Below are 57671 nucleotides of genomic sequence, written 5' to 3'. Positions count from 1 at the left end.
GCAACTCTTACATTCGATCATCGGAGCGAACCCACGCCGGTTCTGGAACAGGATAGCCTGTTCGCCACGAGCAAGCGCCGCATTTACCTTTTCAACCAGCAAAGGAGAGAAAAGCGTATCTTTCATGATCTTTTTACGCTTCAGTTCTTTTATATCGGCAGTTATGATCTCCGGCATCAGGCAATCGCCGAAACGGGAAGTCAGTTCTACCAATCCATATTTACCGGTCGTTGCATTGAAATAAGAGTCGATCGAAGGGGTCGCAGACCCCAACAATGTCTTTGCCCCGTGCATCCCCGCCAATACGATAGCAGCATTACGGGCATGGTAACGTGGTGCCGGGTCTTGTTGCTTATAGGTATTCTCATGTTCCTCATCCACAATGATCAACCCCAGGTCCTTGAACGGAAGAAAAAGAGAGGAACGCACTCCCAGTACGACCATCGGTTCTCCCCCATGAAGCAGCTTATTCCAAACCTCCACACGTTCATTGTCGGAAAATTTGGAATGATATACCAGCAACTTGTCTCCGAACAACTTAGCCAACCGCTCCGTGATCTGGGTCGTTATAGCGATCTCCGGAAGCATATACAAAACCTGCCGGCCCATCTTCAACACCTCATCGATCAGACGGACATAGATTTCAGTCTTTCCGCTCGAAGTAACTCCATGAAGCAAACAAACCTCTTTGGAAGTAAAAGTATCATGTATCTCGTTATAGGCTTTTTCCTGTGCCGGACTTAGCAAACTAAGCGACTGCAACCGGCATACCGGGACTTGCAAACGTCCGACTTCTTTCTCATAACTCTCCAGGACTCCTCGTTTCAGCAAACCTTCCAATATAGCAGATGAACAGCCACTGTGCTCCATTAATTCTTTTCTTGAAACCTCCTTACTCAGAGCAGGGTTTAAAGCATGACTTAAATCGAGAAAACAAACCAGCAAAAGTTCCTGTTTTTTTGCCCGCTTAAAATCGGCAAAAACCTCCTGTAAACGTTCCTCAGTAGCATATTCCTGCGACAACCGGATAAATGTCTGCATTTTCGGAACAAACCCTCGTTTCATTTCTTCGCTGACTTCAACAGCTCCACGAGCCATCAAAGAAGCCACAACCGGTACAACATTACGCAATCCGGTTCTTTTCTCCAGTTCCGATACAGTTAATTTGAGTACACCTTTGAAGGCATCCAGTACTGCTTGTTCATTGGGGCGCAAAGGACCGTCTGCCTCAAAATCAACATTATAAGTCACAGCCGTTTCACTTTCCAGTTTTAACCCGGAAGGTAAGGCTGCTTTATAAACATCTCCCAGTTTACACAAATAATAAGAGGCTATCCATTTCCAGAAACGAAGTTGCGGCCTGCGCAACACGGGACTTGCATCCAGCAAGGCATAGATCTCTTTTGTTTCAAAATCCGTATTCGGCCTACGTTCATGCACATCCATGACAATCGCTGTGTAATAACGTTTCTTACCGAAATGAACAATGACCCGGCAACCGGGAGTTACGGCAGCCTCCAGGTCCGCAGGAATGCTATAAGTATAGCTATTTTCCAGCGGCAGGGGTAGTATGACATCTGCATATTTCATTTACGATGCCAAAAGTAACAAAAAAGGCCGGACTGTTAAAGCCCGACCCTTCATATCTTATGTCTGTTATCAAAACAAAATGGCAGCAGTAATAGACCATCCGCGGTTCTTGGCATTCAGGTCGAATTTCTCAGAACTATAGTTATCGGTTAGTCCCAAACCGTAATTTACACCGATCTGCAAATGACTGATCAGTTCCGCACCTACACCGAAGTTAAGGCCTGCACTAAAGTTTTTCGCTTTTATCTGATCTCCTAAAACATCCCATATTTTATCCCCTCCCACACGGAAACCGACATACGGACCGGCAGAAAGATAGGCTTTGACAAGAGGAATACCGAATTTCCATTTCAGATTTACCGGTATATCGAGATAATCTGTTTTCATACTTGTTGAAGATGCCGATCCTTCCGCTTTCATATCTACTCCTTTCTGTGAATAAAGGATCGCGGCATCCAACCCTATTCCGACCAGAGGAATCGTTGTTTCGATCATCGGACCGATCTGGAAACCTGTCACGTTATCCGCTTTCAGTATATCGGAATTCAGATGAACGGACGATATGTTTAAACCGCCTTTCACCCCAAACTTCAGCTGGGACTTGGCCGGTACGGCTATGAATACCATCAAAATAATCAAAACTAAACCTGTAACCTTTTTCATATTGCCTGTTGTTAATTAATTACTGTTTGCAAATAAACATACTTTTCCAATAATAAACAAGTATTCCAGCCTTACTGTTCATTCATTAAAAAGAAAAGCATGCACCGGGCACGGAGCTCATCCCGCAAACCGATCCATGCCTCTTTTCCTAATTATTATGGCAAAATAATTAAAAACAAATACACCAAGACAACGACAGGATGAACGGGAGTAAGAATATAGAGGCAGAATTGCCTTTTGTTCTCTTCCGGCCTTTCCTCGAAGCCGTCGAAATAATATGCCTTGCAGGTCTTCTGACTTACTTCCGGATCGGGCGCCTTCCCAACTTTTGTCAGTTGACAGTTGATAGTTGACAATTGACAGTTAAACTGTCCACTGTCCACTGTTATCTGTCAACTCCTTCGTCAGTGGCACGAGTGTTGCCTTATCCGTTATGAAGCTTACAGCAGCGGGACTGTCCGGGATTTTCACCCGATTCCCTTTTAATCCTTTCCTGCGAATACAGGCCAGGAACAATGCATGCCGCAAATATAGAGAGTTTTTTCGGATTATCACAACGAATGCCTATTTTCGTTAGAGACTATTCTATTTTAGCCTGATCGGTGCTTTGTTTCAATCGATCCAACACTTTCTCCCGCAAATATTCGGGAAACTCCTTATGGAATGGAAAGCTGGATAGTAAATCTAATTCTTTTTCAACAGCGGAAGAATCTTCAGGCCTGTCGATAAAATTGCCATAATAAGTGTTACCTTCAAATTTGGTATTAATGCTATTACCTGTCACAAACTTATATTGCAGTTCATCGTTCATGACATAGAAGATATTCCGCTTGAAAACCGTATTCTCCGCCCAGGGACCACCCCAGTTATCCATCACGAGCACTGAACGATCTATATCGGGAGAAGGCTTTTTCATGATAACGATTACGTTATCCTCAATAGCCGTCTGTTTAGCCGGTCCGGAAATATGGATTACCGGAGAGAACCAACCCGGACGAGTCGGATACGGACGCAAACCGTCATTAATACTTACATTGTGGCGGATAATCGTATTTTCTGTACCTATATTATACGGCTCTCCCAAAGAGTTACCTTCATTACAAACCATCACAAAACCTCCGGCATTATCATGGCTGAAATTGTACTGGATAAGCGTATTACGACAATTATAATCCGAATCGAATCCTTGTGCATCCCACTTCGCAAACTGACCACTTACTTCGTTGAACTGGATAATTGTATTATCACAACTCCACGGCCATATCCCGGCTGCGGCATCTTCAATCCTTAACAGATCAGGACTGTCCCTCACCACATTATGTTCGACCAATGCACCGTCACAAGCGATCGGGACAATCCCATCCCCCGGAACTTGTTCGATCAGATTCCCCCGGATAACGACATTCAAACTCGGGAACCATTTATCACGACCTGAATTTCCATTTCCGGTAATGCCATTTCGATGACAACGATAGATATGGCAGTTCTCAATCAGTAAATCGACAAAACGGGTCGGTACTTCTTCTCCACCATTATGCCAGTAAATACCGTTTCCTGCTCCTTCATTCTTAATACAACTACCGTTCACATCATGAACAGTCAGGTTCTTTAAATGGATATGGTGAACATCTCCTTTATCCCAGGCGTAAATAATCACTCCGTTCCTGCCCGGATCCGGTTTTTCTCCTTTGTTTGTTATCTCCAGATTATTAACCTCCCAATATTCAATACCTTCAAGCAACACGGTATGTTGCTTGAGCCCGTTACCATGTAAAACGGGCTTTTTGCCTTCTTCATAACTACTGACAATGACAGGCATTTCTTTACTACCACTACCTTTCGGTTCAAACTGTCCTATGTATTCCGTACCCGATTTGAACAAGATACGGTCACCTGGTTCGAACATCTGTTCATTCAGTTTTTTCAAACTCTTCCAGGCGGTTGAAGGTGAATTTCCTGTGTTGCTATCATCACCCGTCAGACTATCCATATAAAATGTCCGCGAAACAGGACTACAGGCACATAGCAATAAAGCCAAAAGCAAAGTGCATATTTTCATCTCTAATTAATTTATTTGTTAACCAATATTCAAAAGGGGATGTAAAAAGTCCATGTTAAGGAACCCTGATAACAGGACTTTAATACATCCCTAAACTTATCATTTTACCAATCCGGATTTTGATTCAATAGTGTATTTTTAAATAATTCAGCATTCGAAATAGGATATAAATACATTCTGTCATTCCAGGTCCGCTGATCGACCAGTTGACGAGTGTAAATCAAATCATTCCCTTTCTTTTCTATTTTTACCCCATAAATATCCATCGTCTGATCAGCGATCTTCCATCTTCTGACATCCCAGAAGCGATGATCTTCGAAAGCCAGTTCTACCTGACGTTCGTTCCGTATCCTTTCCCGGAAGTTATCCGTAGCAACACCCGGCATACCGGCACGCGTCCTGACCTGATCAATGGCTGCACGAGGCGATAAAGTAAATGTATTATCCGTATAATCCGGATTACCATACGCCTCATACAACGCTTCCGCATAATTGAGCAATACCTCTGCATATCTGAAAAGGACCCAGACATGGCGGCCGGTCGTTGTATTGTTCGGATCCAGGCTAATAGACTCCAACACATACTTTTTCAAATAATAGCCAGTAGGAGTCGCCCCGTCGATAGGAGTCCCGTTTTTACCACCGATGAATGTTTCAACCGTTGCATTCTTGAAAGTCGATCCATTATATAACACGGTCTTGAACAAACGAGAGTCTCTTTTTTCCGGATTATATATGTTACTGACATGCTCCGGATTCTTCCAGTCGAACCGGCTGCCGTCACTCATTTCAAAGGCATCCACCAGATTTTGTGAAGGGCAGGTTCCCGAGTTTCCCCCTTCGTATCCTATCGGGAAATTTAGCTTCTCAAAATTGTTGGAATTACCCTGCCGGGTTTCCAGGATCAATTCTTTTGAAGACAAATTATTCCAGCTGCTTTCATCAAGCAATTGATACCACCCTTCAGATTCAGATTTGTCAATCAATTGTTTAGCTGCTTTTGCCGCTTCCACCCATTTCTCCTGACTGACAGCTCCCGCATATAACGGGCTGGCTGCATACAGCAATACTCTCGATTTCAGTGCCATGACGGCTCCCTGCGTGATACGGCCGGTTTCAGCTCCCGGCATATCTTTGTATGATACCGGTAATTTATCGGCAATCTCATTACATTCGCTGACAATAAACCCGATTACTTTTTCAAAATCTGCGGGTGCCACCTTATTCGCGTCTTCCAATTCCAGACAGTCCGTTATCAGAGGAACATTTTTATAACGCTTTGCCAACTCAAAATAGTAGAATGCACGTAAAAAACGTGCTTCATAAGGATAATACTGATATTGTTTCATTAAAAGCGCATAATCATCATTCCATTCTATATTCTCAAAATCTTTTTGATGATTCTCCAGAAACATGTTAGTAGTCCGGATCGCTGCATAATAGTTTCCCCATACATCGTCTATCGTCAGAATCGGACTCCAGGAACCATTATTATACCGGATAATATTGGAAGTGCTCCATGCATACTCCGCCTCATCGGTTGCAGCCGCACGAGTCGCTCCGTCAAAACTTCCAAAATCTACCGGTAGATAAGAATATGCTGTTGTAAGCACACCTTTCGCCCGGTCAAAGTAGACAAACATATCCTCCTTCCCGTATCCGGAAGACTCACTGTAATCCAGATAATCACAAGAAGGCAGAGATACTGCAAAAGCCAATATGGTTGATAATAGATACTTATTCATATACGTCTAATTTTAAAAATCGAGAGTTAATCCTATGTTATATGATCTGAAAGAAGGATAAGTGGCATACATCTGCTCCGGGTCCATATCTTTCACATGATCTACGGAAAAGAGATTCATACCTCTGGCAAACAAGTTGATATTTTCGAGCCTGATCTTGTTTACCCATGATTTAGGCAATGTGTATGCTATTTCCAGATTTCTCAACTTCAGAAAATTTCCATTTTCAGTCCAGATAGAACTGTTTCTGAAGTTATTATCGTTCTGTTTTGTAGTCAGACGCGGATACATGGCATCAGGTGTAGACGGTGTCCAACGATTCTCCAGATAGTGCAGAGATACATTCCTGTTGCCCACCAGCGGCCAGTACATACTTCCCATATCCTTTACCAGCGTATAGTTAGCCACACCTTGGAAATCAGCCCTCAAACTCAAATTTTTATATCCTAAAGCAATGGTAAAGCCATATGTTATTTCCGGCAATATCGTACTATAGCCAATAGCTACTTTATCATAATCATCAATCACTCCATCATTATTCTGATCTTTGTATTTTACATCGCCCGGAACCACTTTCGAGAATGATTGCGGGGTACTGTTAGCAACATCCGTCTCATCTTTAAAGAAACCGATGGCTTCCAGACCATAATACTGACCGATACGATTGCCTGTGTTTTTCAAATAATCATATGGTTGATAGCCTTCGTCCATATTCACAATCTCATTACGCGCAAAAGTAAAGTTACCGGCAAGCATATAGGTAAAATCACCTATACGGTCGTTCCACGACAAGCCCGCTTCAAATCCATAATTTTTTACTTCGCCGTCATTCAACATCGGGGTCGTAACACCCAATACCGTAGAATAAATAGGAGCCGAATTAACCAGGATATTCGTCCGTTTTTCATAAAAGACATCAGCCGATAAAGAAAGCCGGTTGAATACCTCCATATCGATACCGAAATTAAATTTAGAAGCTGTCTCCGGCTTTAATTTTAAATTAGGTAAACGAATTTCCCCATGACCGGATGCAGAATTATTGTTATCACCAAAATAATATGCGCTGGTACCTGTTTTGAAGTAATATTTATCGTAATCATACGCAAACCTGTCACTTCCGGTAATACCCCATGAAGCTCTGGCTTTCAAATAATTGATAGCTGTTGCATTTTGCATAAAATCTTCTGAAGAAATCACCCATCCGGCTGAAATAGCCGGGAAGAATGCATACTTATCCGAATTACCCAGTACACTGGAGCCTGAATAAGTCAGTACCAGATCAGCAAGATATTTATTTTTATAAGCATAACTTGCATTTCCAATATAACTTTGGCGACGGTATGTCTGATTCAACCCATTCGGAGAGTTTTCCTCCTGATGATAAATAACTGAAGTATTCAACTGATGCGTATCCAGCCAGTTCTTTTCATAATTCACTTTTGCTTCAAAAGTAGTGACACGGCTCTGAGACCCTAAACTGGAGCTAAAAGACAAATCTGTCTCCTGTCCATAACGTACACGGGTTATATCTGTGATGTTACCTCCATTATCCCTGACCGGCTGCAGACTTTCATACACGTAATTTTTTGTTTTACTATCCCAGTAACTGGCTTGGTTATCATAAGCAATCGCCAGTTCTGCACTCAGGCCGGGAGTAAGTACGGATAAATCCTGCAGGATCCGTAAATCGGCATATAAAGAACGATCATTTCCTATGGAAAAACCTGTTGCTACCGATTCTGCAACCGGGTTCTTACGGATATTATCACCTCCCCATACTCCGGTACTCGTTTGGATAGGAAAAGCTGCCGACGGTACATTATAAATCATGGGGAACAATGTCGGATAGTTCGTTGCCGGACGATTATGTTGCGATAAAATACCCAACAGATTCAATTTGATCAATGTGAGTTTCGTCGCATTAATATCCAGATTAGCCCTTGCACTCAGTTTATCCCATTCCATCTGACTGGAATAATCCGGACTGAAGTGATCGGTATTCATGAAACCGTTATCACCTATATAATTGATGGCGGCAAAATAACGTATATTCTTACCTCTTCCTGTAAAAGAAGCATTGAACTGATGAGTCGTTCCTTTATCTTTCAGAACCTCATCTGCCCAATTTACACTGGGGAACAGTTCCGGCTGAGTTCCTGATTGAAAAGCTGCCAAATCAGACTGGCTATACAGGGCTGCCAGTCCGTCCATCTGCAAAGCTTCATTCATCGCCTGCGCATACTGGTATCCGTTTGCCATAGTCGGAATACGAAAAGGCGTATTCAGTCCAAACTGATAACTGGCTTTCACCTTCATGCCGGAAAGCTCACCACGCTTAGTCGTAACCAATATTACCCCGTTGGCCCCCCGTACTCCGTACAATGCCTGGGATGCGGCATCTTTCAAGACCGTAACACTTTCTATTTCATCCTGAGAAAGAGAACTTAACGGACGTTCGAACCCGTCGATCAAAATCAAAGGAGTCTTTGTTCCGGTTGTTCCGGTTCCTCTGACAAACATTTCCGGATCACTGCTCCAGGCAACAGTTGTAGCCTGTAAGCTTGTTAATCCGGTGAGTTTTCCATACAATGAGTTAGCCGGATTTATATCAGAGGTTTTAGCCGACTGCATATAAATTGTAGAAACAGCCGCTGTACTCTCTTCATTACGACCGGACAAATTGAATCCGCGGTTCACCGGTTTGGAACGTCCGTCCAACACAACTACGTTTACCCCCTCTTTCACCTGAATATCTTTCCGGCTGCCATCTGATGCCTGGACAATGAGAATATCGCCCTTTTGCGTATCGTCAAGCGAGACTTGTCCACGTTCATCCGTCAACGAACCATTCGACATATTATCTTTTAAAGCTACCTTTACACCTACCAGCGGGTTATTTTGTTTGTCTACAACTTTTATTGTTGTAGAAGCATCCTGTGCATAAGAAAGTACGGATACAGACAAAAATGTAGCCACATATATTTCTCTTATTATTTTCATAATCTACTTCTATGATTTATCAAATAAATTACCATCCCGGATTTTGCACCAATCCATACCCCTTGTTGATTTCATTCGGTGGAAATGCACATAAATACCATTTCGGAGACCAGCTGTTTTTCCAATACCGTTCTGCTAACTGCCACTTTTCGTATTTAAATGAACCGTCCGGCTGAAGTCTGATCTTTACTCCATACAATGGTTTTGTAAAATCGCCGGCACGTTTCCAGCGAACCAGGTCAAACCATCGGATTTCTTCATAACCAAATTCAACGGCACGCTCATTCAAAATCATTTCACGAAACTCTTCCTGCGATAAATTACGTTGCAATTTCGGCAATCCTACCCGTCCGCGGACTTTATCGACCCAGGCATATGCCTCTCCTGTACGTCCTACTTCATTCAATGCCTCAGCGTAACTCAAGTAGATTTCAGCCAAACGTAAATAAGGCCAATGAATAACCGATCCGGCCAAAGTGGCATTGTCATGTTCGAGAAGGAACTTACGCATCACGGAACCTGTACGACAACGTGTATCGTTTTCAGTTGGCTGCTCCAATCCGCCGATATAAGTCTGAGCGGTTCTTCCCTGCCATTTGTCTCCGTTGATAACCAATGTTTCATACAAACGAGGATCTCTGTTTTCAAAAGGATTAACTCCCTGAGGAATATTATTCCAGTCTAAAGAGAAAGGAGTACCATCAGCATTACCAAACATATCCATATAATTCAATGTCGGACAGCTGCAACCATACCAACCGGATGATTGCATGAAATAAAAATCACCATCCCAAATACCCGGACAAGTATTAGCTACACGGGTAGAAATCAGTACCTCTCCATTTCTTCTTTTATACCATGCATCCTGGAAGTCCTGTCGATAATTCCCGGTCTCTACCAATTCATATTTGTAGGAGTCTGTACTGTTGGCCTGCTCAAATTCTTTACAGGCATCTACTACATCCTGCCAGCGTTGTTCTGATTTATTACCATACCAAACCATCAGATTAGAACTGGCTTCGCCATCCAAATAAGGTTGATTGTCATTAAACAACGGACTGGCAGCAAACAATAATACACGAACCTTCAATCCCAGTGCAGCGGCTTTCGTAAACCGTCCGTCTTCTTCTGCCGATGTCTGCCAGGGAAGAACCGAAGCCGCTTCATTACAAAGATTCACAATAAAATTGACGGTTTTTTCAATCGTTTCACGAGGGTAGTTATAATCATCCCCGGGATAAATGGCTCTATCCAGCAAAGGTAATCCCCCAAAATGACGCATCATTTGTGTATATTGCACAGCAATAATCATTTTAGCTTCTCCTTTACGAACTTCTTTTTCCGATTCTGTCATATCGGGAACCCGATCCACATTTTCCAGAAAAATATAAGCTTTACGAATAGCTTCCCAACTGCGCTCCTTCGTATAGGCATACATCACATCATAAGTATCGGAAAGTGATGCATTGTATTGTCCGTTATAATAATGGCGTTCGGCACCACACCCCCATCCTAAATAAGATTGGCAAAGATCTGTCGTCGATTCAAGCAGATCGACCCCTAATTTATCTTCTGCCGCATCCCAGCTATACATCACCCCATAAGGTAAGTGTTTGTATGCCGCCACCAAAGCACGTTCAGCAAACTGTTTAGAGGAAAAAATTGTATCCAGAGTAACATCTGCCCCCGGGCCTTTTTCCAAAAAATCATCTCCTATCTTTAGGTCATTACATGCCCCGAAGTATAAAGATCCTGCAATTATAATTATTGGCATTAATAATCTTTTCATACTATTCAATCGTTAAAAGTTAACATTCACCCCAAAATTGTAAATACGAGTATTTGGATACTTATTCTTATTAGTGACCTTCGATTCCGGATCTATGAAGCCAAGATGATCCAAGGTAAATAAGTTGTATCCGTTCATAAATAATCTCAGTTTCTGAATACCTATTTTTTTCAACAGATTCGCATTTAATGTGTATCCGATCTCCATATTCTTCAAACGCAGATAAGAGGCATCTCTAACCCAGAAATCACTCACCTGAGAGTTATGGACTCTGTTGGTTTGAGTCAGACGCGGAAATTTGGAAGCTTGTCCTTTCTCTTCAGTCCAACGCTCATCAGCGATCCACTTCATTAACGGAGCATCTCCGGTATTAAACGGACGGGTAAAGTCTTCTTCAAATAATCTGGAAACATGAGTAGCTCCTGTCCAACTCATAGAAAAATCAAAACCTTTATATTCAAATCCCATATTCAAACCAAAAATATATTCGGGATTATCGCTATAACCGAAATAGGTTTTATCATCACCGTCTATCACTCCATCCCCATTCAGGTCTTTGTATAGAATATCTCCCGGTTTAAATGTTCCTGATTGTACAGGAATTCCTTCCAGCGTCGAACCGTCTTCTTTAAAATCCGTTGCTTCGAAAAAGCGATCGAAGACATAACCGAAATTCAATCCGGTAGAACGTCCTGTCTCATACATATAAGGTTCATTTTGTGGAATCTCGTCTTTATAAACAATCTCATTCTTTGAATAAGAAATGTTCCCTTTCAACCAATAGCGGAAATCACGACCTATTTTATCATTCCATCCCAAAGAGATTTCATATCCATGATTGTTTACTTTACCTAAATTAACAGCTGGCAGATCTGCCGCAACAAATCCGGGAACCGTATTCTGCTGAATAAGAATATCTTTTCGTTTTTCGAAAAAGACATCCAATGAAAAGCTCAAACGCTGATCAAACAGATTTAAATCCAAACCATAATTTTGTTTGGCCGCCTTTTCCCAAGTCACATTCGGATTTCCCAATAATAACTCGGAAGCCCCGGGAAAAGATTGTGGTGTATTCACACCAAAATAATAGCCACCCGAACTGGCCGACCAGGAATCCGGTAAATACAAGAATCGTTTATATTCACTCAAAATATCATTACCAACGAGACCATAAGAAGCTCTTAGTTTCAGAAAACTTATAAAGTCGACAGACTTCATAAATTTTTCTTCCGTAATAACCCAACCAAGTGAAGCTGCCGGAAAAAAGCCATATCGTCTTCCTGGTGCAAAATTTTCAGATCCGTTATATCCGACATTAAAGTCAACGAGATAACGATCTTTATAGGCATAAGTAGCACGCCCCACCAACCCTAAATATCCTTGCGGAATATCCGTATTTGCTTTGGGGTAATACTGCTTGGTCATATTATAAAGTAACAGACCTCCTACTTTATGATCACCGAACGTACGATCGTAACGTAAGCTGGCTTCCGCATACCAGTCACGCGTTTTTTCTCCCCAACTTTCGGATGGAGATAAAACATTATCTGCTCCATCCAGCTGATAGACAATCGAATGGTCGAAACTTGGATCATCGATAGCCAGTCCCGGATTCGTTAAAGTCGATTTGTAAACCGGTATGTAGAATTCCATAGACCCTCTCCATGATTTACTGCCGGTATAAGATGTATTATAAGCGCCCTTTATATTGAAAGAAAGTCCTTTGGTTATAAAATCTAACTTTTGTGTCAGATCCATATCCAGATTCATCGTATTCTGTGAATAATCGGTATATCCTTTTCCATAATACTGATCCAGCAGATTACGCATCTCCATCGGAATATAGCGATTGTTCAGATGGATCGCTTTTCCGTCTACAAAACCGGGACTGGAAAATGGTTGCACACGAAGAATCTGTATCCACAAATTATTAACATCTGCAAACGGCGGCTCTCTTCTCGTTTCCAAGCGCCCTCCCAGTCCTAATTTCAATGTAGTCGTTTTAGTTACGTTTATATCCAGATTCGCCCGGTAATTATATCGGTTATTCTTATAATTCGGATCATAACTTTCATAAAACTTTTTAAGCAAACCATCCTGAAATAAATAACCCAAGGAAACAAAATACTTGATATCTTTCGTTCCTCCTGAAATATTCAGGTTATGCTGAGTTTGCAAAGAGGAATTTTTAAATAATAATTTTTGCCAGTCGGTATTCGGAAACATAATAGGATCCGCATTTGTCCTGAACATTTCCAGCACATAAGGAGAAAACCGCAGGTCGTTAGGACCTAACGACGGATTATCGCTCAACTGCATTTCATTGAAGTATTTAGCGTGTTCATAACTCCCCACTACTTCCGGAACCCGCATTGCTTCACTGATACCCACAGATGAAGACCAAGATATTTCCGTACGCCCTTCTTTTCCTCTACGTGTTGTGACCAAAATAACACCATTCGCACCTCGAACACCGAACACGGCCGTTGCAGAAGCATCCTTCAGAACCGTAATATTTTCTATTTCATTCGGATCCATCCGAAAAAACGAACGTTCGACACCGTCCACCAAAACTAATGGCTGCGAACGGGCAGCATCCAATGAAGCACTTCCTCTGACAAATATTTCCGGATCTTCAGCACCGGGTTGTCCGCTATACTGTACAGTCGAAATACCGGATACGGCTCCCGCCAACATATTACCGATACTGGATGTCGGAGATTTTAGCAGTTCATCTGTATTAATAGAAGAAATAGCTCCCGTTACCGTTACTTTCTTTTGCGTACCATAGGCAATAATCTGTACTTCGTCCAGCATTTCCGCATTATCTTCTAATACTACAGTTATTTTATCTTTTCCGGCATAAGGAATCTCCATGGTCTTGTAACCGATAAAAGAAAAAACCAATACTGTTTTTTCAGAAGGTATTTTAACACTGAAACTACCATCTGCACTCGTCATTGTACCTATAGTCGTTCCTTTTACAATGACATTCACACCTACCATAGGTTCTCCATAAGTATCATTCACTACCCCTGTTACCAAAATATCACGCTGCTGGTTGATCGAAATTCTGGTATCTGCATCTTTTTCCCGTTCAGTTATAGCCATATTCTCTGCCCAGGAACTACCCCAAGCCCCCCAAAGGGCTATAAGCGGTAGAATAAAAATTCTAATTTTTCTTTTCATTTAGGCTGAAATAATTTTTGATTATCAAACAAAATTTGAGATAACATAAAAGAAGGTTAACAACAAAACCTTTTTTTCACAATCGTACTACTCTTTCGTCATAAGCATTTTTTTAGGTTGAACATATGCAAAAGACACTATTTTTGGAAAAATAAGAAGAAAATATCTATTCAAAGAGGAAGACAGATCATTCAAACAAGAAAAAAATTGTAAAAACATATCTATTCGACAAAACAAGATTATTCAGCTAACACATTGCACATATACGTATTCCAGGAAGACTAATCTGTATAAAGAGGATAAATCATTCAATAAAGGAGGACAAATCATCCAAAACTCCAATTAAATCTTAAAACACGGTCTTTCCTAACAATCTTATTCAGTTTTTCATAAATTTACAACGTATTACATTTTCCCGATTCCCTTAAAAAGTATATATTCGCATAGTGCAATTTTACAAGCTTTACATCTAAAGGAGTTATTATGTCCACAAGAAATTTTTACTCGATATTCTTATCGCTATTTATTCCGCTTATAATATCAGCAACCCCACTTGCTTCATATCATATTCAGCCTATTAATAAACAGGAGCTGTTACCGAGTAAGCAGATCACGCATATTTATCAGGACAGTGAGGGATATATGTGGTTTTGCACAACGAACGGACTATGCCGTTATGATGGTTATACAAATAAAGTGTACAAATCGACCTACACATCCCCCACACTTCTCAACAACAACTGGGTCAATACACTAATTGAAGACAAAAACAACAAACTATGGATCGGAACGGTAAACGGTATCAATATACTGGATAAAAAGACTGGAAAAATGGAAACCGTAGATCGAAATAAATTAGCAGGCAAACATGTTTGGACCTTCCTTTATACCAGAGATAATATTTTATGGATCGGAACCTCTAACGGATTATATCGATATGACGAAAAAGCAGATTCATTCTATGTTTATCAGAATAAGATCCTTAAAACGAACAGCATTTACGGAGATGACATTCGCGTACTTTATGAAGATTCCGACGGTTTTATATGGATAGGAACATGGGGAAATGGCCTGTGTCGCCTAGACCCACGCACAGAAGAATTCATAAACTGTCCCTATTTAGGGGATGAAGGAAGAATCGGGGCCATTTATGAAGACAAAGATAAAAATTTGTGGCTTGGCACAGTAAATCATCTATTCAAGATTGAAAACCACACAAATCCATTGAAGATACTTTATACTAGGTATGACAAAGATATCAAATACGAACGATTAATACACTCGATCACTCAGGATAAAAACGGAAACCTTTTGGTTGGAACAAGCCTGGGACTCGACATAATTACTTATCCGTTGATTCCTGATAATTATCGGTCCTCTTTTCAAGATTCAACACGAACAGTAACCAACTATGAAATAAACGATCTGTATAAAGGGAAAAACGGTATGATCTGGATGGCTACACAAAATTCAGGTATTTATCTAATGTATGAAAAAGAACAGCCATTCAGTAATCACCCATTCTATTCCATCGATGACTTCAAACAACCATTATCTGTCACAGCTATTTACAAATGGAACAAAGATGAATTTTTACTCGGAGTAGAAAAGGTCGGATTAGTCAAATACAATATCCGTACCAACCGTTTAACTTCCCGTGTAAATGATCCTGACTTAAAAAAATTCCCTGACAGAATCGGAAATATACAAATTATATTCAAACATCCTTTACGTGATGAATTATTGATGGGCTCCGAATACGGAGGTTTATTATCCTGCACATTACAGAATAATAAAATAATCTCGGTAAAACAGCATTTCCCTTTTTGGGGAGGATGGATCGCCGGCGATATAATAAAAGATATTTGTTGTGATGAGGCACAGAATATATGGATTGGAAGCAATTATGGAATTAATATACTGACAGCTGAACAAGATACATTGTCGTATGTTAACCTTAATCAAGGTGAAATGATAGAAGTTCAATCCATTTGCCACGATTACAAAAATCAAATGTGGCTGGGGACCAAGAATAACGGTATATTTCTGGCCGATGCATCCCAGGGCGTAAAAGGATTGACATTCAGAAACTACAATCAGGAAAACGGAACTATCAACAGTAATGAAATAAAATGTATATATCAGGATAGTAAACACCGCCTTTGGGCTGGCACCAAAGGCGGTGGATTAAGCATGCTTAATCGCGAAACAGATAAATTTGAACTGATCGATTGTATGCAGGAAATTCCGGGTGATGCAATTTTCAGCATTGCAGAATCCAATGGCCTATTATATATCGGAACAAACCAAGGGCTTGTACAATACAATCCGGAAGGAGAAAAAGGTGCACAAATAAAAATATTTACCACAGAAGACGGTTTACTGGATAATGCATTCAATCAGGGAACAGTTTTGTCTGATCTGGATAATCAGCTTCATTTCGGTATGGCCAATGGCTTTTGTTCCTTCTGTCCGAAGGATATAAAAGAGACACCGAGTAAAGTGAAAACGGTTATCTCGGATCTTAAAATCTTCCATAACTCATTCGATAATCTTCCAATGAGCAAACAGAGAAACCTGTCCCCCCAGTTACATCCCTCATACTCGAAGTCCATTACTTTATCCAACAACGATTACAATTTCGGGATTGAGTTCGCTTCCCTCACATTCAAAAATCCGGAAAAGAATCGGTATGCATATATGTTGGAAGGTTTTGATAAAGAGTGGCATTATGTTGATGCTAATCACCGTTACGCTTATTACACCAATTTAAGAAGTGGCACCTATCGTTTTTTGGTAAAGGGAACGAACGAAAACAGTTTTATGGAAGAACAACCGGAAATACTCCATATAAAAGTGCTTCCCCCACTTTATGCTACCTGGTGGGCTTATTGCTTATATTTCTTGATAATCTGTCTTATTTTATGGATTACTTTCCGAATATTCCGATATAAACTGGAAATAAAGGAAGCCCTCAAACTGGAACAAATAGAGCATGCCAAATCAGAAGAACTTGCACAGGAAAAACTGAAGTTTTTCACGAATATCAGCCACGAGCTTTTAACGCCACTTTCTCTGATAACTTGTTCCGTTGAAGAATTAAGGTTAAAATATAATAACAAAGACAGTGTCTTCAATGTAATGAAAACCAATATACAACGGCTGAACCGTCTGCTAGAACAAATTCTGGAATTCAGAAAAGCCGAAAACGGAGGTCTTAAACTAACCGTATCATTTGGAGATATAGGATCCTTTATTACCAAGATATGCAATGATAATTTCCTGATTTTAGGAAAAAGTAAAAATATAGAACTTTTCATTGAGAATCCGAAACCACACATTCCCGGATGGTTCGATAAAGATAAAGTAGACAAGATCATCTACAATCTTTTATCGAATGCATTCAAGTATAACAAAATAAACGGTAAAGTAAAAATCACACTTTCACCGGAAGGGGCTGTCTCTGACTTCGAATACAAACGACTGACCGTTACGGTTGGCAATACCGGTATTGGCATAAGTGAGAAACATATTCATTCGATATTCCAACGTTTTTATGAGATCAATTACAAAGATTCTGAAAAACGAGGCAATGGCATCGGCTTATCACTCACCAAAAGCCTGGTGGAATTGCATAACGGTACCATCCAGGTAACAAGCATTCCAAATGAATGGACCGAATTCTCATTTTCCATTCCTTTGGGAAAAACAGCTTACCGGGAAGAGCAGATAGAAGATAACAACGGCATCCATTCTCCGGAGATCCTTCCGGACATTGCAACAACAGAATGTGCAGAGACAACCCAGCCCGAGAAATCGGAAGAAAGTCAGACTGATAAAAAACATTCAATCCTGGTCATCGAAGATAATGAAGAACTTTTACAGTCTATCCGGAATCTACTTGCGACACAATTTATTGTTTATACGACAACAAACGGTTCCGAGGGTATCGATATCGCGCAAAGTAAAAATCCAGAACTCATATTAAGCGATATCATGATGCCGGGTATGAACGGATTCGAAGTCTGTCGAACGATCAAACAAGAGATCAGCACTTCCCACATTCCTGTCGTACTTCTTTCTGCAAAAATATCAGATGAAGATAAACTGGAAGGATTCCAGGTCAGTGCGGATGCTTATATCACTAAACCATTTAACTTCCAGCTGTTGAAAGCTCAACTACTCAGTATTATAGAAAACAGGGAACTCACGGCACAGAAGTTCAAAAGCACGCCTCTTACCCAAAGTATCCAGGTTTCATTGACATCCATGGATGAGAAGATATTGAACCGGGCCATTGATGCTGTTGAAAAGAATATCGAAAATCCGGAGTTCGACCTACAGGCATTTACAGAAGAAATGAATATCTCAAACTCGATGCTGTACAGAAAATTGAAATCTCTGACCAATTTATCACCGAATGAATTCATCCGGAATATCCGGTTAAAAGCATCATGCAAATTATTACTCGAGCAAAAAGGCAATATCTCTGAAGTTGCTTACCGTGTAGGTTTCAACGATGCCAAATATTTCAGCAGATGTTTCAAAAAAGAATTTGACATGACCCCTATGGAATACATCGAACAAAATAAAACTAAAGAATCCTGAATCTTCAATGCCAATCCATATTCTGTTATTAATGACGGTAAGCTTCGAGCGCTTTCTTAACGGAACCGTATGTAAGCAACAGATTATGAGATTCATTGTAGCCGATTCCTAATTCTTCAGCCAACATACGAACGCCCCGGTCAACCAGTTTCTGATTGCTCAGTTGCATATTGATCATCCGGTTTCCTTTTACACGTCCCAATTGGATCATTACGGAAGTTGATATCATATTCAGGATCATCTTTTGTCCTGTCCCCGATTTCATACGGGAACTTCCCGTCACAAACTCCGGTCCGACAATCATTTCAATGGCTATATCTGCTTCTGCTGCCATCGGAGAATCGGGATTACTGGAAATAGAAGCCGTCAGGATCCCATGTTCACGTGCTTTTCGCAAAGCACCAATCACATAAGGAGTTGTACCGGAAGCTGCGATCCCGATCACTATATCTTTAGAAGTAATCTGGTGTTCCTGCAATTCCTCCCATCCCCGGTTTACATCGTCCTCGGCATTCTCTACCGGATTACGAAGCGCTTTCTCCCCCCCAGCTATCAGACCGATCACCAATGTGGGAGGCATTCCGAAAGTCGGAGGTATTTCGGAGGCGTCAAGTACTCCTAAACGTCCGCTGGTTCCTGCCCCCAAATAAAAGATACGCCCTCCCTGCTTCATCCGGGGTACGATCTGCAATACCAGTTTTTCTATCTGGGGTATTGTTTTCTGAACAGCCGATGCAACCTTTTGGTCTTCCGTATTTATATCTTCCAACAACTCCCGGACTGACTTACATTCCAGGTTGTCATAGTATGAATCTTGCTCTGTTATTTTAGTAAATGCCATATTGGATATGTATTACGCACGATATTAAACAGATGCAAAACTAACAAAATTTATGACCGGAAACCTCATCAGCATCCACAAACATCGGATGAATCGTTTTCCGGTCATAAACCTACATTTTATTTACATATCTCTTTTAGCCATTGTAAACGGGCAGCATCCTGCTCTGGATAAGTCCAGTGCCCGGTTTCCAGATAAAGATGTAACTCCTTTGCGCCGGGAATAACATTATATGCAGAATACATAGACGTAGGAGGACAAGTGACATCATTATATCCCCAGCTATACCATCCCGGAGCATTGACACGACGGGCAAAATTAACTACGTCGAAATAAGCCAATGTCTCAACTTCATTCGGTCCGGGTTGTGCATTCCGGTAATAGTGAGGCCAGCCACCTGCACGGTTATGCAAATACCCCGCATAATCACATAAGGCCGGATATAAAGCTGCCAGGAATTTAATGCGGGGTTCTAATCCTGCAGTTACAATAGAGAGGGCACCACCCTGGCTTCCACCTGTCACACCTACCGTCGATCCGTCAAATTCAGGCAGGGAATAAATAAAGTCCACAGCTTTTACACAACCTAAATAAACCCGCTTATAATAATGAGCATCGCGGTCATTCTTATTGATCCCGGGATATCCGTTCAAAGCTCCTGATGCCAGATTATTATACACCTCCTGCGGCAGATTCACAGGAATACCATGAATACCTATCTCCAAGGTAATCACATCATCTCCCAGATTAATTCCGCCATACGGACGTATACCTGCTCCAGGAACCTGAAGTATAGCGGGATATTTCCCGTCTTTCTTCGGAACGACCAGTATTCCATACATTCTGGAACCATACCGCTCATTCTGAAAACTGATATGATACACATTTTGAGTAGAAGTACATCTTTCCGGCATTAATACCATTTTAGGATCCAACGGTATTTTACGGGCATCGGCGATCGCCTGGTTCCAGAAGCTGTCGAAATCTTTCGGATCCTCTGTTGTCGGCTGTATACGTTCTTCATCTACAGCCACAGTTGCCATTCCTTCATAATTACGGCCTTCCACTTTAGCGATCACTTTACAACGCAGAAATCCGGGTTCTTTCAGAGAGGCCTTCAATGTTGTCTTTCCGTTCTTCAACAGAACATCTTTTTCTGTCTTAACCGGGAAATATTCCGGTCCCAATTCATAATCGACAACTACATCTTCCAATAAATTTTCATTTCTGAAAACCTGGACAGTAAAAGTCACCTCCTCTTTTGCCTTATATTTCCAGTCAGTCCGGTCAGGCGAAACCACGACATCAATCAATTTACGGGCAGGCTGAGCCTCTACCCTTAACGAACTACCCCATAACAATGCGATGAGGAAGCAGAATGAGAATAACACTTTTTTCATGCAGACAATTTATTAAATATAAGATTACAAACGCAACAAATATAAAGACAATCAACCAAATATCAAAGGATACATCAGCCATGATAAGAAATCAATCCTTCCATCGGACTCCGGGCAACAGTCCCAATACGGATCCCCAGATCGAAAGCGATATCTTTTAATATATCCTGATAATACCAGGCTACCGAACCTACCAGATGAACCGGCAGATTAAAACAATCGTATTGTTTCACATTTCGGGTAAAAAATGCCAGAAAACTACGGGTTACCAGCTCCCAGATAGCCGGTTCATCCAAATGTTCCAATATAAAAGGAGAAAATCCTGCCAGAAAACGGTTGGGAAACGGCCGCCGGTACACACTATCCATAATCAATGCTGGAGTCAGTTCATATTGTGTAAGAAACAGGTCTTTAAGGTCTGGAGGTAACTGATCTTTTAATACATTCCCAATCAAGAGTTTGCCCAATACGGCACCACTTCCTTCATCTCCCAGGATAAAACCCAGGGGAGAGACATTCTTTACAACCTCTTTCCCATCATACTGGCAAGAGTTCGAACCAGTCCCCAGAATACAAGCTATCCCCGGTCCGCTACCGCACAATGCACGTGCCGCCGCCAGTAAATCGCTGCCGACCTCAACGGGTGCAGACAGATACCGGTTGACAGAACGCCGGATCATTTCATTCTTTTCCGGGAAAGCACAACCCGCCCCGTAAAAATATACGGCGGAAGGCATAAGGTCTTTTAATGCTGGCAATAATCCGGTTTCTATCTCCTTTCCCATTTCCTCTTCGGTCTGAAAAAACGGATTCATACCCCGAGTCTGAAAACGGAGAACAGATTCTCCCTTCTCTACCATACACCAATCCGTCTTGGTTGAACCACTATCGGCTATCAGTATCATATTTTACTCTGTTACAAATTATTCTTTCTTTTTCTCTTTCCTGGCAAATGCCGGATCTATCTTCAAACAAGCTGTCACCGCCAATGTGATCAGACAACATCCCATCACCCACCAGAAAAAAGTCACATATCCCAGTGTTTCCTGTAACCATCCGGCAATCATCCCGGGAAGCATCATGCCTAACGCCATAAAAGCCGTACATATCGCATAATGTGCTGTCTTATGTTCCCCTTCGGAATAATAGATCAGGTAAAGCATATAAGCAGTAAACCCGAACCCATATCCGAACTGTTCAATAAAAACACAGACATTGATCGTGATCAGACTTTCCGGCAATACAGTACTCAGGTAGATAAAAACCAGGTCAGGCAATGTGATCGCCAAAGCCATCGGCCACAGCCATTTCTTCAAACCTCCCTGTGAAGCAACAATGCCTCCGATAATTCCTCCCAGGGTCAGACCGATAATGCCGATCGTCCCATAGACCAATCCTAATTCCGAGGTGGTCAATCCTAATCCTCCCACTTCCCGGGGATCGATCAGGAACGGTGTCACCAATTTTACCAGTTGTGCTTCGGGAAAACGGTACAGTAACATAAAAAGGATCGCTACTACAGCTTGCTTCTTCTTGAAAAAAGAAACAAATGTAGCCAGGAACTCTTTGAAAATAGTGGTAGCCGTCACTGTGACAGCTGCCTTATCAGAAGCTGGTACAGGCAATATATACTTATGATACAGACAAAAACCGATAAATAAACCAGCCATGATCAGGAAAGTGATCGACCATGCCAACGGGATCTTACCGGTAGCCACTTCAAGAGCCCCGGCCAGCATGACCAGCAACCCTTGACCTGCTATCGTCGCAATCCGGTAAAAGGTACTGCGTATCCCCACATAAAAAGCTTGTTCATGCGGATCAAGAGCCAGCATATAAAAACCGTCCGCTGCAATATCATGTGTAGCCGAACTAAAGGCTACCAGCCAGAAGATAGCCAGCGACAATTGAAAGGCATAGTCCATCGGCAACGTAAACGCAATCCCGGCAAGCCCTGCCCCGATCAGAAACTGCATTGTAATCACCCACCAGCGTTTCGTTTTCAATAAGTCGACGAAAGGACTCCAAAAAGGCTTAATAACCCACGGCAGGTAAAGCCAACTGGTATACAGGGCGATATCCGTATTACTGATTCCCATGCGTTTGTACATAATGACTGAGATCGTCATCACTGCCACATAAGGGAGTGCTTCCGCAAAATACAAGGTGGGTATCCAACTCCAGGGTGAGGTTCGTTTTGTATTCATAATGAGTATATTTTTGATTTTTGAATTAACCCGTTCATCTCTTCCTCCGAAATACAGACTTCAGACAAAATCCCCTGCAGATCTTCTACAGTCACCTTCAGGTAGTCTTTTTCCAAAGGAGCAATAAAGATACCGGCCATCTCCACCGTTGCCGGACTTATTAATATCTTCGCATCCCCTTCGGCATGATAACAAGCAGGATGTAATCTCTTCCGGGGATACAGGCAAGTGATCCATTTACCCGCCTCATGCCATGTAAGCAGGTCCATCATAGGTTCATATTCCCCGGGAAGGATTTCCAACAGGTCATACAAATGTTCGAAAAGGAATACTGCATCATCTTTTTCTTCTGCAACAAGAACAAACATCGGCTGCAAAAAATGCTTCAATGCATATAAAGTAGCTGATCGATAAGTCCGTACTTCTTCTTTTTTCGCCTGTAACCAATTTTGTTCTACAGGTAAAAGTCCTTTATTCCCAGCCTGGAAATGCATATGATCAGGAGCAGAAGCCCCGCATTTAGGACCATTATAAAAGACAATAAAGTCACTCAATGCCTCAGCCAACAACAACATATCTCCATATCGTCCCTTGATCTGCTGCTTTTGATGGGATCGTATCGGAATGGTCAAGTGCTCTTTAAAAATCGGATATGGATTGATTATGATCTGATATTCTTCTCCGAAATCCACCCATTGCTGGTTTCCCGGACGATTTTTCTCACATAAGAAACAGGGACGTGCCGCTAATGACTGCTTATCTATCTTAGCTCCGGACGACCGGATACGTTCCGGGTTGAACTGGAGAGCCACCTCATACCCATTCACTTTCAAATTCCGGGTCTGCACCTTCTCCAATGCGGCATAATTTATACGTGCCAAATCCCAAAAGATAAGATGGTCTGACAATAACTTTCTGACTTGTTGGTTGATCGTATCCATTTCTGATCCTTAGACGTTTGAATTTACAATATATTGCCACGCATCCTCAACTCATTTGTACGCAAGCTATCCTTATAAGCATTATGCTCATTCATTTTACGGATATCCAGAGCTGCATCCGTATTATCTTCCCACCGGCGGCAGAGATAAAGAACATCGTAGATTCTTCCTATCCGGTAAGTACGCGAAATAGCCAGACTGATCGCATAATCCTCCCCATAACTGACATTTGGCATTTTCAATTCCCGGAGAAGAGGAGTATAAAAGGCACGGGGAGCTCCCAATCCATTAATACGTAAAGCATTGTTCCGTCCGTTCTCCGGAGTCCACTCTTTATGGTCAATAATACCCGGAGCAATTTCATTCATATTGAAATCCGTCATCATATAAGTCCCGATCACCATTGCACATTGTTCCTTATAGAAAGTATCAACAATTTTCTGCAAAGTATCAGAACCGCTATATACATCGTCACTATCCAGTTGTACACAGAATTTTCCACAATCCGGATGAGCTACAGCTTCATTCCAACAGCCTCCGATTCCCAGGTCATCCCGTTCCGGTATCAGGTGAATCAAACGTTCGTCCGCGATGTAACGACCTATTAACTCCGTAGTACCGTCCGTCGAATGGTTATCCACAATAATCAGATTAAACTTAAAGGATGTTTGTTGCATGAACACAGAACGTATCGCGTCTTCAATCGTACGGACACGGTTGCGTACCGGAATAATGACAGAAACTTCATAAGCAAAACCTTCCGGTTTAAAATGAACGATCGTGGGTTCTCCCTGCAACAAAGCTCCGTAAAAATCCAATATGGTGTTACAGGCACTTTCCATTTCCAATTGAACCTCCCTGTTTTTAGGATCGACATAATCAAACTGCTTTTCGCCGCTTTTGCGATTATCCTCTTCTGTACAGGAGTATAAATATTCCCTGATATGGACAATCCCATAAGATGGGGAAGAGTGCAGACGGAAATGATAAAGTCCTGCATATTTGTAGTCAGGCAGCGAGTTGGAACGTTCAAAATATACTTTCAGAGCAGTATAAGTGATCAGCAACAACGGACCGAAATCAAAATCATCACGTAGACTTCCCGGCTGATAATCGATGAGAGGATGTTCCGTACGGATGCCGTTACCGATAGTATAATGATCGGCATATATTATGTTACACTTCTTTCCTTCCGAAGCCGCTATCATTCGTTCAAGTCCGTATTGTCCTAACTTCAATAAGCTGTATTTGGTATAAAATAATACATTACGTCCGTCGGCATGCTTATAAATTGCATGTAATGTTTGTGAACTTGTCAATGTATCGATAAGTAGGATTTCACAGCCCGTCAGTTTTTCAGCCTCAGGATTTGAGGTCATCAGGTATATTTTATTCACCCAACCGGTGCTTTTCAGTTCGTTAATAACCGGCATGACTTGTGTCGGAACAAAATAAGGCAAAAAGCAGTTTACAGTTTGCATGATATCATTCTTTTAAGATTCAGTCTGTAAACTTAAATAAAAACAGAGAATTTACAATAGTCTAAAGAATATATTGTTCACGAACTGCACGGGATTGATTGAAATAATCATCCAGTAACTGAATACCAAATTCGTCTATCATTTGACCCACCGAAATCGAATCATGCTCACTGGTGATCATCACAGCCCCTATACATCCGGGATCTGAGATAGAAACCTGATCGCCGTACTTTTTTTTCAAGGAGGTCAGTTTCTCCCAGTTATTATCGAGATGTACCAGTTTACGGTCGAGGTTGACTGTAGCCACAGCATAATTATAATAGTTTGTACTCGAAGCAACCACCTCTCCCAAGGGGTTACGTATCTCCGACGGAGCATTCAGAAAACCATAGGCGCAAACAAAATAAGCCTGACAAGAATAAGCCCACTTGCTTTGTTCCAAACCTCCGTGGTACATCGATGGGAACAAAATAATATCCGGTTTTTGACAGGCATACCGTTCCCTTAATTCATCAAAATTAAGGTCGAAACAGACAGCGCAGGCCACAGTCCCAAAATCACATAGCAGGAGTTCTGCTTTATCAGAAGGCATGATCTCATTCATTTCCTGGATGGTAGGAAAATTTTTATTATATGTGCCCGCCACTTTTCCATGTCGGTCGAGCAGTATACATGAATTCCACCAATTCCCGTTTTCTTCCCTTTTGGTTCCAAAAGCAATATAACAGTGATTATCTTTTGCAACCGAAGCCAGGAAATCTTTTACCTGGTCTTTTCTTACTTTATAATATTCAAACTGCTCAGCTGTAGTCAATCCGGAAGGACGATCACAGGCCTCTGTCAATAATATAAGGTCAGGACTATGTAGCAACACTTTCGATAACTGTCCGCGCCAATGATCTATCATCTGATCAACCATTTGCTGATAACTCATCCGGTTATTTACGGAAACCGCTGCCCCTCCACCTCCGATAGTGACTATTTTTACAGGATTCTTTGCCTGTGCCACCAAAGCTATCGCAAAAGCAGCTATAAAAATCAAATAAAAAGGATGTCTCATTTCATCTGGTTATTTATGTTCATCAATCACCGCAGGCGTACCATCTAAGGAAAACAGAATTTTCCAACCGGCAACGGACGCCCCCAGTCTACCATTTTCTTTAATCAATATTGCCTTATCGGATGTTATTTCCGGAGAACCGGCATCGTCGACAAACAACACATGCAAGAAATAATCTTTCATCTGCTTAGTTGCAGGTGATACTTCTAATCGCCAAGCACCCGTTTGTATCTGGGGCTTTGGCCAGCAATTCTTATTCAATGGATAATTGACACCATTCACCCAGGCTTCTTTACCTTCTCCTCCTATCAGTTCCAACCGGGCATTTTCAGGATAAAGGGTAAAACTTGTCAATCTCCCCCCTCCGTTTTCTGCAACCAGACGATTTCCGGTTATTTCCGGTTTATGGACCGTATGGAGCAAGAAACGTTTTTCAAATTCCTCTCTGGTACTTTCCACACGGTCGAAAACTATAATTAAGGGACGAGATGTCGTATTTTCCCGCAGGTAAATGATCTCACGCTGTGCAAGACTGACCCTATCGGTATCATAAGCTTTGGTTGCATTCCCTACAGCATAAGTATATTTATCTGTCTCCCGGCACAATGTGATGCCATCCAAATGGGCATGTCCGCCGGGCAGGATATCCGTCAGCTTAGTCGGTTCTTCTTCCCTGTAAGGCTGACCGCCGTCATTGGATACCGAACGACCGTATACCTTATATTCTTGCTCAGGATCAAATACAATGATCCCGTTATGGGCAATTGTACGGGTAAAATAATTACACCAATGCGTACTCCCGTATCCGCCGTTCTCACACCCTTCGTCATACATTCCCGAATCAATCGCCAGGGGTGACTTATAGTGGATCGTGAAAGTATTTTCATCCCGGTGATGATGATTCGCCGAATAAAAAGGGACAGAACGGAACTGAAGCAAAGTTGTCTCTTCATCCCAGCGGTCCCGTGCCATAACAATTCCAGCATTTCCAAAATCCCGGCTCAAAGGCAATGGCGTTGCTTTATCATCCGGTGCAACCGGCCTGACACCCTTATCAGCATACAAGATTCGGGCGAACGGGTCTTTAGTCGGTTTAGCCAGCCACGCTGCATACGGATTTTTATAAATTCCGGCAGAAATATACAGTAATTCCTGTTCATCCTGCAAGTCGGTATCAACCGAATAGGCGTCACCCGTATTCGCAAACAAACCATCCCCCTGCCGTCCGTATATCCAGAAAAGAGGTATTTCTGCCTGCCAGGGAAAATACACACATTCATTTGTTGCACTAGACATGACACTGTGCGTTCTTCCCGACAAATAAGGAGCACTGTAATTCCATCCCATATGATAGCCGCCTTTTTTTGTGATCCATCCTTGCACAGGAAAATATCCCCGAACCCAATGTTCACGTATCTCCAGTAATTTCCCTCTTAATTCCGGTTTATCCGTAACCAAGGCCAGCAATCCGGTCAGCAAAGAGAAATTACCCCAACGTGAATGTCCGCCAACATAATCCGCATAAGCCGAAAAATGCCAGTTCGTATCCAGATGTTCCAGTATTGCTTTTTCAATAGCCCGTTTCTCCCGGACAGTCAGAAAATGATACAACCAGTCATAGGCTACTGCCAGCGACATCAATCGCCCGCGGTATTCATCGTCATTTCCGACAGGACCGTCGTCCACCATCACCCGTACCCATTCTTTTACCCACCGGATATAGTTTTCATCTTCCGTCACCACAGCTACAAATGCCATATTACGTCCGATATCCCAATGCTTGAGGTATCTTCCCCGCCCCAGCACCTCCGGAGAGAATTGTAAGGTTTGTTCTTTCAGATAAGACAACAATTCATTCCATTCCTGCCTGAAGTCACTACGAACACGTTCACGGATAACCGGTAAATCCGTATCGCGAAAATATAGCCTGGGATGTCCCGGATAAACTTTCACCAGGGAAGTATCCGAATGGATAATTACCGACGGTATTTCTTTCTGCCCGATCGTATACCCCCATTGCCCAAACGTATCCGTAAAAGGGAAAACGGAAAGTAATCCTATCATCCCCTTTATTCCGGTTCTTATATATTGATGCATTTTATTCTTCATCTCTTATCCGAATTTAGAATTACTGGGCCCGGCTAGCCTTCTGTTTGAATCTGAACTGCCGGATAAAATAATCAAGTCCTGTAATATGGCTGGAAGGGAACCAGCAAAGCAGGAACAAAGCTGCCATTTCGATCAGATTCTTATTTACGATCCAATAACTTCCCTCTACATGAGCATTTACGCCCAGACTTGCAAACGGGGGATAAGCCAGATAATAGAATAACAGTAGTACGATCCCGAAAATCTTACAATATCTGGAACATATTCCCAGGAACAATCCCAGTCCCAACAGAACCAGCCCCCATTCATTCATTAAATCCACACAGCGCTGTACGATTTCTGACCCGGTCATGCTTCTGAACAAAGGAGCGAACGGACCTGTCGTGTTTTGTAAATAAGCTTTAGCTGTCCAACCCGGAGTATAAAATTTGATCAATCCTTCATATAAAAAATGCCAGCCGATCAATACACGTAACAACGTAAGAGCCCATAGTTGGCCTGTTGAATATTTTATTTCTTTTCCCATGATATACCGATTGATAATTAGTTTATTCGATTATAACTTTCTCATTTACCTTATCCCAATGAACTGGTCGCCGGTGTTCATAAGCCAGGTTTGCCAGATTGAAAGTGACCGCCTCTTCGAACCCGACATCAATACCACAACTGGTAGTTCCGAATCCGCGAATAGCATCGATCCATTCTTTCAGATGCAGGAAGGTGGCATCGATAACTTTCCCATCGATATAAGTCGGACCATAACCGCTTTTCAGGTAAGTCTTAGCCGTTGCCGAAGATATTGCATCCACATCGGCACAAGGTTCGTAATAATACATAGGATCGTCTGAACTGATAGCATGCTCTTTGTATCGTTCCGAGTAAGTATCTTTATACATCATAATCGCATTATCTATATCCATTGTCACTTCCGAACCTAAAATATGGGATTGACGATAAATACCACTCTTCAGTGTACTGTCATATGTCATGGTAAGCCCCCTTTCCGGATAGGTAAAAATAGCGCTGAACAGATCCGGCATATCGCCATGTCCTTTATAATAATACTGCCCGCCTAATGCTACAACCGTATCCGGTATACCCAGTTCCAACACTTGGTTGACGCAATCATATTTATGGGTAAAGTCATTCCCTGTCACTCCGGTACCATATTCACTGTACCGTTGCCAGTTAAAATATCGCTTCGGATCAAACTCAACCCAGGGAGCTTTTCCCAGAAACTCCTTCCAGTTAATTGTATCCGGGCTACCCAAATGGTCAAACTCTCTTGTTCGTATCCAGGCACCATTCCGATCGTTTTTATTTGTATAGGTCTGTACCATTGAAACAACGCCCAAAGCCCCTTTCTTATATAACTCGTTAGCTATCTTAAAGCTCATCTGCTGACGGTTCTCATGCCCCAACTGGAAAATTACACCAGTCGATTTTATAGCTTCCCTTAACTCCAACGCTTCCTCGACAGTATGGGTCATCGGTTTTTCCAGATATACATGCTTTCCTGCTTTTGCTGCATCTATAGCGATCCGGGCATGTGTATGATCAGGAGTTGCAATGATTACTGCATCTATTTCGTCACTGGCTATCATTTCCCGGTAAGTAGGAAATATCCTGGCCGGTTTATGTTCCCTTTTATCACCTCCCCTGCGTACTTTATTCAACGAAATTTCATATCCTCTTTTCGCATGGGCATCAAACGTATCACATACACCGGCGAAATCGACATATAGGTCCTCCTCATCCAGTAAATCCTGAAGTCTTTTGGTATATTTTCCGTTTACTGTATTATCTTCTACATATTTCGAAGAAACAAACCCCAAAGAGTTCAACAACTGATCACCACGCCAGCCATTACCGATCACACCGAACCGGACAACATTATTATTATTTCCCGTAGGAGGCCTTAATTTATCTTCCGGAGCAGACAAATGGTCTATTTTCAAAGTAGAGAGATAATCGTTCTGTATCCTTTCCAGTTCTGTTGTTATATTTCCTTTCGCACCGACTGCAAAATAGCCTAAAAAGGGAACTGCAGCCATACCTTTCAAAAAATCTCTTCGATTAGTTTTCATGGTTTCATTCTGTTTTCAAAATTAAATAATCATTATTATTGGCAGTCCATAACAATCCCGGATGAACTATGTTCCGGTCTCTTTCCTACGAGACCGGACACATAGCTCGCCTCAATATATCAGCGCATCACCCTAATGGATCAACTATAAATTTCAGTTAGTTTGCCAACCTGGATTCTGTTTCAGATTCGGATTTAATACGATTTGAGATTCTGGTATCGGATTCAGATAGTCCCGTTTCAGATCAAATCCATATCCGTTAGGAAGCGATCCCTTGAACGGATCGAGATATCCCTTTTCATCTACCGGATAAAAATCCGTAAACTGATTCGCTTTAGCTCCCTTCGGTCTTTTCCCTACAATCAGCTCTTCAGCAGCAGCCCAACGGGCAATATCATCCCACCGGAAACCTTCGGAAGCCAGTTCCACACGTCGTTCTCTTCTGATCTCATTGATCACGGGAGAAAGAGAGGGAAAATCCCATTCCGGATCAGAGGAGATATCGGAAATGATCAGATTCGGCATCCCTACCCGGTCGCGGAGTTTTTTTATAGATATGTCAATATCATTCTGCGTAAGTTCACCAAGTTCCGCCTTCGCCTCGGCATAGTTCAATAAGACCTCGGCATAACGGTAAACGACAGAGGGAGTCTCTTCATAGTTCAGACTATGATATTCCATCCTCGGATCATATCCTTTGCGCAATACATACCCGGAAGGAGCATTAAACTTAGTATTTGTATTGACCTGGTCATATACGTCTTTCCAAAAAGCCGTATTCGTTTCATTGATCATCCAGGGAGCATCCGGAGTAAATATAGTTTGTTTAAACCGAGGATCACGATCCTGCATTTCATCCATCAAAGTATTATCTCCTTTATAAAAAGGACTTACTTTGATCGGTTTTCCGTCTTTACAAAGATACGCGTCCGCCAGATCTTTCGTTACTGATTTATCGTTAGGATATTCCAACTGGTAATTCTTATTATTATTGATATTTAAAGCCGTCGAGAACTTTTTCCACAATAAGACTTCCGGATTGGACGAATAATCCCGTTGAGCGAACAAATCATTATAATCCTTATCCGGATTCCCCGTCGAATAGATATCGAATAATCCGGAGTTCATAACCTGGCTTGCTGCTTCTACCGCTTTTCTCAGGTACTTCTCCGGATTGGATTCCTGTGCCTTGAAATCGTCGTTTGCATGATATTTCTCCCAGGTTCCTTCATACAGGGCCACCCTGGATTGAACAGCCAACGCCATCCATTTATTAATACGCGACACACCGTCGGTTTTCAGATCGGACATCAGGATAGCTGCTGAATCGAGATCCTGGATAATACGATCGGCAACCTGATTGCGGGGTGTACGAGGTTCATATAATTCAGGGGAATCCGTATTCAGTGTCTTTGTTACGACCGGAACATCTCCGAATGTCTGCAATAACTGATAATAAATCAATGCCCGGAAAAAATAAGCCTCTCCCACATACTGTTTATAGCTATTGAAATCGCTTTCACATTTATGGTAATTATCGAAAAAATAATTCACAGATCTTACTTCCGAGAAATCCCAACGGACACGTCCTTCATAACCGACCGTACGGCTACCCATCAAACGGGGATCTATCAGGCTACCGATGATCATATTGTCACTATTGAAATCATCACCTCCTCCCCGGTACTTGGTACCTAATACCGGTCCATAATAAACAGGTAATAATGCATTCGTATAAAACTGGTTCACATAAATCTGCATATCCGACGGCTGTTTGAAAAAATCGGCGGAAGAGACCTCATCCAGCGGATGTTTTTCCAACAGATCATCATTACATGCCATAAAAGCCAACGCTACCAGCAATGAGAAAAATATAATTGTCAATTTATTCTGTTTCATAACTCTGTAGATTTAAAAGGTTAGATTAATCCCGAATGAATAGTTTCTCGATATCGGATAAATAGCCCCTGCATTTTCTTTATTTCCTCCTCCTAAAGTCGGATCGGAAGCGACTGTTGTCTCCGGTTCCAAAGAATCAGGCAATTTTGTTATTGTCAGCAAATTTTCTCCGGATACATAGATACGTATTCGCTGTAAAAACAGCTTTCTTGAAATATGTTTCGGGACCGTATAACCCAATTGAAGATTTTTCAGGCGCAAATAACTGGCATTAAGCACGTATCTCGACTGAGGCAGGCGATTCTTCTCCAGCTCATAAGTGAAATAAGGCTTCGGAAAATAAGCATTGGTATTAGGCCCCAATGCACTCTGTTCGTCAGCCGGACGCCAATAGTCCAAGGCCGGACTATTGCTGAACAAGGCAGATTCCGATCCGGGTGTTCCACCTATTACAACTCCGAAAAATCGGTTCAAACTGGCATTAGCCAGATAATCCCGTTTTCCAATTCCCTGCCAGAACATATTGAAATCAAAATTCTTCCATGTCAAACCGGCTGTAATACCGTAATTAAAACGGGGCGTATGGTTACCGATCACCTTCAGGTCCCCATGATCATCCAGTGTTCTTGCACCGTCATCCAGAATATTATTACCGTCCAGGTCTTTATATTTCATATCACCAGGTCCCCAGGTATTATAATATTTAGACTGGTCGGGCATAGCTTCGCCTTCCGATTGTATAATGCCGTCTGTGACAAATCCCCAGATCTCTCCCACCTTTTTACCTTCATACCAGTCATCGATACGTCCGCTGTCATTTTTGTATTTAAGGATTGTTGAACGGCTATCACCTAAACTGAAAGCGACATTGTAAGACAGGTCCGAAGTGATATGATCGCGCCAGCTTACAGTCAATTCAAAACCTTTGGTAGACAACTTGGCATTATTACTGTAGGGAATACTCGTTCCCAATACGGCTGGAACACTTTCCGCCGGCCCGAACATATCGTTGGTAACCCTGTTGTACCAGTCAAAGACTACTCCGAGACGGTTATTCAGAAAGTTCACATCTGCACCGAGATTCAACGTGGTCACAGTTTCCCAGGTCAAGTCGCTCGGAACAATGCCGGGAACCGTCGCATATATGGGCAACGAATTACCGATAATATGAGGCAAATCCCTATTTACAGGCACAGTGGAAAGATACAGATAGTTGGCTACATTCTGGTTTCCTAAAGAGCCGTATGAGCCACGCAGTTTCAGAGAATTCACATAAGGTTCCACCGGTTTCCAGAAATCTTCTTTCGATATATTATATCCGACTGAAACAGATGGAAAAAAGCCCCATCTCGAATTCTTCGCAAAACGGGAAGAACCATTGTAACGTGCACTGAATTCAAACAGATATTTTTCCTTGTAGTTATAATTAACACGTCCGAAATAACCTTCTGTCGCCCAATGAGTGATCTCATCCGATAAAGTCACATTACCCAATGCCGTATTGATCGAAGGAACCTCTTCCGTGATCAACTGCATCTTTGAACCGTACAGACCACGGAAATAACTTGTCTCTCTTTCATATCCGAGCAACACTTTGAAATTATGATCTTTCCATGTTTTCTCATACGAAGTGATTCCGTTAACAAGTGTATAATATGAATAAGCCAGTTGTTCTACAGAACCGCTTTCCGGAGCACCGATATTACCGATCGAACCGTTCGGATTCTGAACTTGTACAGGTTTGGGATTCTGTATATTGGAACTGCCTCCATAATTATAATTATATGAAATACTGGTCTTCCATCCCGTTACCGGTTCGATCTCACCACGCAGTGTTAGTCCAAGATCGTGATTTTCCTTGCGTTCACGTCCGTTACTCTGCAAAGCACGGACCAATGGGTTACTGATCGTACCATCTTCATTATACATAGGCATCAACGGCCCGAAAGACAAGAAAGAGCGTAAAATATATCCCTGAGATTGTCCTACAATACCTAACGGACGGTCTATCTCAGAACGGGAATATTTGGAACTGAAGTCAAATCTCAGCCATTTCTTGATTTCCGAAGTGACATTGGCCATCACGTTATAACGCTGATATTTATCATCGCCCCATTTATATAAACCACCCTGATCCAGATATCCGGCAGAAACATAGTATTGCGTTTTCTCTCCTCCACCTTCTATATTGATATTGTGCTTTTGCGAGAAAGCCGATTTCTTATAATACATCGAAGGCCAGTCGTAATTCGCATTACCTTCCCATCTTCCTCTCCAGATACTGGCAGGCGGACTGTCCAGGTTATACTCCGGCTTGTACGTTCCGGCCATATAATCTTTTACACGCTGTACCTGTGCATCCGGGTAGATAGGAGCCAATCCTGAGTTTGCCTGTATCTGGTTATAAGCTGTCACCCAGGTCAATGCATCCACGAAATGAGGAATATTCAACGGAGAAGCAAAAGACAGATTGTTATTATACTGTATATGCATTTCCTGATTCTTTTTTCCTTTCTTAGTCGTTACCAATATAACCCCGAAAGGAGCTCTTGAACCATATATCGCTGAAGCTGAAGCATCCTTCAGAACCGATATACTTTCAATTGACTCTGGATCGACCATATCGATATTCGTTTCCACACCGTCGACCAGAACCAACGGAGACTGATTCCCCGCCAGAGAACCAGTACCACGTATATTCCAGGTTCGTGCAGCACCGGGTTCGCCTCCCAGGCTATTCATACTGATATTCAGGTTAGGCGAAGCTCCCTGTATCAACTGGGACATGGTAGGAGCCGAACGGTTTGCCAACACTTCTTCGGTAATCACATCGACAGAGCCGGTTAAATTCACCTTTTTCTGTGTACCATAGCCGACAACTACTACTTCATCCAGACTTTTGGAATCTTCCTGCAGCATAATGTTTAACTGGTTGTTACCTTTTACAGGGATTTCCTGCGTAATATAACCGATATAAGAAACCAGTAAAACAGCATTATCCTGAACCGCCAATGCAAATTTTCCATCCAGATCGGTGACGGTGCCATTGGTAGTACCCTTTTCCACCACATTGGCTCCGATAACCGGTAGCTTATGCTCATCCAATACAAGTCCCGTTATATGTTTTTTTTCCACAACTGCTTGAGTGACCAGGACTTCTGGATCCTGTTTCCTTTTATAAAAAATGATCTGACGGTCTACAATTTTATAATCAGCGCCGGATCCTTTCAGTAAGTTATCCAGAATCTCATCGATAGAGCCGTGAGACTTTTCCACATGGACTTTTTTAGACAAGTCGATTACATTGTCATTATAAAAGAATATAAATTCGGTTTTTCCTTCGATTTCGCTGAATACTTCTTGCAGGGTTTTATTTCCTGAAGATAGATAGATTTCTGTAACCTGGGCATACGTTGCTTCATTCGCCCACCCATATGTTACAAACAGCAAGAGTAACAAAGTAATTCTCATAATATGAAGTACTTTCCGAAATTCTTTATAAGAATTCCGGGGATTTGTGATTAATTTCATACCTTTGTATATGTTTTTAGATTAAAAAATGTTTTTAGTAAAGCTTTTTTAATTAGAACCTAGCCGGAAAGTAGGACCAGTACTTTCCGGTTTTCTTTTTATGTCTCTTCTATCCCATGGTATTCCGTTTTTTATTGTTTAACACTAATCTTTATGACATCACCCTCTTTTTCATATACTATCGGCGCCGTGATAGATATGATCCGGAAAGTCTCCCTGATATCCGACTTGAAATCCAGTTTTCCGCTTACCGTCACTTTACTAACCTCGGCTGGATCAAAAGTCAGGACTACATTATAATATCGTTCTATTTTCTTCAGGACATCTGCCAGCGATTCATTACGAAAGATCAGGAAACCGTCTTTCCAACAGATATATTCATATATATCCGCATCCTCAACCTTAGTTGCAAACGTATTTTTCTCTAAAGTATACAGCTGATTAGGCTTCATGGTTGTCGCATTCTTTTTATTTGTGACTTTAACCGCTACAGAACCTGTAGCCAATGCAACAAACTGTTGTTTGTCATTTTTATAGGCAGATACATTAAAAGATGTCCCCAGCACATTCACTTCCATCATATCGGTTTTTACCACAAACGGATGTTTTTCATTACGCGCCACCTCCAGATATATTTCGCCTTCTACATATATCTCCCGTTTTTCGGAGGCAAAAACTGCCGGATAAACCAGTTTTGTCCCTGAATTAGCCCAGATACTGGAACCATCGCTCAATGTTACACGGGTCGTCTTCCCATGTGGGACGATCAGTTGGTTGTATTCCCAGGCTGACGATTCCGGCAGATCTATCTGTTTCTGATTCACACGCATATTCCCTTGTTCGTCATGGGATACCTGTACATCTTTGTCTTCAAACTCTATTTTATCCTTATCTCCCAAGATCACCATTACATTTTCCGAAGCTTCATCCGGCAATCGGGTATTGGAAAGAATACTGCCATAATCGACTTCTTCCAGAGAAGATGAATTTGTATATATATAATATGTAGCAGAAAACAATATGGCAACAACAGCAGCATAACGCAGGAACATGGAAAAGGAAACAGACACACGTCGCGGACGGTGAATGGCAGATTCTATTTTTGCCCATAATTCCGTTCGAGCCTCTGAAGAAAGCCCCTCATCAACTACCCTGATCTTCCGTTTCAATAATCGGAGATCTTCTTCCGAACATTTTTTATTTTCTTCTGAGTTATTCATCCTGCAATATGTCTGTTATGTATTCATTAGGGAAACGAAAATGGGTCGCGTTTTGTACTCACTCAAAAGAGAAAAAATAAGAAATAATTTAAGCCATCAGTTCAATGAGCTTAAAAACAACACTATAAGTGCATCTATATTCAGACAATTCCGAATTTTCTCCATAGCCCGGTGAACGATGTTACGGGCTGACTGATTATTTATACCCAGCAACTGGGATATTTCTTCATACGACATATCAGCCTGAAAACGTAAATAGATCGCTTCTTTCTGACGGTCGGACAACAGGCAGAGAACTTCTTCAAACCTGGCTTTTATATTTTCATCCGGTTCTTCTTCGTCCTCCTGGTTAAATGCAAATTGTACATGAAATGGCAATTCTTCCGGCGAAATATAGACCATCCGCTGGTTATGGCGGATCATATCGATCAATAAATTTTTCAATGAACTGAATAGGTAAAACAGCGGATTGGTTAAAGCCGGCAGTTGTTGCCGGTTCTCATACAATTTAATAAATAGTTCCTGGATACAATCTTTAACCAGTTCCTCATCACTGACGAACTTTGTTCCGTATCTGTACAATTTATCCGATGTCAACTCAAAGAGCGCAGAAAAAGCACTCTCCTCTCCATTCCGGAAAAGCTCCCAAAGTGTAGTTTCATTTTTGAGGTCTTGTGAGTTTCGGACCATATATAACAAATCTATTAATACGAACTATAAACACAGAATAATATTCTTATCTCATATCTCTAAGACAAAGATAAGAAAAGTATTGATAAATCCATTTTATATACAAAAAACTGCGCAGCCCCCTTTCGGAAACTGCGCAGTATCTATTGAATAAACTATACCGTATTATTCTTCTCCTATCAGGATTTCCAGGATCTGAACAGCAGCCTTAGCCACTGAAGTACCAGGACCGAAGATAGCAGCAACACCAGCTTTATACAGGAAGTCATAATCCTGTGCAGGAATTACACCACCGGCAATAACGATGATGTCCTCGCGGCCTAAATTCTTCAGTTCTTCAATTACCTGCGGGATCAATGTCTTGTGTCCGGCAGCCAGAGAAGAAACACCCATAACGTGAACATCGTTTTCAACAGCCTGACGGGCAGCTTCTGCCGGAGTCTGGAACAATGGTCCCATATCCACGTCGAAACCACAGTCTGCATAACCAGTTGCAACAACTTTAGCACCACGGTCGTGTCCGTCCTGACCCATCTTAGCGATCATGATACGAGGCTGACGACCTTCTTTCTTTGCAAACTTTTCTGTCAGCTCGCAAGCCTTGATAAAGTCTGCGTCTTTCTTTGTCTCTGATGAATACACGCCTGAAATAGTTCTGATGATTGCTTTATAACGCCCTACAACAACTTCGCAGGCATCCGAGATCTCTCCCAAGGATGCACGCAGGCCGGCAGCCTTAACAGCCAGTTCCAGCAAGTTGCCTTTCTTAGTTTTTACACATTCAGTGATATCGGCCAATGCCTGCTGAACAGCTGCCTCATCGCGGTTTTCACGCAATACCTTAAGTGCTGCTACCTGTTCGTTACGAACGGCTGTATTGTCGATTTCAAGGATATCGATCGGATCTTCTTTCGGCAGACGGTATTTGTTAACACCGACGATTGTCTGAACGCCAGAGTCGATACGAGCCTGAGTACGAGCTGCAGCTTCTTCGATACGCATCTTCGGAAGACCAGTTTCGATAGCTTTTGCCATACCGCCCATACTTTCGATTTCCTGGATCAAAGCCCAACCTTTGTGTACCAGTTCATTTGTCAAAGACTCTACATAATAGGAACCTGCCCACGGGTCGATTTCCTTACAGATCTTCGTTTCTTCCTGGATATAGATCTGGGTGTTACGAGCGATACGTGCAGAGAAGTCTGTCGGCAATGCGATAGCTTCGTCCAGCGCGTTGGTGTGCAGAGACTGTGTATGTCCCAGTGCAGCAGCCATAGCCTCGATACAAGTACGACCTACGTTGTTGAACGGATCTTGTTCCGTCAACGACCATCCTGAAGTCTGGCAGTGAGTACGCAATGCCAGCGATTTCGGGTTCTTGGCGCCAAAGCTCTTCACGATCTTCGCCCACAACATACGTGCAGCACGCATCTTGGCGATTTCCATAAAGTGGTTCACACCGATAGCCCAGAAGAATGACAGACGCGGAGCGAATGCATCCACATCGATACCTGCGTTCACACCGGCACGAAGATATTCCATACCGTCACACAGTGTATAAGCCATTTCAATATCTGCTGTAGCACCGGCCTCCTGCATATGATAACCGGAGATAGAGATAGAATTGAATTTCGGCATCTTTTGCGATGTATATTCGAAGATATCTGCAATGATCTTCATAGAGAATTCAGGCGGATAAATATAGGTATTACGCACCATGAACTCTTTCAGGATATCGTTCTGAATCGTACCGGCCATTTCTTCCAACTTAGCGCCCTGTTCCAGACCTGCATTGATGTAGAATGCCAATACCGGAAGAACACCACCGTTCATGGTCATGGAAACAGACATCTTGTTCAAAGGAATACCAGCGAACAGAACTTTCATGTTTTCCAGTGAACAGATGGAAACGCCTGCTTTACCTACGTCACCAACTACACGTTCGTTGTCGGCATCGTATCCGCGGTGTGTCGGAAGGTCGAATGCAACAGACAGACCTTTCTGACCGGAAGCCAGGTTACGACGATAGAATGCATTTGATTCTTCTGCTGTAGAGAAACCGGCATACTGACGGATCGTCCAGGGACGCATAGCGTACATACCGCTATACGGGCCACGCAGATAAGGAGGCAGACCGGAAGCATAGTGCAGATGCTCCATACCTTCCAGGTCATCTTTCGTATAAACAGGTTTCACCTCGATATGCTCAGGTGTTTTCCAATCGGCTTCAATGCCATTGGCTTTTGCCCATTCGGCAGCATTGGTAGCTGCAAAACCGGCATTCTTGATATCTATGTTTTTAAAATTTGGTCTCATAATTGTTTCTACTTAAGCGATTCCTAATTTTGCGTTGAAAGCCTTCAATGTTTCAAGCACATTGCTCTTTACATTGATAAATTGATCGATACCCTGAGCTTTCAGGTCTTCCATACATTCAGGAGCACCGGCTACAACGAACTCAGCACGTCCGGCCAATGCTTTGTAAGCAGCAGGAGCGAATTCTGCATATTCGTCATCACTAGAACAAAGAACAACGATCTGAGCACCAGCTTTCATGGCAGCATCCACACCGGCTTCTACTGTTTCGAAACCTAAGTTATCAATTACCTTGTATCCTGCACAAGCAAAGAAGTTACTTGAGAACTGTGAACGGGCAATACGCATAGACAGGTTACCGATAGTCAACATAAACACTTTCGGAGTTTTACCGCTATTTTCCGTAGCCAGACGCAATGCTTCAAATTCAGATGCACCACGAGAGAAATCAAGAGGAGTAACCGTTGATTCACCACAAGAGTGACCACCGCCACAACAGCAGGATGCTGTTTCTTTGATCTTACCGGCAGCTACTTCTGTGAAGTTCGGGAACTGGTTAGAACCCAGCAGGATTTCGCGACGGGTAGCAACCGCTTTCTTACGGGCTACGTTAGAAGCATTTACTGCATTCTGTATGTTACCGTTAGCCACTTCAGCACCGAAACCGCCTTTGTCTTCTACTTCCAGGAACAGTTTCCAGGCAACGTCAGCCAACGAGTTAGTCAGTACTTCTACATAATAAGAACCGGCAGAAGGATCGACCACCTTATCCAGGTGACATTCTTCTTTCAGTAACAATTGCTGGTTGCGTGCAATACGTTCTGAGAAATCATCCGGAGTTTGATAAGTCTTATCGAACGGACGAACAGTGATAGAATCGACACCGGCCAAAGCAGCAGACATCGCTTCAGTCTGAGAACGCAACAGGTTTACGTGAGCATCGTAAACAGTCATGTTCCATTCGGAAGTCTGAGCATGTGCATTCATCTTGCAAGCACAGTTACATGCAGGATTGTAAGCAGCAACGATCTCGGCCCACAACCAACGGGCAGCACGGAACTTTGCTATTTCCATGAAATAGTTAGAGCTGATACCCAGATTGAATTTGATCTTCTTGGCAACTTCGTCTGCACTGAAACCGGCTTCAGTCAGTTTAGCCATCAGTTCGTTACCCCAAGCCAATGAATAACCCAGTTCCTGAGTGATATAAGCACCGGCATTGTTGAAGTAGAAACCGTTTACGGCTAATACTTTATAACCAGGTAAAGCCTGTCCTGCTTTGAGCACAGCAGATGCAGCTTCCACCCAATTTCCATTTTCTTTACCTTTTACCAAAGGTTTCTTGAAAGGATCGTAGTTGACAGAACCGAAACATTTGTTCAGGTCTACGTCTTTTCCTTTCAGACAGTATTCCAGGATGCCGATCAACTTTTCAGCCTTGCAGTTGCAAGTGTTGAAGTTCAGTTCTACAGCTTCCGGACAGATACCATCCAGTAATGTTGCAATATTTTCGGCATTCACTTCATCACCTTTGATGATGAAACCGAGTGAAGTAATACCTTTGTTCAGAATGTCAAGCGCTTTTTCGTTGGCTTCTTTGAAACAAGTTACTTCGATGTTCTGGCGTACCTTCCAATCGTTATCCTTCTTTGTTCCGCGAACATAAGGGAATTCACCGGGAAGAGACTCGGTAGTCTTCAAACCTTCGATGTCTTCTGCACGATAGAAAGGATTTACATTAAATCCTTCGCCTGTCTTCCAAACAAGCTTTTTCTCAAACGGGGCACCTTTCAGGTCAGCCGTAATCTTCGCCATCCATTCTTCAGTAGAGACCGGAGCGAATTCTGAGAAAAGTTTTTCTTTTAGTTCTGCCATAATATTAGTTATTTTAATACTGGTATTAGTAATTGTTCAATAGTATATTGTTCAATAACAGGGGGCAAAGGTAGAATAAATAAACAGGAAGAACAATGAAAAATAAACGAAATTGCTTTTCCTTTTAACGCCTTTTAGTGGTATAAGGACGATTATTGTATCATTCTGACAGGGCATGATAAAATTCTTTTCATTTTTTCCGCATAAAGAGAACATCGAAAAGAAATAATCATTAATTTCGCAGCGTCAAACAATGAAAACTAAGACACGAAACGGTGCATTCGTCTAGTGGCCTAGGACGCCGCCCTCTCACGGCGGAAACTCGGGTTCGATCCCCGGACGCACTACTAAAAGCCTGCTGAATGACTTCGGCAGGCTTTTTTTCAAGGTATTCCGCAAACATTTATATTGCAAAGGATTTTTATTCCCATCGCAGTGGAACTTTTCCCCCACCGCAATGGGCATTATTCCCCACTGCAATGGGGCAAATTCCCCAAATATCCAAAAGAGATGGGGAATAATCAAACAAAAGCAAGTTTGCAGTCTATGCTCCTAAATAATATTAAACAAAAAAAAGCGACCTTTAAAGGGCCGCTTTTACTTTTGCTATAATTCGGATTAATATCTTCTTCCGCCACCGTTGTTACCATAGCCTCCGCGATTACCGCCACCGTAGCCACCGCCACGATTGCCACCACCGAAACCACCGCCACGGTTACCACCACCGAAACCACCACGGCTTCCGCCACGGTCTTCTCTCGGACGTGCTTCTGTTACGTTGATTACTTTTTCATCATAAGTAGCCTGGTTTAATTCTTCGATAGCCTTCCGGCCCATTTCGTCATCCTTTAATTCTACAAAACCGAATCCTCTTGAACGGCCTGTTTCTCTGTCTGTGATAACTCTAGCAGAAAGGATTTCACCATAATCTGCGAATAAATCGTTTAAGTCAGCGTCTGTGACGTTGTAACTCAAATTTGAAATGTAAAGATTCATTTATAAAAACTTATTTAGTTAATTGTTTATTGAGGATGAATAGAATAATAGTTGAATGAATATACTTTACAAATCTAAATTGCGAGTAAAACTTCAAATACAAGTTTAAATCAATCTCAATATACTGCAAATGTAAGATTTAATTTGAAACTATGATACTTTATGGCAATCTTTTTCTAACAAATCTTTTTCCCAAAACTCTTGTAAACAAACAATGATCATTTTTAAGGCCTTGTATCTACAAAGGCTCGATTTAGAAAAAAAATCTTTTGCCGGAAGCTCCTTTTTATAAAACACACTAAAATAACAGGCGGAATATATCATTTCCGCTTTTATTTCAGTTTTAATGTCATACCATAAACATAAAAGAGAGTTTGTCATGACGAAAGGAACAATTGGATTAAACGCAGGTACCATCTGGAATCTGTTGCTGGATGGTGGATGTTGGAGTTTTGAGGAGTTGAAGAAAGCAACTTCTTTGTGTGAAGCTGATTTATGGTCTGCAATCGGTTGGCTAGCCCGCGAAAACAAGATTCAGATCAAAAGTGCCAGTAGCCAGATCGCTTTTTGTCCGGGGATGAATTTCAATTATTAAAAGATGCCCTTTGATAAAAATAAAAAGCGACCTTTTCCAGATCGCTTTTTTTATTGTTTAACGGAATAATGAATTCACCACCAGACTGTCACCGTCATTCGGTGCGGGTTCCAGATCCAGCAACCGGGAAATGATCAAATATAAATTGACATTAGCCATTACCGGCAATTCCACATTCTTTTTAAAAGACGGACCTGCCGCATAAAAGATAGCCTCCATCTCAGGTGCGAAATTATCATAGCCGTGAGTTGCTCCCGGATAAGGATAAGATTTTTCACGAAAATGCAGATAGGTCCCTATATGGGGAAGTACGACCAGGTCACCTATCCGGGGATTACTCCCATAGACGTATTCTGCCGGTATTTCGTTTTTCTTCCAGACCGTAACATTCGGGACTTTTTTTAGAATATTATAAGCTGTCTCCGTATAACTTTTCTTCGGATAGAGCAAAGTCGGGACACCGTCAAAAATATAATCGAAACTATCGCGGGGCAAATAATCGTTCAGATTGACATATTTCTCCGGCGTATAGGTTGCCATCCCATGATCGGAAAGGACTATAAAATCGATTTTATCAAAAACATCCAGTTTACGGGCTTCATTAAAGAAATGATTCAAGACCCGGTCCAGTTCTTCTACTTTATGCAAGGTTGCCGAAGAATCCGGTGTACAGATATGCCCGATCCCATCGGGTTCCTCTATATACCACATAACCAGGTGAGGACGTATATCTTCCGGCAAACGTAACCACGCTACCACAGAGTCGGCACGGTCCGAATAAGGAATATGCTTATCAAAAGGCTTCCAGATAGAAGGCTGACGTCCCTGAATCGAATACTCGCTGCCCACCCAGAAAAAAGAAGCCGCATGCACACCTTGCTTCTCTGCCGTATTCCAGATCGGTTCACCTCCGTAAAAGCCCGGTGTCGGATCTGCCATGCGATAAATACTATCCAGGTCGGGAGCATAGAAGAAATTATTGATCAGACCATGATGGTCCGGATGCAAGCCGGTCGCCATACTGTAATGGTTAGGGAAAGTAACGCTGGGAAACGAGGGACGAAAAGCGGCACGTATCCCGACTTTCGCCAGAGAATCCAATGTCGGAGTATAAGCACGGTCGGGATAATCGGAACGGAAACCATCCATAGAAAGGACCACGACGTAACGGTCATTATGTTTTGACGAAGAACAACCGGAAAAAGTAATGCCGGCCAGAATCACGCATCCTAAAAGCAAACTTATATATCTTTTCATAATCATATCACCTCAAAAAGAAAGAGGTTCACAAAGATAGTGAACCTCTTCCGATTATTTAATTCAAATCATAAAATACGCGTTAGAAAATATAACGTAAACCTATCTGAGCCTGCCAGCGTGAAGTTATAGCCGTATTCGTATACATATCACCCGGATCACGGAACTGATAAGTAAACTGACCATCTTTACCTGCAAAAGCAGCTACAGGAGTCAGATCATAACCTGTGGAAGTCTGATGATATAATCCCCATTTCTTATTGAACAAATTCCCAACATTCAATATATCAAAATTAACTTGCAATGTATGTCTTCTACCAGCCACATTCATAAAGAAATTTTGTGCAATATGGAAATCAAAATGATGCTCGAACGGCATTACCAATTGATTACGCTTAATATGATCTCCCTTTGTATCCCTGATATCTTTATTTCCTTCAATCCATTTGACAAAAGCATCTTTTTGCTCTGCCGCGGTAAAAGTGACCTTTCCGTTAGATACAATATCCGTAAAGAGCATTTTCTCACGCTCTGCGTCTGTCGGTATATATAACAAGTCATTCCCATAACCGTCACCATTTATATCATTGGAATAAAGCAGAGAATAGCGACCGCCGGTTTGCCCATTATAAAACAGACTTACTGTAGTAGCAAAATGTCCGGCATATTCTTTTGTATAAGAAACCGAAGCGACTATACGGTTACGCACATCAAACATAGACCAACTTAACTCGGGGGCAACATCTCCTCCATAAACAGGATTATATTTCCAACCTGAATATGCCTGTGAAGAATTTCCATCTGTTAAAGATTTTGCCTGTCCGTAAGAATATGCAACCATCGCATTTAAACCGAAATCAAAAGGCTTTTCAACCTTGGCTGTTATATTATACGTATATCCTTTATTCGTATTAGTCAGATACATAATTTGTGTAAAATTGGCATCGACTTGTTTGTAGGTGGGACGATTATCTCCTCCATTATTCAAACTACCGGTATGTTGATAATTGATATTTTCATATAAAATATTATTTAAGGTTTTTGAATACAAACCTTCTAAACTAACACGGATATCATAAGGTAATGTATGTTCCACAGCTAAATTGGTACGAAAAACAGATGGATATTTGAAATCTTTATCGACAACATTTACTTCCGATGTGCCCGGCGATTCGTATTGTTTGGACGGATCAATATTGAAATGGAAACCATCAGGTTTGATTTGAGGCATATTTCTGAAATTAAAAGAAGTACGGCTTACTTCAATACCGGTATTTGTAAAGCTATTTGATATCCAAACGAAAGGAATACGTCCGGTAAAAATACCGATTCCTCCACGAACCAAAGTCCTGCGGTCTTCATCCGGATTCCAGCGAAAACCCACGCGAGGCGACCACAACACCTTAGTGGAAGGCAGCTGGTTAGTTGCCACTTTGTATTGCTTTGCTATGTCTGAATTATTAAATGCTTCATTTGCCAGCGGTTTATCGAAAAACAAAGGGATATCCATTCGCACTCCATAAGTCAACCTCAATAAATTCGTTACATTCCATTCATCCTGTACATAAAAGCCTAATTGCGCAGCACCAAATTCTGGAGCCCATCGGTCAGTCCCGGTTATTTCCGTACGTGCTACCGAATAATCATAATATTTGGGAGCGACTTCATTTGCTGTCCCCACCGAGAGGAAATCGTCCAATGAGCTATAAGTATAGGAACCATAATTGTTTGCCAGATATAAATTGCTCATTTTAAAAAATTCATTATATGTTCCCACTGTGATCGCATGGTTTCCCACCATTTTAGTCAGGTTATCCGTCAACGTAAAAATATCCTGATTCAAAGCATTCGCCATTGAAAATCTCTCCGTCCCAAATTCCAGTGATGTATTACCGGACAATTGTTCAATCTTAACATAAGGCATAGCCTGTCCTAACGGATCACGATTATCCCTGACACGGGTCCATCCCATACGTAACTCATTCGCCAACAAAGGATTTATTTGCGTATTCAATTCCGCAACAATTGAATGAGTGGAATTCTTCATATAATAACCATTATCATTCAGACGAGCAGCGGCTGGTTTGTTTGAAAAATTCATACTGCGTGCATCAAGCAAGCTATACCGGAGGGTAAATTTATTTTTATCATTTGCATTCCAGTCGATACGTGCCAGGAATTTATTCGAATAAGTATCCACATCCAACGGGCCATAACCACCACCGTTATAACCGCCTGTTAATTGAGATATCTTATCAATAATCAGACCCACTTCGTTTTTATCTAATTTGGAACTTTCAGTCCCAATGTTGTTAGTTGTAGGATAAACCTCCTTTACCCGTTCAAAGTTTGTAAAAAAGAATAATTTATTTTTGATGATCGGACCACCTAAAGTTACTCCGTATGTCTCAGACGACTGATCATCCAAGCGTGTACGTTCCTTTGCATTTCCTGGTGTCTTTCCATAAAATTTCTCATTATTATAATATCCGTAAACAGAACCATGGAACGCATTTGTACCTGATTTCGTGATCGCATTAATTCCACCACCGGTAAATCCGCTTTGCCGGACATCAAACGGCGCAATTACCACTTGAATTTCTTCAATGGCATCCAAAGAGATCGGGTTTGCCCCCGCTTGATCACCATTTGTTCCGCTGGCAGACAAACCGAACACATCATTATTCGCCGTCCCGTCAATTTGAAAAGAGTTGTATTTATTACTTGAACCGACAAACGACATCCCGCTACTCGTATTGATTCCCATCGGATTCATTTTAGTAATATCGAAAATGCTACGATTTACTGTAGGAGTCGAAAGAATTTGTGATTGGTTGAAGTTTTGAGCCGCTCCTGTTTTCTGGGAATTGAACAACGCAGCTTTCGAGGCAGTGACAACGACTTCATCCAACGATAACGACTCAGTCAGTTTCACATCCAACAAATACGTTTCACCCAACTGAAGGGTAATGTTTTTATATACGGCTTTCTGAAATCCTACATACGAGACTTCTACCGTATAAGGGCCACCGATACGCATTCCCTGTAAACTATAACGTCCGTCGGCATTAGTAACAGTGCCATAAGTAGTACCGGAGGGTTCGTGAACGGCCTGCACTGTAGCACCGATCAGAAGTTCTCCTTCTGCCGTCACTTTACCACTGATCCCGGATGTTGTAACCTGTGCATTCACAGCAAATGTCAGACAAAAAAGAAAAAGAACAAACACAGATAAGTTCTTCATACTAGATGGTATTTAAAATAAAACAATCGAAACACTTTTTATATAACGCCGCAAAGATATATAATCTATGTTACCAAAACATTACGATTCCGTTTGATTTTTATGGACTTTCTTAAATATTTCGATTTTCCCGCAAACTATCTGCTATATCCTGATGTTGTTGTGCCAGTTCTTCTTCACCGACAAAACGGTAAGCTTCCGCCAGATATTCATGCGCAGAAGCATGTTTCGGTTTGATGGATACCGCCTTTTGAAGGTCGGCGACCGCCTCCTCATAATACTTCATACGCAAATAACATTTCCCGCGATTATAACGGGCTTTGAATGAAAGAGGACTCAGCCTGACAGCTTCGTTCAAAGCAACCTGCGCATCGTATGTTTCTCCAAGATCCAATAAAGTCACGCCTTTGCGCACCCAGGCATCCACATATTCGGGATATAGTTTCAAGGCTTTGTCGAATGAGCGGAGAGCTGCATTCGGGTCATTGGCTTTCGTGACACACTCATTTCCCATCAGATAATATTCATGGGCATATTCTTTGAGGATTTCACGCTGTGCATACAGATCTTCCTTCAGTTTCCTGATCTCCGCCTGTTGCGAATTTATACGTTGAAGTTTGGAACGGAGCAGACGCTGTACCAACGGCTTATCGAGTTCGTTGCGTTTTCCGACAGCCTGTGCCAACGATTCCACTGCATTTTTCATATTTCCACGGTTAAAATCATGCGCGGCACGGGCATACAAAAGTTCGGCTTCACTTTCACGAAGACTCTTTTCTATCAGTTCCTTGCTGTTAAAAATCTGACTGAACTGAACGATCTCTTTACGGACAAAAATATCATGAGAAGTCACCCTGCTTTTCAGAACCAGCCCCTCGAGCGATGTGCTACGACTCAGGGCTACATAGGTCTGCCCACCGGCAAATACACCTCCCGTCAGATCGACAACGACCCGGTTGAAGGTTAGTCCCTGACTTTTATGCACAGTAATCGCCCAGGCCAGGCGGATGGGCAATTGCTCAAAAGTTCCGACAATTTCTTCCTCTATTCTCTTTTCCTTTTCGTTGTATTTATATTTGTAATTGCGCCATGAGGTAGGTTCGACCAGATGTTCGATCCCATTTTCCAGCAGGACATATATATTCCCGTTTTCATCAATGCCGGAAACCATTCCGATAGTACCATTTACCCAACGACGCTCGTGATCATTATCGATAAAGATCACTTGTGCCTGTTCCTTGATCGCCAGATTCAGTTGCGTAGGCAAAGAGGATTCCGGAAAATCCCCCTCTATACGTCCGGTAGAGATAAATTCATCACCGGGCAGCTCCGACAATCTTTTTTCATTGATGAAATCGACCTGATCGCGACGGGTGGCAAGCGTAATGTACATGTCCTCATTATTCGGCGTAAATTCAGGGAAGTAACGGGCATTTAAAATATCCAGTTCCTGCTTCCTTGCAGCATTACTCCGTATCCGGTCCAATATATTGATAAATACAGGATCGGTCTGGCGATAGACTTTCTGTAATTCGATCGGTACCAGGTTGATCGACTGAAATACTCTTGCCGAAAAGAAAAACGGACTGGCATAGAACAGGCTCAATATCTCTTTCTGGTCGGATGGCACAACCGGTTCCAACTGGAACACATCTCCCACGAATAACAGCTGTTTTCCACCAAACGGCAAACGCATATTCCCGGAAAAAACACGCAAAATACGGTCCACACAATCGATAATATCCGCTCTTACCATCGAAATCTCATCGATAATAATCAGTTCGACCTCCGAAATAATCTTTCTGTGTTCTTTTCTATATTTAAAGAATTCGAAAATCCGACCATCTTTCAGACTCAGGTCGGGATCATCCGGAAGCATCGGACGAAACGGCAGCTTAAAGAAAGAATGCAAAGTCACCCCTTCCGCATTGATAGCAGCGATACCTGTAGGGGCCAATACAACATGTTTTTTCTTCGTATGCGAACAGATATATTTGAGAAAAGTAGATTTGCCCGTCCCCGCTTTCCCTGTCAGGAAAACAGACTGACGGGTATGAGTAATCAGTTGCAGGGCATCCTGAAACTCTCTGTTGTCCGTATCTAGTTGAAATTCCAATCGTGTAAATTTTGAGTAGACAAAGCTAAATAATATTTTAAATATCCTCTTATAAAAAAGGGATATTTTATTTGGTTATATACAGATAATTGTTTTAATTTGTGATATCAAAATAATATCAAATATAAATTATTATGAAAGCACAAGAAAAAGCATTTGACGGCATTAGGCTCTCCGGTTTCCTGGCCATATTATTTATCCTGGTAATACTGGGCGCTTCCATTTTCATGTTCACACTGAAACAACCCTGGAGTATTGTTTTAGGCATTATTGGTGCACTATGTGCAATTTTCATGTGTTACGGATTAATCATTATTCAGCCGAACAATTCACGGGTCATGACATTCTTCGGAAAATATGTCGGCACAATTATCGAGAATGGCTTTTTCTGGGTAAATCCACTTTTATTGAAAACAAAAGTGACCCTGCGTATTTTCAACCTGAATCTGGAGCCGATCAAAGTGAACGACAAAGTAGGTAATCCGGTAATGATCGGAGCTGTAGTGGTATGGAGAATCAAAGATACATATAAAGCGACCTTCGATATTTCAGGAGATGTCAAATCTTTCGTTCAGATCCAAAGTGACGCTGCCTTACGTCAGGTCGCCGGAATGTATGCATACGATACAAACGAAACAACCGACAAAGTAACATTGCGTTCCGATAACGAAGGGGAAGTAACCCAACGACTCGAAGACGAACTGAACAGCCGTCTCACGCTTGCCGGAATAGAAGTGGTGGAAGCACGTATCAATTATCTGGCTTATGCTTCTGAAATTGCTGGTGTTATGCTTCGCCGCCAACAGGCTGATGCCATCATTGCAGCCCGGGAACGTATCGTAGAAGGGGCAGTCAGTATGGTTCATCTGGCATTGGAGAAACTGGAGAAAGACAGTATTGTCGAACTCGATGAAGAAAAGAAAGCAACCATGGTAAGCAATTTACTGGTAGTTCTTTGCGCGGATGAATCAGCCCAGCCTGTTATTAACACAGGTACATTATATCAATGATCCTAAATTTTTAATATTAATATAAGAGTGATGGCCAAAAAAGAGAATGCAACCAAAAACTTTGTTCTGCGAATTGATGCAGAGATGATGGATGCTATCGAAAAATGGGCTGCGGATGAATTCCGCAGCACCAATGGCCAGATCCAGTACATCCTGGACCAGGCACTACGAAAAGCAGGCCGTTTAAAAAAGAAAAAACAATCAAAACAAGAAGAGGAGTAAAAGACAATAACTCCTGAACACTTCCGGAAGATATTTTAGTTTCATTCGGAAGAAAAACAAAATACCTCCGAAAGAAATTCTAAATTCTCCCGGAGGTATTTTTATTTCAGTATTTAAAAGAGTAAGTAGCAAATAAAATAAATACAAGAAGCATTATTTAGCGACTGATGAACAGCCACGCATCTTTGTACTTTTCATTCATACGCAAGGTCGCCATATAGCTTTCAGCTTGTTCACGGTTATCGAATTTATCCGCATAAATACGGTACTTCCCGTCACGAACAACCTTACTTACATGTTTACATTCTTGACGGTCTACACCTGCTATGTATTTATCAGCCTGGTCTTCCGTTGGAAAACTTGCGATTACAATGTGGTACATTTTAAGATTAGGCTTAGCTATTGCCGGTTCAGGGGTAATCTTTTGCCTTTTCACTTCACGGGACGGAGCTACAGCAGCAACTTTACGCTCAGTCTTCACTTCATTGATTTCAGGTGCAATCGTTTCTTCCGAAGCAATTTCCTCTGCCGGCTTTATTCCAGGAGCACTTTTCACAACCATCTCTGTCGGAACAAAACTCGCTGTATAGGCCGCCTGATTGACATCCTTTACCGGAGTCGACACAAGCAAGAATAAAGCGACTGCTGCTGCCGAAGCCGCAGCGACACGAAGTAATTTCCGGTTAACCGGTATATATAATATATCTTTCTTTCTCTTTCGGGTAAGTAAAGCAACCTCTTCACGCTCTGCCAAAACAGGCTGAAGTTGCGGGAAATTGAATGAAACCAAGCCATAAGAACCCACACTGAAAGCATCAGATTCTCCCGGGTGAAAAATAACTTGTCCTTCCATCCCAAGGCTAAAGGAACCTAGCACACCCAAAGATAATTTTTTATCTTCCTGTAAAACCACTTTCATATCTGCCACATCTTCTTCCAACATCAATTGCGCTTTCCGGTAATTGACATCATACATCTGCATATATGATTCCGAAAGCAACCCGTCGTTATGCTGCAATGTGACATTAAAAACGATTTCTTTTCGTTGGGGATTGAACAAATGTTCTTTTTCATCATATACAGCAGAAACAGCCTGCAGTACAAACCCACCAAATCCCGGTACAATCACACAGTCGTGTACCAGTAATAATCGTTCTATATGTGTTATTATCCTAAGCATAAGACAAAGGTAGATATTTATTAGTGAATTTACAAAACAAACAACGGTACAATTTTCTACCTTTGTATCTCAAACAAATAATATGTACTGGTCAACTCAATCGATATATTTACTTAGGGTTATTCCTTTTCTGGGCGGATGGCTGGCAGATCGTCTGTTAGGCGATCCAGAAGGCTGGCCCCATCCTATCGTCTGGTTCGGAAAACTCATTTCTTTCGGAGAAAAAAGACTCAATCAAGGGGAGAACCGCTTTTATAAAGGAGGTTTACTGACATTGGTCCTCGTCGCCGGTGTTTATCTTCTGACCCGTTTATTGCTTTTATCGGCTATATTCATAAATACACAATTATATGCCATCCTCATCGGGATCGGTGTTTTTTATTGTCTGGCTGGAAAAACTCTGATCACGGAAGTCAAAGCTGTTTTTGAAGCAGTAGACCGCAGCGTGGAAGAAGGACGCACACAAGTAGGACGCATCGTAGGACGCGATACCTCCGACTTATCCCCGCAAGAGATCAGAGCTGCCGCCCTTGAAACATTGGCTGAAAACCTGAGTGACGGAGTGATCGCCCCGATGTTCTGGTTCGGCTTTCTGGGACTGCCCGGAATGATGGCCTATAAAATGATCAATACGCTCGATTCAATGATCGGTTACAAGAATGAGCGATACAAGGATTTCGGACAAGCGGCTGCCCGGCTGGACGATGTCGCCAATTATATACCAGCCCGGCTGACAGCCTGTTTGATGTTACTGGTTTCCGGCAACTGGCATAAAAGAGATTTTCTGACGCGCTTCGGTCGTGCACATCTCAGTCCGAACTCAGGTTATCCTGAAGCGGCGCTGGCTGCCATTCTGGATTGCCGTTTCGGAGGAACGCACGACTATTTCGGACAGGCTGTAGAAAAACCTCATATCGGAGTTAACGACCGGCCTTTCACGACAGAAGATATGTTAATAGCAACTAAAATAAACAGCAATACAGAACTAGCTATGGGATTGCTTGTTTGTCTTCTATCATTATTATTGCAATAAAAAAATTATACGAATATGGAAATAAGACTAAACAAACTGCTTAGTGACGCAGGTCTTTGCTCCCGCAGGGAGGCAGACAAATTCATCGAAATGGGACGGGTTACCGTCAATGGTAAACTGCCCGAAGTCGGACAGAAAGTAAGTAAGACGGATATCATCATGCTCGATGATATTCAGGTCAATTTCAAACAGGCACAGGAACATGCCCGTACGGGTGCAGGAAAAACTCAAAATCTCATCTTTGGTGAAGCGACTGCAAAAGTTGAGAAAAAAGAAAAAATCGTAGAGGCCAACACTCCTGCCACAAATGCTCCTGCTACCGAAAAAAAGAAATCTTCCGGTTCCGGCAGTAAATTAAGACCCGGTAAATATGTCAAATATAACAAATATGCAGCCGCAAGAAAGGCGGCTAAAAGCGGAGAAAAACCAAAAGAAAAACTGACAACGGAAGAAAAGGCACTCAAAGAGGCTATGCGCCCAAAGTTCGGTAAATCTTTAGGAAGAGCTGCCGTTGCACAACGTCTCGCAGCTTCCCCGAAATCTGCCAGTTTGCGGAAAACGAGTAAGAACAATCCGATAAATAAAGCGAAACGAACTGCTGCCCGCAATAAGCCGAAAGGAGAATAAAGCGATGCCTGACAAACATATCGTACTGGTAACAGGAGGACAACGTTCCGGCAAAAGCGGATATGCACAAAAGTTAGCCTTATCATTAAGCGCTAACCCGGTCTATCTGGCTACATCCCGTGTATGGGATGAAGAATTCCGCCAACGTGTTCTCCGCCACCAGGCCGACCGCGGTCCGGAATGGACAAACATCGAAGAAGAAAAATACCTGAGCCATCACAACCTGAATGGGCGGGTAGTCGTAATAGACTGTGTCACCTTGTGGGGTACTAATTTCTTTTTTGACAACGACAGCAATGTCGAATTGTCTCTTAAAGAACTGAATGAAGAATTCAACCGGCTGGTCGAACAGCATGCTTATCTCATATTCGTTACCAATGAAATAGGATTAGGAGGTGTCTCCCCTGATCCGGTACAGCGCAAATTCACGGACCTGCAGGGATGGCTAAACCAATACATAGCCTCCCGTGCCGATGAAGTCGTACTGATGATAAGCGGAATACCCATGAAAATAAAAGAATAACAAAATAATAGAACAATGATTACCTTTCATATTGAAAAACCGGATACTGCTATTGCGGAAGCACTACAAGACAAAATAAATAATCTGACCAAACCCAAAGGTTCGTTGGGCAGATTGGAAGAAATTGCTCTCCAGGTCGGACTGATCCAGCAGACACTTACACCAGCTTTAACGCATCCGATGAATGTTATATATGCCTCTGATCACGGCATTGCCGATGAAGGCGTTAGCAAATCTCCCAAGGAAGTCACCCGCCAAGTGATTCACAACTTTCTGAATGGCGGAGCCGGTGTCTGTTTCCTGGCTCGTCAGCATGGTTTTGAAATAAAAATAGTCGATGGCGGGGTCGATTTCGATTTTCCTGCAATACCACAATTGATAGACCGGAAAATCAGGAAAGGTACCCGGAACTTCCTGCACGAAGCCGCCATGACCCGTGAAGAAATGGAGTTGGCCCTTCAGTATGGAGCCGATATTGCCTCTGACTGCCATAAAGAAGGATGCAATGTCATCAGTTTCGGAGAAATGGGCATAGGCAATACAGCTGCGTCAAGTATGTGGATGACTTGCCTCACAGGTATTCCCCTGATCGAATGTGTAGGTGCCGGAAGTGGTTTGGACAGCATCGGTGTGCAACATAAATATAAAGTATTGAAAGCAGCCCTTGAAAATTACAAAGGCGATAACAGTACATTGGATGTGATCGGTTATTTCGGAGGTTATGAAATGGTCATGGCTGTTGGTGGAATGCTTCGGGCTGCAGAACTCAAAATGGTGATTCTCGTAGATGGCTTTATAATGACCAATTGTGTGTTGGCAGCTTCCCGCCTATATCCGGAAATACTTCCTTATTGCATATTCGGACATTGCGGAGACGAAGCCGGACACAGAAAGGTGTTGGATGTACTTCAGGCAGAACCGGTCTTAAATCTGGGATTACGTTTAGGAGAAGGTTCCGGTTCAGTTTGCGCTTACCCGATTATCGACTCGGCTGTACGTATGATCAATGAAATGCATACATTCCAACAAGCTGCAGTAACTAAATATTTCTAACCGGATGGTCTTCCATTCCTAACATTTATATATATGTTACGTATACTGGCTGCATTCATATTCTTTACACGTCTACCTTTCTGGAAACTGGCAGAGGTTCCCACCGAATATTTCAAAAATATAGTCAGCCGATGGGCGCTGGTCGGTTGGTTCACTGCCGGATTGATGGTTATCGTATTGTATGCAAGTTCCCTTATTCTACCAGCCGGAGTTGCCGTAGCCCTGGCTATGATAACCCGATTATTGATTACTGGCTGTTTGCATGAAGACGGACTGGCCGATTTTTTTGACGGATTTGGAGGAGGAACCAACCGGGAACGGGTATTGGCCATTATGAAAGATTCCCACATAGGTAGTTACGGAGTAATCGGTTTAATCTGCTATTTGGGCTTGTATTATCTATTACTCAGCAGTCTTCCTGTTGAATTGGCTGGTTGTGCCATCTTAGCGGGTGATCCTTATAGCAAAGGAGTGGCAGGGATGATCATCAACCGTCTCCCTTATGCCCGAAAAGAGGAAGAAGCTAAAAGTAAAACGATCTATAGCCGCATGACGACAGGAGAATATCTGTTCAGTCTGATTTGCCTGCTAGTTCCTTTATGCTGGCTACCGAAACCCGTTTATTTTCTGGCCGGTCTTCTTCCGGTTGCTACCTGGTATATGCTGACTACACTTATGAAAAAGAAAATACAAGGATATACCGGTGATTGTTGCGGAGCCACATTTTTACTTTGCGAATTGAGCTTTTATCTCGGGATAACTGTTATATATACAACAACACTTTAGAAAGTCACTATATGAATATCTATTTGATCAGACACACCTCTGTCGACGTTCCTGCAGGCTACGCATACGGACAGACAGATGTTGCATTACGTCCTTCCTTTGAAGAAGAGGCTGAAAAAGTAAAAGAATCGCTCTCCGGACTCACTTTCAATAAAGTCTGGTGCAGTCCGCTTACACGTTGCGTACGTCTCGCCTCTTACTGTGGTTATCCGGATGCAATCCGGGAAGACCGGGTAAAAGAACTTAATTTCGGGGAATGGGAGATGAAGTCATGGGAAGAGTTATCTTCCGATCCTCGTTCCGAAGCCTGGTTTGCAGATTGGATCGATACCAAAACACCGGAAGGGGAGTCTTTAAAAGATCAATATGTACGTGTCAGTTCATTTCTTGATGAAATAAGAGAGAGTGGATTAGAGAATGTCTGCATATTCGCTCACGGAGGCGTTTTAACCTGTGCACGGGTTTATGCCGGAGAATATGACATCAAAGAAGCCTTCAAGAATGTACCTTCCTACGGAGAAATCATAAAACTTTCCTTTGACTAAATATCTACACTCCCCCTTCCCCTTCTCAAAAGAGGGCAGGGAGTGTATTATCTATACTGCTCATAAATTCATGCTCAATGTATCATTCAATTCTGATAAAAAGTGAAACCATGATAAATGAAAAAGGAGTCCACTCTTTCGAATGAACTCCTTTCTACCTTTCAGCTCTCGCTTACTAAAACGG

The 57671-nt window shown here is 42.2% G+C and carries 38 protein-coding genes, 1 tRNA gene and 1 riboswitch (1 of these 40 running past the window's edge); of the genes, 11 read left to right on the top strand and 28 right to left on the bottom strand.

The features are described from left to right. The 7 genes from priA to DWX23_RS14280 all read right to left on the bottom strand — a co-directional run. Positions 1–1590 carry the 5' portion of a primosomal protein N' gene (priA, locus tag DWX23_RS14310; RefSeq protein WP_122374987.1) on the bottom strand. The gene continues 873 nt to the left of window position 1, outside the view, so the window shows 1590 of its 2463 coding nt (coding positions 1–1590); it begins with the start codon at positions 1588–1590; its stop codon lies off the left edge, out of view. Positions 1591–1659: 69 nt separating this feature from the next. Continuing rightward, positions 1660–2253 carry a porin family protein gene (locus DWX23_RS14305; RefSeq protein ID WP_122374986.1) on the bottom strand — a complete coding sequence of 198 codons (594 nt, stop codon included), beginning with the start codon at positions 2251–2253 and terminating at the stop codon, positions 1660–1662. A gap of 265 nt (positions 2254–2518) precedes the next feature. Next, positions 2519–2786, bottom strand: a riboswitch (cobalamin riboswitch). Positions 2787–2833: 47 nt separating this feature from the next. Next, positions 2834–4312 (bottom strand): right-handed parallel beta-helix repeat-containing protein, encoded by a 1479-nt coding sequence (locus DWX23_RS14300; protein ID WP_122374985.1) that lies wholly within the window; start codon positions 4310–4312, stop codon positions 2834–2836. 104 nt (positions 4313–4416) lie between these two features. Next, complete coding sequence (locus DWX23_RS14295) at positions 4417–6057, bottom strand: RagB/SusD family nutrient uptake outer membrane protein (RefSeq protein WP_122374984.1); 1641 nt, start codon at positions 6055–6057, stop codon at positions 4417–4419. A gap of 12 nt (positions 6058–6069) precedes the next feature. Further along, positions 6070–9057 (bottom strand): SusC/RagA family TonB-linked outer membrane protein, encoded by a 2988-nt coding sequence (locus DWX23_RS14290; protein WP_122374983.1) that lies wholly within the window; start codon positions 9055–9057, stop codon positions 6070–6072. A 28-nt stretch (positions 9058–9085) separates the two neighbouring features. Next, entirely contained in the window at positions 9086–10846 is a 1761-nt protein-coding gene (locus DWX23_RS14285; protein WP_122374982.1) for a RagB/SusD family nutrient uptake outer membrane protein, read from the bottom strand. A gap of 12 nt (positions 10847–10858) precedes the next feature. Then, complete coding sequence (locus DWX23_RS14280; protein WP_122374981.1) at positions 10859–14035, bottom strand: TonB-dependent receptor; 3177 nt, start codon at positions 14033–14035, stop codon at positions 10859–10861. A gap of 483 nt (positions 14036–14518) precedes the next feature. Between DWX23_RS14280 and DWX23_RS14275 the strand changes: the two genes are divergently transcribed. Continuing rightward, positions 14519–18643: a hybrid sensor histidine kinase/response regulator transcription factor gene (locus DWX23_RS14275; RefSeq protein ID WP_122374980.1), complete on the top strand. Its 4125-nt coding sequence runs from the start codon at positions 14519–14521 to the stop codon at positions 18641–18643. A gap of 28 nt (positions 18644–18671) precedes the next feature. Here the strand turns inward: DWX23_RS14275 and murQ are convergent, their stop codons facing one another. From murQ to mutA, 16 genes are all read right to left on the bottom strand, one after another. After that, positions 18672–19484, bottom strand: a complete 813-nt coding sequence (gene murQ / locus DWX23_RS14270; protein WP_122374979.1) for an N-acetylmuramic acid 6-phosphate etherase — start codon at positions 19482–19484, stop codon at positions 18672–18674. A gap of 119 nt (positions 19485–19603) precedes the next feature. Beyond that, the gene (locus DWX23_RS14265; RefSeq protein WP_122356352.1) at positions 19604–20884 is read right to left on the bottom strand and encodes an acetylxylan esterase; all 1281 of its coding nucleotides are present in this window, start codon (positions 20882–20884) and stop codon (positions 19604–19606) included. A 74-nt stretch (positions 20885–20958) separates the two neighbouring features. Next, positions 20959–21789: an ATPase gene (locus tag DWX23_RS14260; protein WP_122374978.1), complete on the bottom strand. Its 831-nt coding sequence runs from the start codon at positions 21787–21789 to the stop codon at positions 20959–20961. An 18-nt stretch (positions 21790–21807) separates the two neighbouring features. Next, on the bottom strand, positions 21808–23091 hold the full coding sequence (locus DWX23_RS14255) for an MFS transporter (RefSeq protein ID WP_122374977.1): 1284 nt from the start codon (positions 23089–23091) through the stop codon (positions 21808–21810). Further along, entirely contained in the window at positions 23088–24032 is a 945-nt protein-coding gene (locus DWX23_RS14250; RefSeq protein WP_122374976.1) for a DUF4922 domain-containing protein, read from the bottom strand. Before DWX23_RS14250 ends, DWX23_RS14255 begins: the two co-directional genes overlap by 4 nt. A 23-nt stretch (positions 24033–24055) precedes the next feature. Continuing rightward, entirely contained in the window at positions 24056–25513 is a 1458-nt protein-coding gene (locus DWX23_RS14245) for a glycosyltransferase family A protein (protein WP_122374975.1), read from the bottom strand. A 61-nt stretch (positions 25514–25574) separates the two neighbouring features. Beyond that, positions 25575–26573, bottom strand: coding sequence for a carbon-nitrogen hydrolase family protein (locus DWX23_RS14240; RefSeq protein ID WP_122374974.1), 999 nt, complete (start codon positions 26571–26573; stop codon positions 25575–25577). Positions 26574–26582: 9 nt separating this feature from the next. Then, a complete protein-coding gene (locus tag DWX23_RS14235; RefSeq protein WP_122374973.1) occupies positions 26583–28682 on the bottom strand; it encodes a heparinase II/III family protein in 2100 nt (699 codons plus the stop codon). Between the two features lie 19 nt (positions 28683–28701). Then, positions 28702–29208, bottom strand: a complete 507-nt coding sequence (locus DWX23_RS14230; RefSeq protein ID WP_122374972.1) for a DoxX family membrane protein — start codon at positions 29206–29208, stop codon at positions 28702–28704. A 22-nt stretch (positions 29209–29230) separates the two neighbouring features. Further along, positions 29231–30769 carry a Gfo/Idh/MocA family protein gene (locus DWX23_RS14225; protein ID WP_122374971.1) on the bottom strand — a complete coding sequence of 513 codons (1539 nt, stop codon included), beginning with the start codon at positions 30767–30769 and terminating at the stop codon, positions 29231–29233. 153 nt (positions 30770–30922) lie between these two features. Then, positions 30923–32668, bottom strand: coding sequence for a RagB/SusD family nutrient uptake outer membrane protein (locus DWX23_RS14220; RefSeq protein ID WP_122374970.1), 1746 nt, complete (start codon positions 32666–32668; stop codon positions 30923–30925). Positions 32669–32680: 12 nt separating this feature from the next. Then, positions 32681–36139 (bottom strand): TonB-dependent receptor, encoded by a 3459-nt coding sequence (locus tag DWX23_RS14215; RefSeq protein WP_233587613.1) that lies wholly within the window; start codon positions 36137–36139, stop codon positions 32681–32683. 191 nt (positions 36140–36330) lie between these two features. Continuing rightward, on the bottom strand, positions 36331–37419 hold the full coding sequence (locus DWX23_RS14210; protein ID WP_122374968.1) for a FecR family protein: 1089 nt from the start codon (positions 37417–37419) through the stop codon (positions 36331–36333). A gap of 96 nt (positions 37420–37515) precedes the next feature. Continuing rightward, entirely contained in the window at positions 37516–38109 is a 594-nt protein-coding gene (locus DWX23_RS14205; protein WP_122374967.1) for an RNA polymerase sigma factor, read from the bottom strand. A 165-nt stretch (positions 38110–38274) separates the two neighbouring features. Beyond that, positions 38275–40425 (bottom strand): methylmalonyl-CoA mutase, encoded by a 2151-nt coding sequence (gene scpA / locus DWX23_RS14200; protein WP_122374966.1) that lies wholly within the window; start codon positions 40423–40425, stop codon positions 38275–38277. 12 nt (positions 40426–40437) lie between these two features. Continuing rightward, positions 40438–42300 (bottom strand): methylmalonyl-CoA mutase small subunit, encoded by a 1863-nt coding sequence (gene mutA / locus DWX23_RS14195; RefSeq protein ID WP_122374965.1) that lies wholly within the window; start codon positions 42298–42300, stop codon positions 40438–40440. Between the two features lie 274 nt (positions 42301–42574). On the opposite strand from mutA, the gene DWX23_RS14190 reads away from it, so the two are divergent. After that, positions 42575–42647: transfer RNA gene (locus DWX23_RS14190), tRNA-Glu, on the top strand. Positions 42648–42918: 271 nt separating this feature from the next. Here DWX23_RS14190 and DWX23_RS14185 read toward each other — a convergent pair. Beyond that, a complete protein-coding gene (locus DWX23_RS14185) occupies positions 42919–43296 on the bottom strand; it encodes an RNA-binding protein (RefSeq protein WP_122356366.1) in 378 nt (125 codons plus the stop codon). Positions 43297–43675: 379 nt separating this feature from the next. Here DWX23_RS14185 and DWX23_RS14180 point away from each other — a divergent pair, with 379 nt between their 5' ends. After that, positions 43676–43891: a winged helix-turn-helix domain-containing protein gene (locus DWX23_RS14180; RefSeq protein WP_122356368.1), complete on the top strand. Its 216-nt coding sequence runs from the start codon at positions 43676–43678 to the stop codon at positions 43889–43891. 57 nt (positions 43892–43948) lie between these two features. Here DWX23_RS14180 and DWX23_RS14175 read toward each other — a convergent pair whose 3' ends face one another. From DWX23_RS14175 to DWX23_RS14165, 3 genes are all read right to left on the bottom strand, one after another. Next, positions 43949–45148 carry an ectonucleotide pyrophosphatase/phosphodiesterase gene (locus DWX23_RS14175; protein ID WP_122375109.1) on the bottom strand — a complete coding sequence of 400 codons (1200 nt, stop codon included), beginning with the start codon at positions 45146–45148 and terminating at the stop codon, positions 43949–43951. 82 nt (positions 45149–45230) lie between these two features. Further along, positions 45231–48392: a carboxypeptidase regulatory-like domain-containing protein gene (locus DWX23_RS14170; RefSeq protein WP_122374964.1), complete on the bottom strand. Its 3162-nt coding sequence runs from the start codon at positions 48390–48392 to the stop codon at positions 45231–45233. Between the two features lie 112 nt (positions 48393–48504). Beyond that, positions 48505–50508 (bottom strand): tetratricopeptide repeat protein, encoded by a 2004-nt coding sequence (locus DWX23_RS14165; RefSeq protein ID WP_122374963.1) that lies wholly within the window; start codon positions 50506–50508, stop codon positions 48505–48507. Between the two features lie 134 nt (positions 50509–50642). Between DWX23_RS14165 and DWX23_RS14160 the strand changes: the two genes are divergently transcribed. Beyond that, on the top strand, positions 50643–51518 hold the full coding sequence (locus DWX23_RS14160; RefSeq protein WP_122356376.1) for an SPFH domain-containing protein: 876 nt from the start codon (positions 50643–50645) through the stop codon (positions 51516–51518). 30 nt (positions 51519–51548) lie between these two features. Further along, on the top strand, positions 51549–51740 hold the full coding sequence (locus DWX23_RS14155; RefSeq protein ID WP_122356378.1) for an Arc family DNA-binding protein: 192 nt from the start codon (positions 51549–51551) through the stop codon (positions 51738–51740). 157 nt (positions 51741–51897) lie between these two features. On the opposite strand, the gene DWX23_RS14150 is transcribed toward DWX23_RS14155, so the two are convergent. Beyond that, complete coding sequence (locus tag DWX23_RS14150) at positions 51898–52920, bottom strand: SPOR domain-containing protein (protein WP_122374962.1); 1023 nt, start codon at positions 52918–52920, stop codon at positions 51898–51900. Positions 52921–53002: 82 nt separating this feature from the next. Between DWX23_RS14150 and cbiB the strand changes: the two genes are divergently transcribed. Genes cbiB through cobC form a run of 6 tightly spaced genes read left to right on the top strand, consistent with a single transcriptional unit; the run spans position 53003 to position 57487 of the window. Next, the gene (gene cbiB, locus DWX23_RS14145) at positions 53003–53953 is read left to right on the top strand and encodes an adenosylcobinamide-phosphate synthase CbiB (protein WP_122374961.1); all 951 of its coding nucleotides are present in this window, start codon (positions 53003–53005) and stop codon (positions 53951–53953) included. A 15-nt stretch (positions 53954–53968) separates the two neighbouring features. Continuing rightward, positions 53969–54580 (top strand): S4 domain-containing protein, encoded by a 612-nt coding sequence (locus DWX23_RS14140; RefSeq protein WP_122374960.1) that lies wholly within the window; start codon positions 53969–53971, stop codon positions 54578–54580. Positions 54581–54584: 4 nt separating this feature from the next. Continuing rightward, positions 54585–55103 (top strand): bifunctional adenosylcobinamide kinase/adenosylcobinamide-phosphate guanylyltransferase, encoded by a 519-nt coding sequence (locus DWX23_RS14135; RefSeq protein ID WP_122374959.1) that lies wholly within the window; start codon positions 54585–54587, stop codon positions 55101–55103. A gap of 15 nt (positions 55104–55118) precedes the next feature. Beyond that, complete coding sequence (gene cobT, locus DWX23_RS14130; RefSeq protein WP_122374958.1) at positions 55119–56156, top strand: nicotinate-nucleotide--dimethylbenzimidazole phosphoribosyltransferase; 1038 nt, start codon at positions 55119–55121, stop codon at positions 56154–56156. A gap of 33 nt (positions 56157–56189) precedes the next feature. Then, entirely contained in the window at positions 56190–56942 is a 753-nt protein-coding gene (locus DWX23_RS14125) for an adenosylcobinamide-GDP ribazoletransferase (RefSeq protein WP_122374957.1), read from the top strand. An 11-nt stretch (positions 56943–56953) separates the two neighbouring features. After that, positions 56954–57487: an alpha-ribazole phosphatase gene (cobC, locus tag DWX23_RS14120; RefSeq protein WP_122374956.1), complete on the top strand. Its 534-nt coding sequence runs from the start codon at positions 56954–56956 to the stop codon at positions 57485–57487. The last annotated feature ends 184 nt before the right edge of the window (positions 57488–57671 follow it).

It is taken from the genome of Parabacteroides sp. AF18-52 (assembly GCF_003479145.1).
Lineage (GTDB): Bacteria > Bacteroidota > Bacteroidia > Bacteroidales > Tannerellaceae > Parabacteroides > Parabacteroides faecis.
The sequence above is the reverse complement of the archived record's forward strand: the minus strand, read 5'-3'. Positions and strand labels throughout refer to the sequence as shown.

Bases quoted from the DNA above. Each gene is read 5' to 3' on its own strand.
- DWX23_RS14250 (WP_122374976.1), bottom strand. From the start codon at position 24,032: ATGGATACGATCAACCAACAAGTCAGAAAGTTATTGTCAGACCATCTT.
- DWX23_RS14290 (WP_122374983.1), bottom strand. From the start codon at position 9,057: ATGAAAATAATAAGAGAAATATATGTGGCTACATTTTTGTCTGTATCC.
- DWX23_RS14205 (WP_122374967.1), bottom strand. From the start codon at position 38,109: ATGGTCCGAAACTCACAAGACCTCAAAAATGAAACTACACTTTGGGAG.
- cobT (WP_122374958.1), top strand. From the start codon at position 55,119: ATGATTACCTTTCATATTGAAAAACCGGATACTGCTATTGCGGAAGCA.
- DWX23_RS14300 (WP_122374985.1), bottom strand. From the start codon at position 4,312: ATGAAAATATGCACTTTGCTTTTGGCTTTATTGCTATGTGCCTGTAGT.
- DWX23_RS14170 (WP_122374964.1), bottom strand. From the start codon at position 48,392: ATGAAGAACTTATCTGTGTTTGTTCTTTTTCTTTTTTGTCTGACATTT.
- DWX23_RS14275 (WP_122374980.1), top strand. From the start codon at position 14,519: ATGTCCACAAGAAATTTTTACTCGATATTCTTATCGCTATTTATTCCG.
- cbiB (WP_122374961.1), top strand. From the start codon at position 53,003: ATGTACTGGTCAACTCAATCGATATATTTACTTAGGGTTATTCCTTTT.
- DWX23_RS14260 (WP_122374978.1), bottom strand. From the start codon at position 21,789: ATGATACTGATAGCCGATAGTGGTTCAACCAAGACGGATTGGTGTATG.
- DWX23_RS14245 (WP_122374975.1), bottom strand. From the start codon at position 25,513: ATGCAAACTGTAAACTGCTTTTTGCCTTATTTTGTTCCGACACAAGTC.
- DWX23_RS14225 (WP_122374971.1), bottom strand. From the start codon at position 30,769: ATGAAAACTAATCGAAGAGATTTTTTGAAAGGTATGGCTGCAGTTCCC.
- DWX23_RS14255 (WP_122374977.1), bottom strand. From the start codon at position 23,091: ATGAATACAAAACGAACCTCACCCTGGAGTTGGATACCCACCTTGTAT.
- mutA (WP_122374965.1), bottom strand. From the start codon at position 42,300: ATGGCAGAACTAAAAGAAAAACTTTTCTCAGAATTCGCTCCGGTCTCT.
- DWX23_RS14240 (WP_122374974.1), bottom strand. From the start codon at position 26,573: ATGAGACATCCTTTTTATTTGATTTTTATAGCTGCTTTTGCGATAGCT.
- DWX23_RS14235 (WP_122374973.1), bottom strand. From the start codon at position 28,682: ATGAAGAATAAAATGCATCAATATATAAGAACCGGAATAAAGGGGATG.
- scpA (WP_122374966.1), bottom strand. From the start codon at position 40,425: ATGAGACCAAATTTTAAAAACATAGATATCAAGAATGCCGGTTTTGCA.
- DWX23_RS14210 (WP_122374968.1), bottom strand. From the start codon at position 37,419: ATGAATAACTCAGAAGAAAATAAAAAATGTTCGGAAGAAGATCTCCGA.
- DWX23_RS14285 (WP_122374982.1), bottom strand. From the start codon at position 10,846: ATGAAAAGATTATTAATGCCAATAATTATAATTGCAGGATCTTTATAC.
- DWX23_RS14175 (WP_122375109.1), bottom strand. From the start codon at position 45,148: ATGAAAAGATATATAAGTTTGCTTTTAGGATGCGTGATTCTGGCCGGC.
- DWX23_RS14135 (WP_122374959.1), top strand. From the start codon at position 54,585: ATGCCTGACAAACATATCGTACTGGTAACAGGAGGACAACGTTCCGGC.
- DWX23_RS14280 (WP_122374981.1), bottom strand. From the start codon at position 14,035: ATGAAAAGAAAAATTAGAATTTTTATTCTACCGCTTATAGCCCTTTGG.
- DWX23_RS14150 (WP_122374962.1), bottom strand. From the start codon at position 52,920: ATGCTTAGGATAATAACACATATAGAACGATTATTACTGGTACACGAC.
- cobC (WP_122374956.1), top strand. From the start codon at position 56,954: ATGAATATCTATTTGATCAGACACACCTCTGTCGACGTTCCTGCAGGC.
- DWX23_RS14215 (WP_233587613.1), bottom strand. From the start codon at position 36,139: ATGAGAATTACTTTGTTACTCTTGCTGTTTGTAACATATGGGTGGGCG.
- DWX23_RS14185 (WP_122356366.1), bottom strand. From the start codon at position 43,296: ATGAATCTTTACATTTCAAATTTGAGTTACAACGTCACAGACGCTGAC.
- DWX23_RS14140 (WP_122374960.1), top strand. From the start codon at position 53,969: ATGGAAATAAGACTAAACAAACTGCTTAGTGACGCAGGTCTTTGCTCC.
- DWX23_RS14125 (WP_122374957.1), top strand. From the start codon at position 56,190: ATGTTACGTATACTGGCTGCATTCATATTCTTTACACGTCTACCTTTC.
- DWX23_RS14305 (WP_122374986.1), bottom strand. From the start codon at position 2,253: ATGAAAAAGGTTACAGGTTTAGTTTTGATTATTTTGATGGTATTCATA.
- DWX23_RS14155 (WP_122356378.1), top strand. From the start codon at position 51,549: ATGGCCAAAAAAGAGAATGCAACCAAAAACTTTGTTCTGCGAATTGAT.
- DWX23_RS14265 (WP_122356352.1), bottom strand. From the start codon at position 20,884: ATGAAAAAAGTGTTATTCTCATTCTGCTTCCTCATCGCATTGTTATGG.
- DWX23_RS14220 (WP_122374970.1), bottom strand. From the start codon at position 32,668: ATGAAACAGAATAAATTGACAATTATATTTTTCTCATTGCTGGTAGCG.
- DWX23_RS14295 (WP_122374984.1), bottom strand. From the start codon at position 6,057: ATGAATAAGTATCTATTATCAACCATATTGGCTTTTGCAGTATCTCTG.
- DWX23_RS14160 (WP_122356376.1), top strand. From the start codon at position 50,643: ATGAAAGCACAAGAAAAAGCATTTGACGGCATTAGGCTCTCCGGTTTC.
- DWX23_RS14230 (WP_122374972.1), bottom strand. From the start codon at position 29,208: ATGGGAAAAGAAATAAAATATTCAACAGGCCAACTATGGGCTCTTACG.
- murQ (WP_122374979.1), bottom strand. From the start codon at position 19,484: ATGGCATTTACTAAAATAACAGAGCAAGATTCATACTATGACAACCTG.
- DWX23_RS14180 (WP_122356368.1), top strand. From the start codon at position 43,676: ATGACGAAAGGAACAATTGGATTAAACGCAGGTACCATCTGGAATCTG.